We start from the raw sequence: 57,671 nt of genomic DNA, 5'->3' as shown, positions 1-57,671 counted from the left end.
TCCGGACCGTGTCGGCGAAGCTTCGCCCGTCTGGACGGGGACGGTCGGTGGCGTCGACAGCGATGATGTCTGCCCCGGCCCAGGCCACCTCGAGCGCGTGGGCCGCCGTCGGGGTGATGAAGATGTCATCCGTGCCGTGCTTATACAACCCGATCACCGGCACGTCGAGCACGGCACGGATAGCCCTGATGTCGGCCGGTCCGTTGGCCCGGACCGCCACCGCGCCGCCCCGCACCACCGCGGCGGCCACCCGGCCCTGAACGTACGGGTCCCGCATCGGGTCATCCGGCTCGTCGGGCAGCGGCTGGCAGGACACCACCAGCCCGCCGGCCAGGTCGTCGAGCACACTCACCTGTCTGGTCCCTTCGTCGGTGCCGGGACGGCTCGCACCGTCACTGCTCACCGGTGTGTGTCATGGCCAGGCGGACCGCGCCTACCACGACCGCGTCGGCTCCGAGGGCGGCTGGCAGCAGAGGCACGTCGGCCCATCCGGCCGGCAGTTCGGCCGAGTAGGCGGCCGACGCGGCGGGCAGCAGGGCGCCGGCCGCACCACCCGCCACCAGGACGGCCTGCGGATCGAGCAGGGCCACCAACCCCGCCAGGGCCGTGCCGAGGACAGTGCCGGCCCGGTCCAGGACCTGCTGCGCGACGGCGTCCCCCGCCGCCGCGCGTTGCGCTACGGCCTGTCCGGTGACGCGCGCGCCGGTCTCCACGACGTACGCGGCGGACAGCCCCCTGCCTGAGGCGATCGCCTCCAGGTGCCCGTACCGGCCACACCCGCAGCGCAACCGTTCGGCACTCGGGACCGGCAGGTGGCCCACCTCGCCGGCGCCGCCGCGAGCGCCGGCCTCGATGCGGCCGTTACGGATGATTGCCGCGCCCAGGCCGGTGCCGATCGAGACAAGCAGCAGGTGTGTCCTGGCCCGCCCCGCGCCGGACCAGCATTCGCCCAGCGCGGCGGCGTTCACGTCGTTGGTGACCAGAACGGGGCGGGCGAGGCGCTCGGCCAGGGCGTGGGCGACAGGAGTGCCGGTCCAGCCGGGCAGGCTGTCGGTGGCATACCGGATGGTGCCGGTCGCCGGGTCGACCGTGCCGGCGGTGCCTACCCCGACCGGTCCGCTACCGGCCGCGTCGAGCAGGTCCGCGGCCAGCAGCGCGGCGGCGTCCAGCACGGCCTCGGGCCCCGACCGGGCGGGCGTGGGCACCTGACGGCGCTCGAGCACGTCCCCGTCAGGGCCGATCAGGGCCGCCGCCGTCTTGGTGCCGCCGATGTCGAGGCCGATCAGGGGTGCCGATGCCGTCATCCTTTGAGACCGGCGTGCGCGAGGCCCTCGACGAACTGCTTCTGGGCGATGACGAAGACCACCAGGACCGGCAGCGCGGTCATCGACGCCGCAGCGAGTTGGACGTCCCACATCGGACCGCCGTAGGCGTCGACGAACTGGGTGAGCGCCTGAGGCAGGGTGAACTTCTCCGGGGAGGAGAGGAACACGATCGGTTCCAGGTAGAGATTCCAGCTGTGCAGGAAGGTGAAGATGGCCACCGCGCCCAGTGCGGGGCGCGACAGCGGCAGCGCGATCTTCCAGAAGGTGGCAAAGCGGCCAAGCCCGTCGACCCGGGCCGCCTCCTCCAACTCGCCGGGAAGGCTGATGAAGAACTGCCGCATGATGAACGTCGCCAACACGCTCGGCGCGCCGAAGATCGGTACCAGGATCAGCGGCCAGTGGGTGTTGACCAGGCCAAGCTTGAAGAACATCTGGAACAGCGGCACGATCGTCACCTCGCTGGGGATGAGCAGGCCCGCGAGGACGACCAGGAACAAAAGGTTCTGGCCGCGAAACCGGATGCGCGCGAAGGCGTACCCGGCCAGTGCCGACACGCCCAGGGTGCCAAGCGTGACCACCAGCGCGATGTAGAGGCTGTTGAGGTACTGCCGGCCGAACGGCTGCAACTCGAACACCCGCCGGTAGGCATCGAGCCGCGGGTTGACCGGCAGGAGCTGCGGCGGGAAAGCGAAGATGTCCGCCACCGGCTTCAACGACGAGGTGACCATCCACCAGGTCGGGAAGACGAACGGGATCGCCAGGATCAGCAGCGCCCCGTAGAGCGCCAGCTTGGTTCGGGGCGACAGGTCACGATTCATGGAAGACCCATCTCTTGCGCATCTGCCACTGCAGCACGGTGAGCGCGAGCACGATGACGAACAGCACGATCGACAGCGTGGCGCCGTAGCCAAAGTGGTGGAACTGGAATGCCTGCTGGTAGAGGTAGTAGACGAGCACCGTGGTCGAGGTGCCGGGTCCGCCCTGGGTGAGCACCGCGATCTGCGCGAAGACCTGCAGCGAGCCGACCACAGTGATGATCGAGGTGAGCAGGATCGTCGGGCTGATCAGCGGCACGGTGATCCGCCAGAACTGGCGCATCCGGCTCGCCCCGTCCACCTCGGCGGCCTCGTACAGCTCCGCCGGTACGCCTTGGAGCGCGGCCAGGAACAGCACCATGTTCAGGCCGACGTTCTTGAACACCTGCACCACGATGACCGACAGCATTGCGGTGCCCTCGCCACGCAGCCAGTTGGGCCCGTCCACGCCGATCGTGTCGAGCAGGCCGTTCAGTCCGCCGTTGTCCTGCAGCAGGAAGCCCCACACGATGGTCCAGGCGACCAGGGAGACGACCACGGGGGAGAAGAACAGGGTGCGGAAGACGATGGTGCCCTGCAGCTTCTGGTTGAGCAGGACGGCGAGCAGCAACGCCAGGCTGAGGTTGAATACCACCAGGCCGACGGAGAAGAGTCCGGTGGCCCGCAGCACCGGGCCGAGGTTGGGATCGTCGGCGAGGGCGGTGTAGTTGTCGGCGCCCACGAAGTCGAAGGTGTCGGCGAGCACGTTCCACTCGTGCAGGCTGTACCAGACGACTAGGAGCAGCGGCAGGATCACGAAGACGACGCTGCCGAGCAGTTGCGGGGCGATGAACAGGTAGCCGGTGAGCTGGTCGCGGCGGCGGGCGGTCCAGTACGGCCGTGACCGGGCCGGGGTGGGCCGGGCCTCGACCCGACCCACCCTGGTGTCCGTCCGGGACATGGTTACTTCGCCAGCAGCGGCTGGATCTTGGCGCAGACGCCGTCCAGCACCGCCTTGACGTCCGCGTTCGGCTGCCACAGCGGGTCCAGTCCGGCGCGTACCTGCTGGCTCAGCTCGGCCTGCCCGGCGTGGCTGGGCTTGACCACGCCGCTGGTGATGCCGTCGATGACGACCTTCTGGAGCTGCTCCGGCTTGAGCTTCGGGTTGGTCTTCGCGAGCGTTTCGGCGGTCAGCAGCGACTGCCGGGGCGGCGGGAAGAACTGGGCCAGCTTCGCCGAGTTGGTGGGGTTGGTCAGGAAGGCGAGGAAGTCCGCGGCGGCCTTGGCGTGCGGGCTCTTCTTCAGCACTCCGATGCCGGCCTGGCCGATCACCGCGTAGTTCCCCTTCGGGCCGGCCGGCAGCGGGACCAGGTCCCAGCCGAAGCCACCGTCCTTCAGCAGCGAGGCGCGGGAGATCTGGGTGACCGTCATGGCCGCGTCACCGGCGAAGAAGTCGGCGGTGGTGCCGGGTCCGGGCAGCGCCTTGTCGGTGAAGATCGCCTTGTGCAGGGTGGTCATCGCGTCGGCCATCTCCGGCGCGTTGAAGCCGCACGTCTTCCCGTCCTCGCTCCACGCCCGGGCGCCCCAGCCGGTCCAGAAGGTGGACAGGTTGTCCCAGCCCTTGTAGTCGAAGTCGCGGATCACCAGCCCCGCCTTGCCGGTCTTCGCCTGGCTCGCGGAGGCGGCGGCCAGCGCGGCGTCCCAGGTCCACTGACCCGCGGCGATCAGCTCGGCCGGGGTCTTCTGACCGGCCTTCTTGAGCAGGTCGGTGTTGACGAAGATCCCGAACGGCGAGGTCGAGAATGGGTACGCGTACAGCTTGCCGTCGTTCTGCCAGAGCTTGCGGGTGGCCGGGGACAGGTCGTCGTAGCCGTACTCCGCGGTGGACTTCAGCGTGTCGTCCAGCGGCCGCAGCGCGCCGGAGGCGACGAAGTCGGGGGCCGAGTTCTCGAAGATCCAGGCCAGGTCGGGGGCGTTGCCGCCGGCGATCTGGGTGGTCAGCGTGGTGGTGTAGCTGTCGAACGGCAGCGGGTCGAAGGTGATCGTCCCGACGTCCGGGTGGCTCTTCTTGTATTCGTCGGCGATCTCGTTGAACAGCTTGAGGTGCGCCTCGTTGGCCGACCAGATGGTCATCCGCAGGTTCGCGGGACCGTCCGAGCCGGCCTTCTCGCCGCCACCGCAGCCGGCCAGCGCCAGCGCCGCGGTCAGTGCCACGGCCACGCCGCGCGGACCCTTTCCTCTTGTCACCATGTTCTCCTCTACCGGGGGTGGTGGTTCAGTAGCCCGCGATCCGTGGCCAGCGCGGTTCCACGCCGGCCGCGGTGACGCGGTCCGAGAAGTCGGCCAGCAGACGGGGGGTGTTGCGGACCGCGCGCGGAGACTCGCCCCGCGCCAGACAGAAGTCGGCGAGCAGGCCGGCGACCTCCCCGACGTTCCACTCGACCGGGTGCAGCCGGTAGCTGCCATTGGTGATGTGCGTGGTGCCGATGTTCTTGCCGGCCGGAAGCAGGTTCTCCACCCGCTGCGGGATCAGCGCACCGAGCGGGATCTCGAACGGGCAGGAACCGACGTCGATGTAGTTGTCGCCGCCGGTCGACGGGTGCAGGTCGATCCGGTACATCCCGACGCCGATGGAGTCCGGGTAGCTGACCGCGCCGTGCTCGCCGCGTACGGCCAGGGACAGGTCCTGCTCGACCACGGTGTACTCGGCGCGGATCCGCCGCGACTCGCGGATGTACGGGGCCTGGGCCAGGCCGTCGGCACTGCCGGTCACGTCGCCGCGCAGCCGCAGCCCGGGGAAGCCGGTGCCACCGTCCGGCCGGGGGGCCTCGGTCTGCAGCCAGTAGAGCACCGAGTACGACAGTTCGCGGGCCTTGGACAGGTGCCAGGCGGCGTTCGGCACGTCGATGACCGGGGCCTCGAAGTAGTCGATCATCGGCCAGTTGACCAGGGTGATGTCGCTGGCGTACGTGCCGTCGAGGAAGTTGCGCCGGGCGGCGATCCGCCGGAACGTCCACAGGTTGCCGTCACCGGGGTTGACCCGCTGGTCGGCGTTGACGGCCAACGGGTCGTCGTCCGGGTTCGGGGTGAAGCTGCGCTCGACGATCTCCAGCGTGCGCGGGTGCGGCGACCGCCAGGACAGCAGCCGGTCGCCCCAGAAGTCGGGCTTGTAGTCGCGCCAGAAGTCGTACCCGGCGGGCCGGTCGATGGTGTGGTCGCCGGCGACGTGGTCCAGGGCGAAGCAGACGGAGACCGCCTGCATGTTCATCGGCTGCACCTCGGCCGGCGCGCTGGGCTCGCCGGTCTGCTCGCGCGACTCGAAGCCGGTGACGTACTCGGTGCCGGACAGCGGCAGCAGCTCACCGGTCTCGGTGGCGTCCAGCGTGTACGGCGCGGTGATCTCGATCCGGTCGTCCCGGTCCCGGTGCGCCACGGTGACCCCGACCACCCCGTCCCCGTCGGTGGCCACCGCGACCGGCCGGTACGGCTGGAGCACGGTCAGCCGGCCGGAGGCCCGGTGCGGCGCCAGCATCTCCTCGATCACCGCCACCGCCACCCGCGGCTCGTGGCACAGCCGGCTCACCCAGCCGGCGCCCGGGTTGAGGTCCGTCCAGGCGCGGGAGCGCTCGGTCAGCGGGTAGTGCCGGCGGTAGTAGTCGCGGATCCCGGCGCGCAGGGCCCGGTAGCTGGCGGTGGCGCCGAACTGCTCGATCCAGGAGTGCTCGTCCGGCGGGACGGCCTGGCTGGTGAGTTGCCCGCCCAGCCAGTCGAACTCCTCGGTCAGGATCACCGACCGGCCCGCGCGGGCTACGGCGAGGGCCGCCGCGACGCCGCCGAGCCCGCCGCCGACGACGAGGACGTCCGCACGCATAACTGCCACTTGCTTCCTTCCAGTTGCGCGGTCGCCGCTCAGCGGCGCTCGACCGCCCGATCAGGGGTGCCGAGGGTCTCGCCCTCGACGGGTTCGCAGGGGAGAAGTCGCTGCTGCAGGCCGCTGGAGCTGCCGTCGATCACACTGGCCAGCACCTCGACCGCCTGCCGGCCCATCTCCTCGCGCGGGATGTGGAAGCCGGTGAAGGCGATCTCCGTGGGGACCGCCACGGTCGGGTCGCCGAGGGTCAGCACGGACAGGTCGCCGGGCACGCTCAGCCCGCGCCTCCGGGTGGCCAGCTCCAGCGCCACCGCGGTGGCGTAGTCCTCGACGAAGGCGGCGGTGGTCCGGTCGGCGAGCAGGTCATCGAGGACCGCGTCGGCGTCGCGTCCGGCGGTGGAGAGCTGGACGGCGCTTTCCGCGGCCCGCGCCGACTCGGCGAAGCCACGCCGGCGGTCCTCGGAGGACTCGGCGGCCGATCCCATGCCCAGGTAGGCCAGCCGGCGGTGCCCGCGGGCGACGGCCGACTCGACGAGCTGACCCACGGCGCTCGCGTAGTCGGCGCCGACGTAGGGGACCGGTCCGGCTGCGTCGTCGCGGCGGCCGACGGCCATGTACGGGTAGCCGTCGCGGTTGAGCCGGTGCAGCTCCGCCGCGTCGATCTCGCGGCCCAGCAGGATGCACCCGTCGGCCAGCCGCAGCCGGTTGTCCTGGTGGAAGATCCGCCGCCGACCGTCGACCACCGGTGCGCTGGTGAACAGCAGGAGGTCACAGCCGGCTCGCTCGGCGTACTCCTCGATGCCGACCAGGAACGGGTGGAAGAAGTCCCGGGTGCCGCTGGGGAAGGCCGGTTCGTAGGTGAAGACGCCGATGATCCGGTTGAACCGGGCGGCGAGCCGGCGGGCGACGGGATCGGCCGCGTAGCCGGTCTCCGCGATCACGCGCAGCACCCGGTCGCGGGTTTCCAGCGCGATCCGGACGTCGGCGTCGGCCCGGTTGTTGAGCACCAGGGAGACCGTCGCCTGACTGACCCCGGCCAACCGCGCGATGTCACGCTGTGTCACACGTCTGGGGGTCGAGGTCACGGCGTGGCCCTTCCGGTCGGGCTAATGCGTATTAGCCAGCGGCGTTGGCAGGTAGCCTGGCCGCCCGGCGGTGTGGTGTCAAGAGCTGTCAGCGAGATTTCGGCGAGATGAACTCCCTGAACTAATGCGCATTAGGGGCGCGGGGGCGGTGAGCTGCGGCATCGTTGTGCCGGTCGGTCGGCCGCCGGCACCACGCCTCTTGACAGGACCGCCCGGTGGGCGGCTAGATTCGAGAGGTATTGATGCTAATACGTATTAGCATCGTCGATCGGTCGTCTCGAATCGACGACGGCCGCGCCACCCTTCCCCCGACGGTCACCCTGTGTGGCTGCCCGTCCCGCACCGTCCACGGTGGAACGCTCCCACCATCGAACAGCACAGGAAGGCTGACATGACGAGAGCATCCGGTTCACCGCGCCGACGGGCCGCCCTGGCCGCGGCCGGTGTGGGCCTGCTCGCCGCCGCCGTCGGCGGCACCGCACCCGCCACCGCCGACGCGGCACTCGACTTCCCGCACTTCACCTACGCCGGTACCGCGTTCGACAAGAGCACGCTCGCCTACAATCCGACCAACGAGTTCATCTTCCCGAGTGTCATCCGGGCCGCCGACTACTTCCCGAACCCGCTCGGCGCCTACTACCTGTACTACGCCCCCCATGAGCGTCCCGGCGGGATCGCCCTCGCGTACTCCGACTCGATCGACGGTCCGTGGACCGAGTACGCCGCCAACCCGCTGATCGGCAACACCTGGCTGCCGCACTACTCCACGGTCAGCCACGTCTCCTCACCACACGCGGTGTGGATCGAGGGCGAGCGCAAGCTGTTCCTCTATTTCCACGGCGAGAACTCCATCACCCGCTACGCCACCTCCGACGACGGCATTCACTTCAGCTACGGCGGCACTGCGGTCAGCCGGGACGACACGACCGGCGGGGAAACCTCCTACGCCCGGGTGTTCGAGCAATCCGTGCCGCGCCTGGGCACCCGGTACCTGATGCTCTTCATGGACAATCCCACCGCGGCGCTGCCCGGACCGACCGGGCCGGTGTCCCGGCGGATCCGCTGGGCGGTCTCGAACGACGCGCGGACCTGGACGATCCAACCCGAACCGATCGTGACCCCGCAGGGCATCGAAGGCCCGAACGCCTCAGGGCCGTTCTTCCTGCGCTGGAACGACCGCAACCTGGTGATCTACCACGCTGCCGACGGCAACATGCACGCGGTGGACGTCGGAGCAGACTTCGACCAGGAGATCCACCTCGGCATCGTGCACGACTCGATGCCCGGTGGGCCCGACCTCGGCCGATCGGCCGCGCCGACGTTCTACTTCGACGGCCATACCGCGCACATGTACTACGAGGCCGGCGGCCGACTCACCGCGACCATCGGGCACGCTACCGCAGCCCTCGCCAACCCGGTGCCGGTGCGGCAGCTGGACTGTGCGGTGGACCGACCGGTCCTGTGGCCGCCGAACCACGAACTGGTCGACGTCACCGTGACGGTGGACCTGCGCGACGGTGTGCTCGGCCCGAGGGCGTTCACCCTGACCGGCGTGACCGGGGGTGACGCCGCGGACGTCAGTGGCTTTGCCATCGGCGCGCCGGACACGAGCGGCAGGCTACGGGCGGAACGGGCCGGAGACGGCGGGGACCGGATGTACAACCTGACGTACGCCGGCCACGACGAGATCGGCCGACCGGTCGGCTGCACGGTCACCGTCACCGTCCCGCACGACGAGGGCAGCAACTAGAACAAGCCGTCGGGCGGCACCGGGGTGCCGCCCGACCACGCTCGTTGTCAGTCGTTCGAGGACCACGACCACGCGATGGACGAGCCGATGGAGGCTAAGCTGCGCAACAACGGTGAGGCGTGCACGGCCGCCAACCGGTTCTACGTCCACGAAGCCATGGCGCGGTCCTTCGCGGACCGGCTCGCGGAGCGCTTCCGCGCTTTGGTCGTCGGCCGTGGCGTGGACGAGTCCGTCACGCTGGGCCCGCTCATCGACCGGACCGCCGTCACCAGCTGATCCGGCCTTCTGCCCCATCGCGTTGACGCCGTGGCGCCGGGGCTGGAACTGGTGAGCCCCGGTACCGTTGACGTCTTCGGTCTCGTTCCGGCTGGTAAGGAAGCGCCTGCGATGCGGTCAAGGGACAACGACGTGGTACGCCATGACCTGATCCTGCGGGAGTTCGCCCGGCAGGCTGGCAGCTTCGAGGACGCCCGCCTCAACGGCGCCTTCACCCGGCATCTTCAGCGCCTCGTCGACTTCGCGAGGCCGGAGCCAGAGGACGTCTGCCTGGACGTCGCCTGCGGCACCGGACTGGTCGCCCGCGCGCTCGCCGTGCGTACCCGGCACGTGACCGCGCTTGACGCCACTCCCGAAATGCTGGAGACGGGCAAGGCGCGGGCCGACGCCGAAGGCGTGTCCAACGTGGTGTTCCAACGGGGCGACGCGGCGCGACTGCCCTTCCTCGACGGTTCGTTCTCGCTGGTGATCTCCAGGTTCTCCCTGCACCACGTGGCCGAGCCGGACAAGGTCGCGGCCGAGATGGTACGGGTGTGCCGCGCCGGCGGGCGGGTGGTGGTTGCCGACATGGTGATCAAGCCGGAGCTGCCTGGCGACCCCGACCGGGTGGAGCGGCTGCGCGACCCGTCCCACGGAGCGATGCTCGGTGCCGACGCCATCGTCCGGCTGCTCACGTCGGCCGGGGCGGCGGTCGAGACGTCCGACGTCTTCGACGTCGAGCGTCCGCTTCGTCCCTGGCTCGAGCAGGCGGGTACAGCTGGCGACGTCGCTCGTCAGATCGAGCAGGAGCTGTCCGAAGAGCTCTCCGGCCGCGCTCCGACCGGCCTGCGCCCGCTGACCGTGGACGACGAGCTCTGGTTCACCCAGACGTGGGCACACATCTCCGTGACCGTGCCGTCATGACCGGCCGCGCGACGGGTGTGAAGTGCGGCCCGAACCGGGACGTCGCCGACGAGCTTTCACCCGCCGGCGAGCAGCTTCTTCTGCACCTTGCCCATCGCGTTGCGAGGTAGTTGCTCGACCAGATGGACCTGCCGCGGGCGCTTGTGCGCGGAGATCCGACCGGCCACGAACTCGATGAGCTGCGCCTCGGTCACCGCGTCGGCGACCACGTAGGCGACCACCTGTTGCCCGAGGTCGGGGTGGGGCGCGCCGATCACCGCGGCCTCCCGGACCGCGGGGTGGGCGAGCAGCGCATTCTCCACCTCGCCGGCGCCGATCCGGTACCCGCCACTCTTGATCATGTCGATGGAGGCGCGGCCGATGATCCGGTGCCACCCGTCGGGGTCGATGGTGGCGATGTCCCCGGTACGGAACCAGCCGTCGGAAGTGAACGACTCCCGGTTGGCCTCCGGCCGGTTGAGGTACCCGCTGAACATCATCGGTCCACGTATCTGGAGTTCGCCCGGGGTCTCACCGTCGGGCGCGACCGGGGTGCCGTCCTCGCCGACCAGCCTGCTCTCCACCCCGGCGAGTCGCGTGCCGACGAACCCGGGCCGGCGTTCTCCGTCCGCGCGACTGCTGACGGTGATCAGCGTTTCGGTCATCCCGTAGCGCTCGACGGGCGGCTGTCCGGTGAGCTCGGCGAGCTGCTCGAAGACGGGCAGCGGCAGCGGTGCGCTGCCGGAGACCAGCAGCCGGGCCGACGACAGGGCTCGGGCGGCGGACGGCTCGGCGCAGACCCTGGACCACACGGTCGGCACGCCGAAGTACAGGGTTCCGGCGGCGGCGGCGTAGGCGTCCGGCCTGGGCCGGGCGGTGTGGGCCAGCCGGGACCCGACCCGAAGTGCTCCCAGTACACCGAGCACGAGGCCGTGCACGTGGAACAGGGGGAGGCCGTGCACCAACAGATCGTCGGGGGTCCACGACCATGCGTCCGCGAGCGCGTCCAGGTCGGCGGCGATCGCCTGCCGTGGGATGAGGGCTCCCTTCGGCGCTCCCGTGGTGCCGGAGGTGTAGAGGATCAGCGCGGTGCTCTCCGGCGCGGGTTCGGGATAGCTGGTGGCCGAGCGTCCGGTCAGGTCGACGGCGGCGACGGGGACTCGCGTACCTGCCAGCGGCGCGGTGCCGTAGCTGGCCGGGGGGACGAGCAGCAGCGAGGCGGCCGAGTCGCGCAGCAGGTAGTCCCGTTCGGTGGGGCCGGAGTCCGGTGGCACCGGTACGACGGGCACCCCGGCGAGCAGGCCGGCCACGACCGCCACCACGGTCTCCATGCTGGCGGTCGCCCAGATCGCCACCGCGTCGCTGCCGGCGATGCGGTCGGCGAGGGCGGTGGCGGCGGACAGCACCGCTTCCCGGGACGCCCGCTGGTCCCCGACCCGGATCGCGTCCGCGTCGTCACCGAACGCCCCGGACAAGGCCGGCAGCAGCACTTCTCCGCTCCCTCGTCGCATCGTGGTCACCGTCCGGTCCATGTCGTCGGCTGCTTGGCCGTGAAGGCCCGGACGGCGGCTCGGAAGTCGTCGCTGCCGTAGACGCGGGAGACGATGTCGTCGCCGTCGGCGCGGCTCCGGCGTAGCCGTCGGATCGCCTCCTTCGTCGCCCACATGGTCAGCGGGGCATGCCCGGCCAGGCGGTCGACGGTCTGCTGGACGGCCTTGTCGAGATCCTCCGTGGACTCGGCCACGAAGCCCGCCGCGTGCGCCTCCCGACCGGAGTAGAACTTCGCGTTGAGCAGCAGATCCAGGGTACGGGCCGGCCCGAGGTGGTGCAGCAGCAGCGCATAGGTGGGCATCGACAGGCAGTTTCCCAGGGTCCTGGCGATGGGGATCCCGAACCGCGCGTCGGGGGTGGCAAGTCGTAGGTCGCACACGGCGGCGATCGCCAGGCCCGCGCCGACGCAGTAGCCACGGATGGCCGCGACCGTCGGCACGTTGACGTCCTCCAGCCGGTCCAGCACCCGCGTGATCTTCCGCTCGTATTCGACCCCGTCGGCGCCGCCGGTGAAGTCCGCGAACTGTCTGATGTCGGTGCCGGCGACGAAGGCGTCCTCGCCCGCCCCGCGCAGCACGAGCACCCGCACATCGTCGTCCGCGTCGGCCCGTTCACACGCCTGGTACAGGCCGTCGTACATCGCCCACGTCATCGCGTTGCGCTGCCGGGGTCGGTTGAAGGTCACGGCGAGGGCCGGGCCCTGCTTTTCCACCAGGACCTCGGAGCGGGAATCGGGCGACGAGGGCATTGCCTACCTCCTGGTCGTCGTTGTCGTGGCGGAGCTCGTGGTCGTGGCGCCGCCGACGTCGTCGGCCAGGGCGGCGCCGGAGGCGACGAGGTGATCGATCTCCGCCGCGCTGCAACCGGCGGCGAGCAGCACCTCCCGGGTGTCGGCGCCGAGGACGGGACCCGCGCCCGCGCGCTGAACCGGGGTCTCGGACATGCGCATCGGCGAGCCGAGTTGGCGCACCGACCCCAGGGTCGGGTGCGGGGCGTCCCAGAAGAAGCCGCGGGCCGCGAGGTGCTCGTCGGTGAAGACCTCGCCGTAGTCGGCGATCGGGGCGCACGGCACGCCGGCCTTGTTGAGCCGCTCGATGATCTCCGCCGTGCTCATCGTGCTCGTCACGGTTTCGATGCTCTTGATCAGCTCCGCGCGGTTCTCCAGCCGGGAGAACGCGTCCGCGTAGCGCGGGTCCGCGAGCAGCCGGGTCAGCCCGAGGGCGTCACAGAACGCCTGCCAGTTGCGGGGGGTGGTGGCGCCGATCGTCACGTAGCCGTCGCTGCTGTGCACCGCCTGGTACGGAGCGTTGCTCTGGTGCGCCGAGCCCATCGGGCCACCCACCTCGCCGGTTGCGAAGTACTTTCCCGCCTCCCAGACGGCGAAGGACACCCCGGCCTCGAACAGCGAAACGTCGATGTGCTGCCCCGTTCCGGAGCGGTCCCGTTCCCTGAGCGCGGCGGTGACCGCGAGCGCCAGGTAGAGGCCGCAGACCAGGTCGCAGATCGGCACGCCCACCTTCGCCGGTGGACCGCCGGGGTGGCCGGTGATGCTCATCAGCCCGCTACGCGCCTGCGCCATGATGTCCAACCCCGGCAGATTCGCGAGCGGCCCGTCCTGCCCCCAGCCGGAGCCGGAGGCGTACACCAGGCGGGGGTTGATCTCCCGCAGGTCCTGGTAACCGAGACCGAGACGGCGCATGGCGCCGGGGCGGAGGTTCTCGACGAGGACGTCGGCCCGCTCGACCAGTCGGAGGAACGCCGACCGCGCGTCCGGCGACTTGAGGTCCAGGGCGACCGAGCGCTTGTTGCGGTTGATGCGCACGAACGGCGAGCTCTCCGTCCCGAGGAACGGACCGGTCTGGCGTACGGGGTCACCGCCGGTCGAGTGCTCGACCTTGATGACCTTCGCCCCGAGGTCGGCGAGTTGCAGGGCGGCGAACGGCGCCGCCATGAACGCCCCGATCTCCAACACGGTCACTCCGGTCAGGGGCGGCGTGCGTTCGTTGGTCATCGACCTGCCTCCGGGTGATCGGCGCCGGTACGTGATCGCGGGACAACCCGTGCCGCACGGGAGAGCACAGGGTGTTCGGATGGGAAAGCTACCGGTAGAGTTCACCGTTGTCTACAGAAGACAAGGCCCGTGGCGAGGAGTTCCGATGGCGGAGAGGACGACGGTGACGATGCCGGACGAGGCGGCCCGCCGGATCGCGCCTCCGCCGAGCATGGCGCGGCTCGCCGCGGACGCCGTGCGGAAGATGATCCTCACCGGCGAGTTGCAGCCGGGTGACCGCGTGGTGGAGAACCAGCTCACCCACCAGCTCGGTGTGTCCCGGCCGCCGTTGCGCGAGGCGTTGCGCGTGCTGGAGCAGGAGGGCCTGCTCGTCCAGCAGCCCCGGCGCGGGGTGATCGTCGTCCCGATCAACCTGCACGACGTGTACGAGATCTTCACGCTCCGCGATCAGCTTGAGCGGATGGCGGTCGAGCTCGGCGTACCCGTGCGATCGCCGGATCGTCTCGAGCGCTGCCGGGCGGCGCTACGTGACCTGGAGGACGCCGCCCGGGCCGGCGACGCCGCGACGGTCACGGATCGCGCGTTCGACTTCCATCTGGCCGTGGTGGGGTTGGCCGGCCACCGCCGGCTCGAGGAGTCCTACCGCTCCCTGTCTCTGCAGATGCGGCTCTGCATGGGCATGAACCAGCGGGCCAGGGTGGCCGGCGAGGGGCTGTGGGGAATCGTCGAACGGCACCGCGCGATCCTGGCGACCCTGGAGCGCGGGAATCCGCAGGAGGTCCTCGAGATGCTCACCGACCATGGGCAGCACACCTTCGTCCTCGAACTCGGCCACTCGCTCAGCGGCCGCTCGGCCGAGGCGGAGGCCTGGCTGGAACGGCTCGGCCGGTCCCGCTCCGACACTGCCCTTGGACTGGAGGCGCCCCGATCGTGAGCACTCAAGCGCTGGTCGTCCACTTCGGTGACCGCACGCCGAACATCCATCCCGAGGCCTGGGCGGCGCCGGGCTGCACCATCGTCGGCTCCGTCCGGCTGGCGGCCGGTGCCAGCGTCTGGTACGGCTGCGTGCTGCGCGCCGACACCGAGGACATCAGCATCGGCGCCGGCAGCAACATCCAGGACGGTTGCGTCGTGCACGCCGACCCGGACTTTCCGACAGTGGTGGGTTCGGGGGTCTCCGTCGGGCACCGCGCCGTGCTGCACGGCTGCACCATCGAGGACGACGTCCTGATCGGCATGGGAGCCGTCGTCCTCAACGGCGCCCGGATCGGCTCCGGCTCACTGGTCGCCGCCGGCGCGGTCGTGCTGGAGGGGGCGGTGGTCCCGCCCGGCTCGCTGGTCGCGGGTCTGCCCGCGCGGGTGCGGCGTCACCTTTCCGAGGCGGAACGCGTGGGCATCGTGCGCGACGCCGCGGGGTACCTCGAGCGGGCCCGCGCGCACGCCGCGGCGACAGCCCTGCTCTGACAACCGGGCCGGGCGTCAGCCGGCGATGCGATCCGGTCCCGCGGAACGGGGAACGCTGAGTTCGTCGGCCAGGTCCTCGGCGGCCTGACGCAGCAGCGGTACGGCCCGCTCGACCACGTCGGGCGTCATGCGTGGCGCCGGCCCGGAGACCGAGACGGCCAGCCGGTTCGCGATACCGAGCACCGGTACGGCGACACAGCGCACGCCGATCTCCTGCTCGCCGTCGTCCATGGCGTAGCCCTGGGCCCGTACCCGGTCGATCTCCTCGGCGAACCGGCGTGGTTCGGTGATGGTGTGCTCGGTCTGGGCCGGCATGCCGGTGCGCTCGAGGAGCGTATGCACGTCGCTCGGCGACAGGTGGGCGAGCAGGGCCTTGCCCACGGCTGTGCAGTGCGGGTAGACGCGCCGTCCGACCTCGGTGAACATCCGCATCGACTGCCTGGACTGGACCTGCGCCACGTACACGACGCGATCACCGTCCAGCATCGCGAGGTTCGCGCTCTCGCCGAGGGCGTCGACGAGTCGGGACAGGTACGGCCGGGACCAGGTGCCCAGCAGGTGGCTCGCGCTGTCGCCGAGCCGGATCAGGCGGGGGCCCAGGGAGTACTGCCGGGACGGCTCCTGGCGGACGTAGCCGAGGTCGACCAGGGTACGGATCAGCCGGTGGATGGTGGGCAGCGCAAGCCCGGACTCCTGGGCGAGCCGGGACAGTCCGATCACGCCTCCGGCGTCCGCCATGATTTCGAGCAGCTCGAAGGCTCTTTCCAGCGACTGGACGCCACCGGGCACCCGACCTTTCGGCTGCGGGCCGTCGCCAGCCAGGTCCAGGTTCGACTCGGTCACTCAGATCCTCCTTCGCCCGGATGCGCCTGGGAGGGTCACCGGCCACGCGGCGCTGTTTCCGCATCGCAGAAGTCTATCCGGCGTGACCGGGGCTCCTCCGCGCGACCTTCCCCTTGACTTCCGTAAAGCGGAAATTATTATCCACAATGATGAAGGGCGCGGATCGGCGCCCGGCGGGGTCGGCTCGTGCCGCGCCGAAGACTTCGGCCAGATCGGCCGCGGGAGACAGGAGAAGGTGATCCGGATGCCCGAGATCGACGTGACCGGCGGCCCGGTGGCGCGCGGCGACGAGATTCTCACCCCCGAGGCGCTGGCCTTCGTCGCAGAGCTGCAGGAGCTGTTCGGCGTCCGCCGCGACGAGTTGCTCGACCTGCGCCGCCAGCGCCGGGACGCCGTCGCCCGCAGCCACCGGTTCGACTTCCTGCCCGAGACGCGGGAGGTGCGGGAGACCGCGTGGACCGTCGCTCCAGCCCCTGGCGACCTGCGGGACCGCCGGGTGGAGATCACCGGACCGACCGAGCGCAAGATGACGATCAACGCTCTCAACTCCGGCGCCCGGGTCTGGCTCGCCGATCTCGAGGACGCGAACACGCCCCACTGGGGCAACGTCGTGGGCGGGCAGATCAACCTGTACGACGCGGTGCGCCGGGCGATCTCCTTCGCCTCCCCGGACGGCCGGGAGTACGCGCTGCGCGAGGACGGGCGACTCGCGACGATCGTGGTGCGACCGCGCGGCTGGCACTTCGACGAGAGCCATCTGCTCGTCGACGGCAGGCCGGTCGTGGGCGCCCTGGTCGACTTCGGCCTGTACTTCTTCCACAACGCCGAGGAACTCCTGCGCCGGGGCAGTGGCCCGTACTTCTACCTGCCGAAGATGGAGAGCCACCTCGAGGCGCGGCTGTGGAACGAGGTGTTCACCTTCGCGCAGCAGCGGCTCGGCATCGCCCACGGCACGATCCGCGCGACCGTGCTGATCGAGACGATGCCGGCGGCGTTCGAGATGGAGGAGATCCTCTACGAGCTGCGGGAGCACGCGTCGGGCCTCAACGCCGGCCGGTGGGACTACCTGTTCAGCATCATCAAGTACTTCCGCGACTCCGGCGCCGACTTCGTGCTGCCGGACCGGAACTCGGTGACGATGACGGCCCCCTTCATGCGCGCCTACACCGAACTGCTGGTGCGCACCTGCCACAAGCGCGGGGCGTTCGCGATCGGCGGGATGGCGGCCTTCATCCCCAGCCGACGTGATCCGCAGGTCAACCAGCTGGCGCTGGCGAAGGTCCGCGAGGACAAGGAGCGGGAGGCCGGCGACGGCTTCGACGGTTCGTGGGTCGCGCACCCCGACCTGGTGCCCATCTGCCAGGAGGTCTTCGACCGGGTGCTCGGCGGCCGGCCGAACCAGCTCGACCGGCTGCGCGAGGAGGTCTCGGTCACCGCGGACCAGTTGCTCGACGTGCGAAGCACCCCCGGCGCCGTCACCGAGGCCGGGCTGCGCAACAACATCAGCGTCGCGGTGCAGTACCTCGCCTCGTGGTTGGCCGGCAACGGCGCGGTGGCCATCAACAATTTGATGGAGGACGCGGCGACCGCCGAGATCGCCCGGTCGCAGATCTGGCAGTGGGTGCACAACGACGTCGAGCTCGACACCGGTACGACCGTCACGGGCGAGCTGGTCGAGCGCATTCTCGACAAGGAGCTGGCCAAGATCTGCGACGCCCTGGGGAAGGAGCAGTTCGACGAGGAGCGGTTCGCCCAGGCCCGGAAGCTGGTCCTCGAGGTCGCTCTGGCCGACGACTATGCCGACTTCCTCACCCTTCCCGCGTACCAGGTTTCCTCCGAGAAGTAAGCATGAGCAGCAGCTGAACCCCGGCGGGGCTGCGACAGCAGCGCCGCCGGGGCCGCACCGGGAACGCGCCGTTGCGCCCACCCTCCGGTCATCGGCCGGCACCTGGGTCAGCGGCTGCCGATGGTCAGCTCGCGGCCAACGACTGGCGGACCAGCTCGAGTGGATGCCGGGCGACCCGCTGCGTGCCGTGCCGGATCTGCTGACGGCAGGACACGCCGGTGGCAGCCACCACGGTGTCGGCCGGCTCCGCCCGGACGGCCGGAAAGAGCCGGTCGTTGCCCACCGCCATCGACAGCTCGTAGTGCTCGGACTCGAACCCGAACGAACCCGCCATCCCGCAGCATCCGGCGTCCAGCTCGACCACCTCGACGCCGGGGATGCGGCGCAGCAACGCCACGGTGGCGGCCGTACCGACCTCGGCCTTCTGATGGCAGTGCCCGTGGTAGAGGATGCGTCGGCCGGACAGCTCCGACTCGGCGAGCCGCAGCCGGCCGGAGTCGATGGCCTCGACCAGCAGTTCCTCGACCTGACGCACCCGGCCGGAGACATCCCGCACGTCAGGGTCGTCGGGAAGCAGTTGCCGGTGTTCGTCGCGCAGGGTCAGGATGCACGAGGGCTCGCACCCGACGATCGGAGATCCGGGCGTCGACGAGCGGACCAACCTTCTGGCCAGCGACCCTGCCTTCCTTCTGGCGTCGTCGAGCAGGCCCTTGGAGAAGCTGGCGCGACCGCAACATCCCCCGCTCTCCAGCCGGACCGTCCAGCCGGCGGCTTCCAGCAGCTCCACCGCTGCCCGACCGATTCCCGGCTCCGTGAAGGTGGTGAAGGAGTCGGCGAGCAGGGTCACCTCGCCCAGCGGTGGCGTCCCGTCCACCGAGCGGGCGTGGCGGCGGAACCAGCGGACGAGGTTGCGCCGTTGGAAGGCGGGCAGCGGACGGTTCGGCGTGATGCCGGCGGCTCGGTCCATCAGCCCGCGCAGCGGCCGGACACGGCCGGGCAGGTTGGACAGCGGCGCCACGGCCGAGCCAAGGCGGTTGAGCAGCCGGATGGCGCCGAAGAGCCGCGAGCGCAGCGGTACGCCGTGGACGTCGTGGTGCTGTGCGAGGGCCTCGGCCTTGAGCGACGCCATGTCCACCCCGAGCGGACACTCGCTCTTGCACGCCTTGCACATCAGACACAGGTCGAGGATCTCGTGCAGCCGCTCGTCACCGAGCGCCGCCGCGGGGTCCGGCTCGGAGAGCGCCTTGACCAGTGCGTTCGCCCGTCCCCGGGTGGCATGCTCCTCCTGCCGGGTCGCCATGTACGACGGACACATGGCACCGGTCTCGCTCTTGCGGCACAGCCCGATGTTCATGCACCGGTCCGCGGCCCCCCGCATGCCCCCGACAACGTCGAAGGTCAACCGCGTCCTGATCGGCGGCGCCGGGGGGAGCGCGGCGTCACGCAGGTTCTCGGTCATCGACGGGGCGTCGACGATCTTGCCCGGGTTCATGAGATTCTCCGGGTCGAAGATGCCCTTGACGGTGCGCATCGCCTCGTACAGCTCTTCGCCGAAGATCTCCCGGTTGAACTCGCTGCGGGCCAGGCCGTCGCCGTGCTCGCTGGAGTTGACCCCGCCGTACTCCCGGACAAGATCCTTGATCTCTTCCGCGACCGCGCGCATCGCGCGGACCTGCTCGGGTCTGCTGACGTCCACGAACGGCCGGATGTGCAGGCAACCGACCGAGCAGTGCCCGTAGAAGCCGGCCTGGAGGCCGTGTCGGTCGAGCACCTCCCGGAAGCGTCTGGTGTAGTCGGCGAGGTGCTTCGGGTCGACCGCGGTGTCCTCGACGAACGCGAGCGGACGCCGGGTCCCGCTGCCGGCGGCCATCAGCAGGCCGAGGCTGGACTTGCGCACCTTGAGCAACGGGGCCTGCTGCTGGGCCGTCTCGGCGCGCAGCGTGTGATACCCGTGGCCGTGCCTGCTCCACAGCGCGGCCAGGCGATCGAGCTGACCGACGAGTTGGCGCTCGTCGTCCCCGCTGAAGGAGACGAAGAGCAGCGCCTCGGGGTCGCCTTCGAGGGTCCGCCCGAGGTCGGCGTACTCGATCTTCTGTCGGGACAGGTCGAGGATGGTGCGGTCCATCATCTCGACCGCCGCCGGGTCGCAGGCCAGGGCGTCCTCGGTCGCCTCGATGGCGCCGAGGACCGACGTGAAGTGGCCGACCGCGATCACCGTCCGGCGTGGCTTGGGCACGAGGTCCACGAGGGCCTCGGTCGCGATCACGAGGGTTCCCTCCGACCCGACGACGAACGGGGCGAGGTTGAACGACGGGTCGCCGGCGAGCCGGTCCAGGCGGTAGCCGCAGGCCCGTCGCCAGTACGCCGGGAAGTCCTTCGAGATGGCGCCCGCATACGTCTCCAGCAGGTGCGGCAACTGCCGGTAGAGGCTCCCCTCCAGCGTCCGCAGGGCGGCGCGACGGGTCCGCTCCGCCGGATCCAGCGGGGCGAAGCGGGCCCGGGAGGCGTCGGCGAGCACGACGTCGAGTTCGCGGATGTGATCGATCGTCATCCCGTAGCGGACGGACCCGCTGCCGGCGGAGTTGTTGCCGAGCATCCCACCGATGGTGGCGCGGTTGCTGGTGGACGTGTCCGGCCCGAACATCAGGCCGTGCGCGGCGGCCGCACGGTTGAGCTGGTCCTGCACGACTCCGGGTTGCACCCGCGCCACCCGGGCGGCCGCGTCGATGTCCAGGATGCGGTGCATGTGCCGGGACAGGTCGAGCACCAGGCCGGGGCCGATCGTCTGCCCGGCGAGGCTCGTGCCACCGCCGCGTGGGACCACCGGTACGCCGTACCTCCCGGCCAGTGAGACGGCCGCCGCGACGTCGTCCGCGTGCCGCGGGAACACCACGCCGATCGGTTGGATGGCGTACATGCTCGCGTCCCGGGAGAACAGATGGCGGGTGTACGCGTCGAAGCCGGTCTCGCCGTCGAGGGCGCGCTCGAGGTCCCGGGCAAGGTCCCGGCCGAGCTCCTCGACGTCCCGGTCGACGCGATCGTCACTGATGGTCACGGTTACTGGCCTCCTCTGTGGACCGGGCGAGGGCGAGATCCGGGGCGGCTCAGGGGCGTTGCAGGCGGTCGAGGGCCGCGTTGATCCCGGTGGTGTCGATCGGAACCCCGGCCGCGACGAGGCCCAGCTGAACGCCGGCGAGGGTGCCCGCGAGCATCAGGTCGTTGAAGTCACCCAGATGGCCGATCCGGAAGATCCGTCCGGCGAGCTTGCCGAGACCGGCGCCCAGCGACATGTTGTACCGGTCCAGGATGACGGCACGGATCTTGTCGGCGTCGTACCCGTCGGGGACGATGACGCCGGTCAGCGATCCCGAATGCTCGCGCTCGTCCGCGCAGAGCACCTCGAGGCCCCAGCCGCGGACCGCCAGTCGGGTCGCCTCGGCGTGCCGCTGGTGGCGGGCGTACACGTTGGCCAGGCCTTCCTCGTCGAGCATGCGCAGCGCCTCCCGCAGCCCATAGAGCAGGTTGGTGGCCGGCGTGTAGGGGAAGAAGCCGCGCTTGTTGGCCTCGATGATCGGCTGCCAGTCCCAGAACGACCGGTGCAGCCGCGCGCTCTTCGACGCGTCCAGTGCCTTCTGGCTGACCGCGTTGAAGCTGAGCCCGGGCGGCAGCATCAGCCCCTTCTGGGAGCCGGCCACCGTGACGTCGACGCCCCACGCGTCGTGCTGGTACTCGATGGATCCCAGCGACGAGATGGTGTCGACGAGCAGCAGTGCCGGGTGGCCGGTCGAGTCGATCGCCTTCCGCACCTCGGCGACCCGGCTAGTCACGCCGGTCGAGGTCTCGTTGTGTACGACCAGGACGGCCCTGATGCGGTGGCCGGTGTCGTCGCGCAGCTTGTCGGCGACCGTCTGCGGGTCGACGCCGTGCCGCCAGTCGCCGGGCACGAGGTCGACCTCGAGGTCGAGTCTGCGCGCCATCTCCCGCCACAACGTCGCGAAGTGGCCCGTCTCGAAGCACACCACGCGGTCCCCGGGACTGAGGGTGTTGGCCAGGGCAGCCTCCCAGGCGCCGGTGCCCGACGCCGGATAGATGACGACGGGCTGCGTGGTGCCGAAGACCGGCTTGACGGCCTCGAGCACCTCCAGTGCGAGCTCGGCGAACTGGGGGCCGCGGTGGTCGATGGTGGGCGCGGCCATGGCGCGTAGCACCCGGTCCGGCGTGTTGGTGGGGCCCGGGATCTGGAGGAAGTGACGGCCGGTGGGGGTCATACCGAGGCTGCCTCTCAGGTAACAAAGTCCGCCATGCGGAAGTTGTCTACCGCATAACGGAGACCGTATCAACGAACGGCCGGGAGAGCGCAAGCATCCGACCGTCCGGCGGGCCGCCGCGGTCTGTCCCGGCTGGACGGGTTCACGGGCCGACCGGTCGGTGGTCTTGACGGTCGATGTGACATAGCACATACTCCCGAGAACGAAATTTGATTTTCGCATTGCGGAAACAGGTCCGTGTTATGCGGTCCGTGCCGCGGCGGGTGCAGCCCCCGGTTCCCGCCACTGGGACGCGTCCGTCCAGATGTCTTCTCCGCCCGTCCAAGCGGGACGGACATCTGCCTGCTCGAGTCCGAGGGAGGCAGACGGCGCACCGCCCGAAGTAGACCGAGTTGCCGGCTGGCACGGCTCCTGCCCCACCATCCCGCTGACCTCCGACCCCTCACCCGGGAGGCTCCCATGTCGGTAGAGCTCGTCTCGATCCTCGTCCTAGCCCTCATCTTCGTGATAGCCACGATCCGACCGGTGAACCTCGGCGCGCTCGCGATCGTCGCCGCCTTCATCGTCGGCATCTCTGTCCTCGACGGGGAGGACCTTGGCGAGAAGACCGATGCCGTCTTCGCCGGTTTCCCTGGCGATCTGTTCGTCATCCTCGTCGGCGTCACGTACCTGTTCGCCATCGCGAAGGCCAACGGCACGGTCGACTGGCTCATCCAGACCGCGGTCCGACTGGTCGGCGGCCGGGTCGGCCTGATCCCGTGGATCATGTTCCTGGTGACCGCCTGCCTCACCGCGATCGGGGCCGTGGTCCCGGCGGCGGTGGCGATCATCGCCCCGATCGGCTTGGGCTTCGCGAGGCGGTACAAGATCAACCCGCTCATGATGGGCCTGCTGATCATCAACGGGGCCAGTGCCGGCGGCTTCTCGCCGATCAGCATCTTCGGCAGCATCACCAACGGTGTGGTCGAGAAGGCGGGGCTGCCGGGCAACCCGACCCTGCTCTTCCTGGCCTCGTTCCTCGTCAACCTCGCCATCAGCCTCGTCGCGTACTTCATGTGGGGCGGCCGCGAACTGCTCACCCGCCGGGCCCTCGACACCGGCACCGGCACAATCGACGAAGCGGACCTGGTCAGCGCCACCCGCACCGGTACGACGAGGGACCGGCGCGCGGAGCCGGCCGCCGACCCCGCCACGGAGGGAGCCTCGGACTCCGGCGTCAGCCTCGCCGACGAAGACGCTGCCAGCGCCCGTCCGGCCGGCGGCGCCGTCGCGGTCGCCGCGGGGTCGGCCCCTTCGCCCGTGCCCGCCCAGGCGACCAGGTCGTCGGGGGGAGCCGCCACCACCACCACGACCGTGCCGGCCGAGGCGGAGGCGCCGCTCAGGCTGGACCGGGACCGGATGATGACGGTGATCGGGCTGCTGGGCCTCGCCGTCGCCGCGCTCTTCTTCGACCTCAACGTCGGCATGGTCGCCGTCACCGTGGCCGCGATCCTCACCCTGCTCTCACCGGAGTCGGCCAAGAACGCCGTCAACCACGTCGCCTGGCCCACCGTGCTGCTCGTCTGCGGCATCGTCATGTACGTCGGCGTCATGCAGAGCATCGGCACGATCGACTGGCTCGGTCAGGAGGTCGCCACCATCGGTGCCCCGTTGATGGCCGCACTCGTCATCTGCTTCATCGGCGGTGCGGTGTCCGCGTTCGCCTCGACGACCGGCATCCTCGGCGCCCTGATTCCGCTCGCCGTACCGTTCCTGACCGGCAGCAACGCCGTCGGGGCGGTCGGACTGATCACCGCTCTGGCGCTCTCGTCGTCCATCGTCGACTCGAGCCCGTACTCGACGAGCGGTGCGCTCACCGTCGCCAACGCGACCGACGAACAGCGGGAGTACGTCTACAAGGGCCTCATGCGCTGGGGCTTCAGCATGGTGGTGATCATCCCCATCGTCACGTGGCTCATCTTCGTCGTGCCCGGCTGGCTCTGATCCGCGCCCGGCGCAACTCGGCGATCTGCCGACGGCCGGCCTGACGTCGGCAGCGGGGAGGGACGGGCGGTCCGTCCCTCCCCGCTCCCGTTGCCGGCCGAAGGCGGTGAAAGCCGGTCGCCGCAGACCCGACAGAGGACACGACGTGTACGACGAGCAACTGGTGAGGGCCTTCGCCGAGGCGAGACTGAACGGCGTCGCCGGCCCCGGCGCGACCGCCGCCACTCACGACGTCCACGAGGCACTGGGCCTGCAGTTGGCCGTCCTCGACCGGCTGGTGGCCGCAGGCGAGCGACTGGCCGGCTGGAAGGTGGGACTCACCTCCGGCCCGCGTCGAGACGTGATGGGGAAGGGCTTCCGGCCGTTCGGATATCTCCTGGAGAGCCGTACGCTCGGCTCGGGGGACGTGCTCGGCCATGACCGGATCAGGTCGTGCTACCTGGAGCCGGAGCTGTGCCTCGTGCTCGGCGCGCCGTTGCGCGGCGACCACATCGATCCGGCAGCCGCGAGGTCCGCCGTGCGGGCGGTCGCGCCGGCGTTCGAACTGAACGAACGCCGGCTGAGTGCGCAGGCGGACGACGCCACCACCATCGCCGACGGCCTGGGCAACTGGGGCATCGTGGTCGGCCCGGAGGTGCCCGTGCGGTCCGCCCTCACGGGGACCACGGCCGAACTGTGGCACGACGACACCCTGGTCGCCACCCGGACCCCCGGCGATGCCATGGACGACCCGTTCCTGTCGCTGTCGCGCCTCTGCGCGCTGCTGCACCGGTACGGCCGCGGACTCGAAGCCGGCCAACGGGTGATCACGGGATCGTTCTGCAACCAGAGCGTGCAGGGTCCGGGCACCTGGCGGGCCGTCTTTCCGGGCATCGGAGAGGTGACAGTGCGGTTCGCGTGACCCGTCGATCATGCGATGCTCAACCCTCGCCCTGATCCAGGCGTTCGCCCTGGCCGGGCGGCTGGCCACCGGCCCCCGCGCCGACCGTACCCCCATCTGTCGCCGGGGCCGCTGCGATCGCGAAACGATCCCGGTCTGATCACGGGTCTTGACATCCGCCAGTAATCTTCAGACTCTTTGTTTGGACGCCGAATTAACTGGTGGAAGGAAGTGCTCCGATGACGGCTGCGACCTCGGGTCCACGCCTGCGGGACGTCAACCGGGTCGCCGTGCTCGCCCTGATCGGCCGACACGGACCGATCTCGCGCGCCGACGTCGCCCGCCGGCTGGGCCTGAGCCCGCCGACCGTCACCGCGGTCACCCGCTCGCTGATCGAGGCCGGCGTCATCCGCAAGGTCGACGACGGCGTCCCGCGGGGCGGCCGACCGAGCGAGCTGCTCGCGGTGGTGGGTCCGGCCGGGCACGCGGTCGGGGTCAAGGTCGCCGCCGGGCGGCTGACCGGCGTGCGCGCCGACCTCGACGGGACCCTGCTCGACACGTTCTCCGCACCGTTCGACGAGGCCGCCGTCAACCCGTTCGAAGCGTTGTCCGCGCTGCTCGCGCCGCACCTGGCCGCCGTCGACGACGCGCCACTGCTCGGGATCGGGCTCGGTGTCCCCGGCTTCGTCGACAGCCGTACCGGACTGGTGGAGGCGCCGCTGCTGGGCTGGCGGCACATGCCACTGCGGGACTACCTGAGCCAGCTGCTCGACGTGCCGGTGCTCGTGGACAACGACGTCAACACCCTGGCGGCGTACGAGCACCTGTACGGGCTGGGCCGGCCGTACGACGACTTTCTGACCATCACCCTCGGGCAGGGTGTCGGCGCGGCCGTCGTCTCCGGTGGTGACCTGCGCCGCGGCGGGCACGGCGCGGCCGGTGAACTCGGGCACCTGCCGATCGATCCCGCCGGGCCGCCCTGCCACTGCGGCAAGCGCGGCTGCCTCGAGACGTACGTCTGCGACGGCGCGCTCGTCGAACAGGCGCGCGAGGTGGGTGCCGTCGGTCCGGACGCCGGTCCGGCCGACCTGCGCGCGGCGGCCGACAACGGGCACGCCGGGGCGCGGGCCGTCTACCGTGCCGCCGGAGCCCGGCTCGGCACCGTCGCGGCCGGGCTGGCCACCGTGCTCGACCCGCAGGCGGTGCTGGTCAGCGGCGAAGGGACCCTGGCCTGGACCCACCTGGCCGAAGGATTCCTCACCGCCCTGCGCGCCGGCATGTTCCCGCCGCTGGCCGACGGGGTCAGCGTGCACGTCGACCCGTGGGACGACACGAAGTGGGCGCTGGGTGCGGCCGCCCTGGTGCTCCGGGCGCCGTTCACGATGAACGCCGAGCCGCACGCCGACGCCATCCGGGCGCGGCTGGCCGCCTTTCCCGGTGCCGAGGTGGCCCAGTGACCGAGCCACGTACCGCCACCACCGCAGCCCCCACGGCACGGGCGAACGCTCCGACGCCGCGCGTCCGCCGATCCGGTGCCGCCCGCCGCCGGTTGCGCACGGCCGTCGCGGCGGCCGGTTTCCTCGCCCCCAGCCTGCTCCTGCTGCTGGGCTTCTGGATCGGCCCGATGCTCGGCACGGCCTGGGTGAGCCTGCAGGACTGGAACCTGATCGGCGTGCCGACCTTCGTCGGGTTGGACAACTACACCGAACTGCTGGGTGACGCCGAGTTCCATGCCGCGCTCGGCCACACCCTGGCCTATCTGGCCGGCTATCTGCCGCTGGTGCTGGTCTGCGGGCTCGCCGTGGCACTGCTGCTGGACGCCAAGCTCCCCGCGATGACCCTCTACCGGGCCACCTTCTTCCTGCCGGTGATCAGCAGCTGGGTCGCCGTGTCACTGCTGTGGAAGTGGCTGCTCAATCCGGCCGACGGGCTGGTCAACCGCATCCTCGGCGCGCTCGGCGTGCCGGGACCCGGGTGGTGGACCGACCCGGACTGGGCGATGCCCTCGGTGGTGCTCGCCTCCGTCTGGAAGGACGTCGGGTTCGTCGCGGTGATCCTGCTCGCGGGCCTGCAGGCCATCCCGCGCGACCTGCTGGAGGCCGCCGCCCTCGACGGGGCCGGCTGGTGGCGCAAGCTGCGCAGCATAACCCTGCCGATGATCTCCCCGTCGCTGTTCTTCGTCACCGTGATCAGCCTGATCAACGGCTTCCAGGTCTTCGACCAGGTGTGGGTGATGACCGAGGGCGGTCCGGGTGGCGCGTCCAGCGTCGTGGTCGAGCAGATCGTCAACAACGCCTTCTCGTACGGCCGGGTCGGCTACGCCTCGGCGATGAGCATCGTGCTCTTCGCGGTGATCCTCCTGGTCACCCTGGCCCAGCTCCGACTTCAGCGCAGGTGGGTGCACTATGAGTAGGAAGATCCTGCGGTATCTCGCGCTCACGCTCGGCGCCGTGGCGATGCTCGGGCCGTTCGCGTGGATGCTGATCACCTCGCTCACCGGCGACCCGCAGCTCGCCCGGGTGGACGCGCCCCTGCTACCCGATCCGCCCACCATCGAGCCCTACGGCCGGCTGGGCGAGGCCTTCCCGTTCTGGCGCTTCGCCGCCAACAGCGTGGGCGTCGCCGTCGTGTCCACCCTGCTTCAGCTCTTCACCAGCGCCACCGCCGCGTACGCGTTCAGCCGGCTGCGGTTCCGGGGCAGCGGCGCGGTGTTCGTGCTCTACCTCGCCACGATGATGATCCCGATGCAGGTGATCATCGTCCCGCTGTTCATCGAGATGCGCCACCTCGGGCTGGTCGACAGCTACGCCGGGCTGCTGCTGCCCACGATCGTCTCCAGCTTCGGCGTGTTCATGCTCCGGCAGGCCTTCCTGGCGCTGCCGATGGAGTTGGACGAGGCGGCCTACGTCGACGGGGCCGGACACCTGCGGGTCTTCGCCCAGGTGCTGCTGCCGCTGGTCGCCCCGGCGCTGGCCACCTTCGCCGTCTTCGCCTTCATGTCCAGCTGGAACGCGTTCCTCTGGCCGCTGGTCATCGCGCAGACCGAGGCGCACATGACCCTGCCGGTCGGCCTGTCGCTGCTCCAGGGGCGGTACAGCACCGCCTGGAACGTGGTCATGGCCGGCTCCACCATGTCCGTCCTGCCGATCCTCGCGCTCTACGTCTTCGCCCAGCGCTACGTCGTGCGCGGCATCACCTTCACCGGAATCAAGTCCTAGCCCCCCACCGCACCCCCCCGAGGAGAGATCCGATGACCACAAGAAGACGAGTCCTGGCAGCTGCCGCCGGAGCGCTCGCCGCGGTGAGCCTGCTCGCCGCGTGCGGGCAGGACGCGTCCGGCGGCGCGGACGACGGCGCCACCGGCACCGTCACCTACTTCACCTTCTCCGCCGCGCCGGACCACCTGAAGGACCTCGACGCGATCAAGGCCGAGTTCGAGAAGCAGAACCCGGGCATCACCGTGCAGGTGCAGACGGCCGCGTACGACGACTACTTCACGAAGCTGCAGACGGCGATCGCCGGCGGCACGGCGCCGGACACGTTCGAGCTCAACTACGAGAACTTCGTGACGTACGCCCGAGCCGGCGCCCTGCTGCCGCTCGACGAGCGGGCCAAGGCCGACCAGGACTACGACGCGAACCGGCTGTACCCGAAGGCGCGGGAAGCCTTCCAGTTCAAGGGCAAGCTGTACGCGGTGCCGTCGACGTTCTCCGACGTGGTGCTCTTCTACAACAAGAAGCTCTTCGACGCGGCCGGTGTCGCCCACCCCACGGCGGACTGGACCTGGGCCGACGAGCGGGCGGCGGCGGAGAAGCTGACCAACAAGGCCAAGGGCGTCTACGGCGACTACCAGCCGGTCACCTTCCACGAGTTCTACAAGGCCCTCGCTCAGAACGGCGGCTCGTTCCTCTCCGAGGACGGCAAGAAGGCGACGTTCAACGACGCCAAGGGCCTCGAGGCGGCGCAGTGGCTGCTCAGCAAGCCGGGCACGGTGCAGCCCACCGTCGCCGAGATCGGCGGCAAGGCCGACTACGACACCGCCCTGTTCACGTCCGGCAAGCTCGCCATGTGGCACAACGGGATCTGGCAGATCTCCAAGCTCGCGGGCACCGCCGGGCTGGACTTCGACATCGTCACCGAGCCCGGCAACACCCGGAAGGCCAACGCGGTGTTCATGAACGCCACGGCGGTGTCCGCGAAGACCAAGAAGGCCACCGCGGCCTGGAAGTGGGCCCGGTTCCTCGGCAGCTCGCAGAAGGCCGTGGAGACCCGGCTCGGCTCCAACTGGGAGCTGCCGGCGGTCAGCGACCAGGCCGCGTTCGACAGCTATCTGAAGAAGACGCCGCCGGCCAACCGCAAGGCCGTCTTCGACGCGCTGGCGGACATCGCGCTCCCGCCGGTGCTCGACGCGCAGCAGTCGAAGATGCAGGACATCGTCACCCAGGCGCTGGAGAAGGCCGCCTCCGGCCAGGCCACCCCGCAGCAGGCGCTCGACGACGCGGCGGCCGCGGTCACCGCCCTCATCAAGTAACCGACCCGAGCGGGGCGCGGCCGTTTCGCACTCGGCCGCGCCCCGCGCGACCACACCGACACCTCCTGGAGGAGCCCCGTGCCGACCGCCGCACGGTCCGACCTGCGCACGCTGGTCGAGTCCAGCCTCACCCTCATCGAGGCCCACCAGCATCCGTCCGGCGCCTACCCGGCCAGCCCCGACTACCCCGTCTACCGGTACAGCTGGCTGCGCGACGGGGCCTTCATCGCCGACGCCATGAGCCGGGCCGGTCGGGTGGACAGCGCCGACCGGTTCCTCCGGTGGTGCGCCACGGTGATCGACTCCCGCGCCGACCGGATCGCCGACCTTGTCGCGCGGGCCGACCGGGGCGAGGAGATCGGCGCCGACGAGATGCTGCCGACCCGGTACACCCTCGACGGCGGCGACGGTGACGAGCCCTGGTGGAACTTTCAGCTCGACGGGTACGGCACCTGGCTGTGGGTACTCGTGACGCACACGGCGCGGCACGGGCGGCCGATCGACGCGTACCGGCCCGCGATCGGGTCCACGGTGGACTACCTGGTCGCGTTCGGCGACCGGCCCTGTTACGACTGGTGGGAGGAGCACGCCGAGCACCGGCACGTCGCCACGCTCGGTGCGGTGCTGGCCGGGCTGCGCGCCGTCGTCCACGCCCGCGACGCGCACGGCGAGCCGCTGCTCGGCCCCGCCCGTGCCGCCGCCGCTGCGACGGTCGACAAGCTCGCGGCGCTCGTCGCCACCGACGGCATCGCGGACGGGCACCTCACCAAGTGGCTGGGCGGCACGGCCGTCGACGGCAGCCTGCTGGCCTGCCTCACCCCCTTCGAGGTGGTCGACCCGCGCGGCCCGGTCGCCGAACGCACCTACCACCAGGTACGCGACCAGCTGCTGCGCGGCGGCGTCTACCGCTACCTCGGCGATACCTTCTACGGCGGCGGGGAGTGGCTGATCCTCACCGCCTGGCTGGGCTGGCACGAGGCGCGTACCGGCCGGACCGAGGCGGCGCTGGGCCGCCTGGACTGGATCGCCGCCCAGGCCACCCCCGAGGGCCACCTGCCCGAGCAGGTCAGCGGCAACACCCAGCGCCCCGGACACATCACCGAGTGGACCGAGCGGTGGGGGCCCGTCGCCACCCCCCTGCTGTGGTCGCACGCCATGTTCGTCACGCTCGCCCTGGAGGTCGGACTGTGAATGACCACCTGATCAGCCACCGCCCCGCCGGGACCGGCCACCCGTACCGGTACGACCTGGACCAGCGCGTCCCGGTGCATCCGCTGCGCGGCGAGGAGTACGAAATCCGGGTGCTCACCGACCCGCAGGTGACCGAGGTCCGGGTCGAGTTCGGCGACGGCACGCAGGTGCCCGCCGAGCGGGTCGACCCGGCCACGGTGACCCTCGACTTCGGTGCGCCCGCCGCCCCGCCGGCCGGCTCGGCGGGTCACCTGGCCTCCGCCGCCTCGGCCGCCCCGGACACCGGCGGCCGGACGGCATGGATCGCCCGGGCCACGGCGGGCGGGGACGACGCGTACGCCGTCGCCGGCCGGACCGCGGCGGGCGGTGACGTCCGCACGGACGTCTTCGGAGTACGGCCGCTGGCCTGGCAGCCCGACGGCGGGCGGCTCGAGGAGCGGGACCCCGACGGCGCCGGCGTCCTCGACCCCGACAGCGTCGAGTGGCTGACCGGCAGCGACGGACCCCGGCGGGTGCGCTTCGCGTTGCGGCTGGCCGAGGGTGAACACGTGGTCGGCTTCGGTGAGCGGTTCCACGCGCTCGACCAGCGCGGCCAGGTGCTCGACGCGACGGTGTTCGAGCAGTACAAGCGGCAGGGACACCGCAGCTACCTGCCGATGCCGTTCGCGGTGGTCGTCGGCGGGGAGGCCGGCTGGGGCTTCCATGTGGTGACCAGCCGGCGGACCTGGTACGACGTCGGCGCCTCCCGCCCGGACCGCATCCTCGTCGAGGCCGAGATCGACCCGGCGACGCCCGTCCTGCCGCTGCGGCTGTACACCGGCGAGCCGGCGACGGTCGTGCGAGAGTTCCTCGCCGAGACCGGGCAGCCGAGCGTGCCACCGGCCTGGGTGTTCCGGCCGTGGATGAGCGGGAACGAGTGGAACACGCAGGCCCGAGTGCTGGCCGAGGTGCGCCGCAGCCTCGCCGAGGACATCCCGGCCGGGGCGGTCGTCATCGAGGCCTGGAGCGACGAGGCGACCTTCGTGGCGTTCCGCGACGCGCGCTACGAGGTGCATCCCGACGGCGCGCCGCACCGCCTCGCCGACTTCGAGTTCCCAGCCGACGGGGCCTGGCCCGACCCGAAGGCGATGATCGACGAGCTGCACGAGGCCGGGGTGAAGGTGCTGCTCTGGCAGATCCCACTGATCCCGACCGACCGTGGCAACGACGGCCAGGTCGCCGCTGACCTCGCGACGCTCGCCGCGCGCGGCTACGCGGTCCGGGAGGCCGACGGCTCACCGCACCGCAACCGCGGCTGGTGGTTCCCCGGCGCGCTGCTCCCCGACTGGACCAACCCCGAGGCCCGGCGTTGGTGGCTGGACAAGCGCCGCTACCTGGTCGAGGAGCTCGGCGTCGACGGCTTCAAGACCGACGGTGGCGAGCACCCGTGGGGTCACGATCTGCGGTACTCCGACGGATCACGCGGCGACGAGGGGAACAACCTCTTCCCGGTGCGATACGCGGCCGCCTACCACGAACTGATGCGGTCAGCGGGGACCGACGGCGTGACGTTCAGCCGGGCCGGCTTCACCGGGTCCGCCGCCTTCCCCGCGCACTGGGCCGGCGACGAGGACTCCACCTGGGAGGCGTACCGGGCGTCGATCACCGCCGGCCTGACCGCCGGTGTCGGCGGCATCTTCTTCTGGGGCTGGGACCTGGCCGGCTTCTCCGGCGACATCCCGGACGCCGAGCTGTACCTGCGTTCGGCGGCGGCCGCCTGTTTCGCCCCGATCATGCAGTACCACTCCGAGTTCAACCACCATCGCGACCCGTCGGTGGACCGTACGCCGTGGAACATCGCCGAGCGCACCGGCGAGCAGCGGGTGCTGGAGGTCTTCCGGCGCTTCGCCCGGCTGCGCGAGGAACTCGTGCCGTACCTCGTGGACCAGGCGGAGCGGTCGGTGCGGACCGGAAAACCATTGATGCGACCGCTCTTCTTCGACCACCCCGACGACAAGCGGGTCTGGGACTGGCCGCAGCAGTGGCAGCTCGGCGACGACCTGCTCGTCGCCCCGGTCACCGAACCCGGGGTCACGACGTGGCCGGTGTGGCTGCCGGCGGGGGAGTGGGAGGACTTCTTCACCCGCGAGCGGCACAGTGGCCCGGTCGAGGTTCACCGGAGGGTGCCGATCGACGAGATTCCGGTCTACCGCCGCCTGGCTTGACCCACCCGGCCGCGCCGGCCACGGCTGGCGAGTGGCTCCGCCGGCTGCGCCGCCGACCTGTGCGGCGGCGCAGCCGGCGCGTCAGACCTGCGTGATCACGTCCTTGCCGTACGCGGTGAGGGTCTTCTCCTTGTCGTCGTGCATGAGGTAGAGGGCGAAGTTGTGGACCCCGATCTCCTTGAGCTCCTGCAGTCGATCGACATGCGCCGACTCGGGTCCGACCAGACAGAACCGGTCGACGATCTCGTCGGGTACGAAGTCGGTGGACGGATTGCCGGCGCGACCGTGGTGTGAATAGTCGTAACCCTCGCGGCCCTTGATGTAGTCGGTCAGCGCCTTCGGCACGACTCCGGAGTCGCCGTAGCGGGCGACCAGGTCGGCCACGTGGTTGCCGACCATGCCGCCGAACCAGCGCAGCTGGTCCCGTTGGTGCGCAAGATTCGTGCCCACGTACGCAGGTGCGGCCACACACATGGTGATCGAGTCGGGGTCCCGGCCCGCGGTGATGGCCGCGTCGCGTACCGAACCGATCGTCCACCGGGCGATGTCGGGATCGGCCGTCTGCAGGATGAAGCCGTCGGCCTGCTCGCCTACCAGCCGCAACGCTTTCGGGCCGTACGCGGCCATCCAGATCTCCAGCCTGCCGTCACGCACCCACGGGATGCGCACCGGCGTGCCGTGATGCTCGACCTCGTTGCCCTCGGCCAGCTCCTTGATCACGTGCATGGCCTCGCTCAGCGTGGCCAAGCTCGCCGGCGGTTGGCCGATGACCCGCCGGGCCGAGTCGCCGCGGCCGATCCCGCACACCGTGCGGTTGCCGAACATCTCGTTGAGGGTGGCGAAGAGCGACGCGGTGACCGACCAGTCGCGCGTGCTCGGGTTGGTCACCATCGGCCCGACGATCAGGTGTTTGGTCGCGGCGAGCACCTGCGAATAGATGACGAACGGCTCCTGCCACAACACGCAGGAGTCGAACGTCCACCCGTAGCGGAACCCGTTGTCCTCGGCGGCGGTGAGACCCGCCACGACGTCGCGAGCCGGCGGGTCAGTCTGGAGTACGACACCGAAGTCCACGGTCCCTCCTTGGTCAGACCAGGTATTGACTGAGATCGCGCTTGAGGAACGTGCCGTGTCCCGCCGCGCCATGGAAGGCGTTGTCGTCGACGACGACCCGACCACGGGACAGCACGGTGGAGACCTTCCCGGTCAGCTCCATGCCCTCGTACGCGGAGTAGTCCACGTTCATGTGGTGGGTGCTGGCCGAGATGGTCTGCCTGGCCGTCGGGTCGTACACCGTGAGGTCCGCGTCCGCGCCGGGCGCGATGACGCCCTTGCGCGGGTAGAGGCCGAACATCCTGGCGGGCGTGGTGGAGCTGATCTCCACCCAGCGCGGCAGGGTGATCTCGCCTTTCACGACGCCCTGATAGAGCAGGTCCATCCGGTGCTCGACGCCCGGCATCCCGTTCGGGATCTTGGAGAAGTTGCCCCGGCCCAGCTCCTTCTGGTCCTTGAAGCAGAAGGGGCAGTGATCGGTCGACACCAGCGACAGGTCGTTGGTGCGCAGGCCCCGCCACAGTTCCGCCTGGTGCTCCTTCGGGCGTAGCGGGGGAGAGGCGACGTACTTCGCGCCCTCGAAGTCCGGCTTGGCCAGATCGTCCAGGGACAGGAACAGGTACTGCGGGCAGGTCTCCGCGAACACGTTCTGCCCGGTGTCGCGGGCCTGGGTGACCGCGTCCAGGGCGTGCGCGGCGGACAGGTGCACGATGTACAGCGGCGAGCCGGTGACCTTGGCCAGCATGATGGCCCGGTTGGTGGCCTCGCCCTCCAGCTCCGGCGGCCGGGTCAGCCCGTGCTGCACAGGGTCGGTGCGCTGGCTCGCGAGTGCCTGCGCGACGAGCTGGTCAATGGCGATGCCGTTCTCCGCGTGCATCATGATCATCGAGCCGGTGTCCCGGGCCTTCTGCATCGCCCGCAGGATCTCCCCATCCGTGGCGTAGAAGACACCCGGATAGGCCATGAACATCTTGAACGTGTTGACGCCCGCGTCGATGCAGGCCTCCATCTCCTTGAGAGACGTGTCGTTGACGTCCGAAATGATCATGTGGAAGCCGTAGTCGATCGCGCAGTTACCGTCGGCCTTGCTGTGCCACTTGTCCAGCGCGGACAGCAGGGACGTTCCCTTGCCCTGTACGGCGAAGTCCACGATGGTCGTCGTGCCGCCCCAGGCTGCCGCGATCGTCCCGGTCTCGAAATTGTCCGCCGAGAATGTCCCGCCGAACGGCATCTCCATGTGGGTGTGGCCGTCGATGCCGCCCGGCACCACGTACTTCCCGGCGGCGTCGATCACGCGCTCGGCGCCGGACGCCCACTGCTGCGCCAGACCTGAGTCGGGCGCGGCAAGCGCCGCGATCCGCTCGCCCTCCACCAGCACGTCGGCCGGGTACGCCCCGGTGGCGTTGACGACTGTTCCGTTCCGGATGACGATGCTCATGGCGTCACCAGCGATTCGTACGTGTCGGGCCGCCGGTCGCGGTAGAACGCCCACAGGTCACGGACCTCGGCCAGCTTGTCCATGTCCAGGTCGCGAACGACGACCTCGTCCTCGGTGTCGGACGCCGCGTCGCCGACCAACTGCCCGCGCGGGTCGACGAAGTACGACTGGCCGTAGAAGTCGTTGTCGCCCAACGGTTCCACGCCGACCCGGTTGATCGCGCCGACGTAGTACTCGTTGGCGACCGCGGCCGCGGGCTGCTCCAGCCGCCACAGATACTCCGACAGGCCGCGACTTGTGGCGGAGGGGTTGAAGACGATCTTCGCGCCGGCCAGGCCCAGAGCCCGCCAGCCCTCCGGGAAGTGCCGCTCATAGCAGATGTAGACGCCGATGCGGCCGACCGCGGTGTCGAACACCGGATAGCCGAGGTTTCCCGGCCTGAAGTAGAACTTCTCCCAGAACCCCTTCACCTGCGGAATGTGGTTCTTGCGGTGCTTGCCGAGGTAGGTGCCGTCGGCGTCGATCACAGCGGCGGTGTTGTAGTAGACGCCCGGCTGTTCCTGCTCGTACATCGGCACGATCAGCACCACGCCGTGCTGCTCGGCGACCTCGCGCATCAGCGCGGTGGTCGGCCCGTCCGGGATCGCCTCGGTGTAGGAGTAGTAGTCCGCGTCCTGGACCTGGCAGAAGTACGGGCCGTAGAACAACTCCTGCAGGCAGACCACCTGTGCGCCCTGCGAGGCGGCGCGGCGGATGGCCTCGACCGCGTTGGCGATCATCGACTCCTTGTCGCCGGTCCACTTCTGCTGCACCAGCCCGGCTCGGATGATGTTGCTCATTTCTCCCCCTTCGCGTGCGAGGTGCGCGGCATCGACAGCGCCAGGTAGACGAGGAACCCGCCGATCAGACCGACCACCCAGCTGTAGTCGTAGAGCGGCTTGAGGAACGGGATGAGCCCGTCGGACGGGAACGGCCCCTTGCCGGGTGCGGAGTAGGCGCCACCCACCGCGAGGACCGCGCCGACGACGGTGGCGACGATGGCGGCCCAGTTCCACCCGCCGGAGAACCAGTACCTGCCCTCGGGGCGGTAGAGGGCCGGCAGTTGGAGGCTGGTGCGGTAGCGGATCCAGTACCCGGCGATGAGTACGCCGGCGACCGCGCCGAGCAGGCCGCCGTAGAACCCGAGCCAGACGAAGATGTAGATGTTGGGGTCCTGCACCAGGCGCCACGGCTGGATCAGGATGCCGAGCACGCCGGTGATCAGGCCGCCGGTCCGGAAGTTGATCAGTCGGGGCAGGGCGTTGGAGAAGTCGTACGCCGGGCTGACCGTGTTCGCCGCGACGTTCACCGACAGCGTGGCGACCACGACCGTGAACAGGCCGAGCGCGACGACCAGCGGGTTCTCGAACTTGGCCGCGAGCTGGATGGGGTCCCAGATCGCCTCGCCGTAGATCACGGCCGTGCCCGAGGTGATCATGATCGACAGGAGGGCGAAGAACGACATCGTGGTGGGTAGACCGAGGACCTGGCCGTACGCCTGCTGCCGCTGACTGCCGCCGAACCGGGTGAAGTCGGGGATGTTCAGCGACAGCGTCGCCCAGAACGCGATCATCCCCATCAGCGACGGCGCGAACAGCTTCCAGAAGTCGGCGCCCCAGCCCAGCTTCGACGGCTCGGACAGGATCGGGCCGAGCCCGCCCGCCTCGACCACCACCCAGATCAGCAGGGCGACGGCGACCACGATGACGAACGGCGCCGCCCAGTTCTCGAAGCGCCGCAGGGTGTCCATGCCCCGCCAGATGATCGCCATCTCGATCGCCCAGAACAGGAAGAACGAGGCCCACAGCGTCCACGGGTGGTCCATCACCGTCGCCGCGTCGACCCACCAGGAGCCCAGCAGCTTGCCGGCGATGGCGTAGATCGCCTCGCCGCCGATCCAGGTCTGGATGCCGAACCAGCCGCACGCGATGAAGGCGCGGAGCAGGGCCGGGAGGTTCGCGCCGCGCACACCGTAGAACGCGCGGGCGAAGACCGGGAACGGGATGCCGTACTTCGTGCCCGCGTGGCTGTTCAACAGCATCGGGATCAGGACGAGCAGATTGCCCAGCGTGATCGTGAGGAACGCCTGCACCCAGTTCATGCCGAGCTGGATGAGCCCGGCGGCGAGCAGGTAGGTGGGGATGTTGTGCGCCATGCCGATCCACAGCGCCGCGAAGTTGTACGTGGTCCAGGTGCGCTTCTCGATGGGTACCGGGGCGAGCTCTTCGTTGAAGTACGGGCTGCCGGCGATCGTGGAGAAGTCACGCAGCTCGACTCGGCCATCGGGATGGGTGATCTGTGTGCCCGGCTCGACCGCGGTGGTTTCGGCGGGGGGCAGGGGTTCAACGGCCATCGCTCACCTCGCTGTTGCGCTGCCGCAACAGTGGCCGGCCAACCGGCGCGGGTGCTGCGGGTGGGGGCGGATCAGCTCGATCTTTATCTCGGAATGGTGGGTGTCCCGGACCCGCCACGGGCAGCGGCAAAGTGTCCACGCTTGCCGTGATCAGGGCACACTGTGTCCACCGGCACGGCCGCACCGAGCTGTCAATCGGCGCGGTGGCTCGATTCGCAACTCCTGCTGGACCCTTGACCCGTCACGCCTCGTCGAGTTCGTGCACCAAAAGCGCGACGTAAAGCGACAGCATCGACTCCGGGTCCTCCAGCGACACCCCGAGCACCTGCGCGATCCGCGACAGCTGCTGGTAGTAGGCCGTCCGGGACAGGTGCGCGGCAGCTGCCGCCGCCGACTTGTTCCCGCCCTGCTCGCAGAAGCAGCGCAACAGCTCCACGAGCCGGGTGCGCTGGTTGGCGTCCCGCGCCAACAGCGGACCCAACTCGCGGTCCGCGAATGCCCGGACCCGCTCGTCCTCCCGCAACAGATGCAGCAGGCCGCGCAGGCGCACATTGTCCAGCTTGTGGTAGAGCTGCGTGCCGGGGGAGCGTAGGGCCGCCCCCGCCACATGCGCGGCCTCGCCCAGGCTGCGGCGCACCTCGGCGACGTGGGACACCGTGGTGCCGACCGCCACCAGCACCGGACCGGCCGCGGAACGATGCACCTCTCTGGCCAACCGGCGCAGTACCGCGTCGACCCCGGCCTGCGCGGGCAGCGACAACAACGCCCGAACGCTCGTGTCGTCCACGACCCCCACCAGGGCGGGCACGGCCACCCGCCGTGCGGCCAACGCGGTCGCCTCCGCCAGGTCGCGCAACACCTCCTGCCAGGCCAGCGCAGGGGCGCGCGGCGTCCCCGTCGCGGGCCGGATCGCCACCCCGACCAGCTGCCGCCGCTCGAGGCCAACGCCCAGCGCGGCCGCCCGGGCGGCCAGATCCGGCGGCGGTACCGCCTGACCGAGCAGTTGCGCGAGCAACATCCGGTGCGTCTGCCGCTCCAGACTCTCCCGATCGCGTGCCACGAGCCGATGTACCGCCAGCGCCGACGCGGCCCGCTCGGCGACCACCACGTGCCGGTGCGGCGGAGGAGCCGGCGAGAGCAGGACCAGGCGGCCCCAGTCCGCGCCCTGCGCGCCGACCATCGTGACCAACCAGCCGGACTCCTCGTCGTAGGCGGTCCGCTCCGGCGCGGCCATCGACCGGGACCGCTGACCCCAGTCGGCCAGCAGCTCGGTGGGATTCTGCCCGGCCGCGTCGTACGCGAGCACCTCGTGCCCCAGCGTCTCCAGCACCACCGGCAGTCCGGAGATCCTGGCCACCTCGCGCAGCACCTCGGCCGGCTCCGCCCCGGCCACGGTGAGCGACGTGAACGTCTCGTGCACCTGCTCGGCAGCCCGCAGCTCGGCGAGCTGCGCGTCGACGATCAGCGCCACCACCGCCTCGGTGACGGACACGAACCTCGTCTCCTCGGCGAGCGTGATCAGGGGGAGTCGGTGCCGGTCGGCCGCTGCCACGAGCGCCTCCGGTATCCCGTCACTCCACCGCCGGACCAACTCGATCACCAGTCCCGCCGCGCGGACCGCGGCCAGGTCGGCCACGTACCTCGTCAGCGCCGCCGCCTCGTCCGGCAGCGCGATTCCGGTGGTCAGCACCAGTTCTCCGCCGCGCAGCAGGTGCGCGATGTCGGCGACCTCCGCCACGTGGACCCAGCGGACCCGGCCCTGCATGCCGGCCGACCCGGCCACCACCTGCGGCTTCGCGCGCCGGATCACCGGCAGCGCGATGGCTTCTGCGACGGAGGGATACATCGCGGCCTCCTGTGGGAGGGACTGCACAGAACGTAATGCCGTTGCCCCCGAAGCGGCACAGGTTGTGCGTAGCGGTTGGACAACGATTGCCGCCACACTCGCCGTACGGGCGAGATACGGGAGGACGCGATGGCGCACCGCGAGCTGCTGGCCAGACACCGGTCCGTGATGCCGAACTGGCTGGCGCTGTACTACGAGCAGCCGATCGAGATCGCCAGCGCGCACGGTCGCCGGGTGACCGATCGCGAGGGACGAACCTACCTCGACTTCTTCGCCGGCATTCTCACCAACGCCATCGGCTACGACGTGGCCGAGATCAGCGACGCGATTCGCTCGCAGCTCGACACCGGCGTGCTGCACTCGTCCACGCTCTATCTGATCAAGTCGCAGGTCGAACTCGCGGAGAAGATCGCAGAGCTGTCCGGCATCCCGGACGCCAAGGTGTTCTTCACCAACTCGGGCACCGAGGCGAACGAGACCGCGCTGATGCTCGCCACCCAGTACCGCCGCAGCGAGCAGGTGCTCGCCCTGCGCAACTCCTACCACGGCCGCGCATTCGCCACCGTCGCGATCACCGGCATCCGCGGCTGGTCGGCCAGCGCCCTCAGCCCGATCAAGGTGAGCTGGGTGCACGGCGGCTACCGCTACCGCAGCCCCTTCCGCGAACTGTCCGACGCGGACTACATCAAGGCCTGCGTGGCGGACCTGCGCGAGGTCATCGAAACGACCACGGCGGGGGACGTCGCCTGCATGATCGTCGAGCCGATCCAGGGGGTCGGTGGCTTCACCACCCCGCCCGACGGGTTGTTCCGCGAGTTCAAGAAGGTGCTCGACGAGTACGGCATCCTCCTCGTCTCCGACGAGGTGCAGACCGGCTGGGGCCGCACCGGCGAGCACTTCTGGGGCATCCAGGCGCACGACGTCGTGCCCGACGCGATCACCTTCGCCAAGGGCCTGGGCAACGGCCTCGCCATCGGGGGCGTCGTCGCCCGTGCCAACCTCACGGACTGCCTGCGGGCCAACTCCATCTCCACCTTCGGTGGCAACCCGCTCGCCACCACCGGCGCTCTGGCCTCGCTGAACTACCTGCTGGAGCACGACCTCCAGGCCAACGCCGAAAGGCTGGGCAGCCGTGTGCTCGACGGCCTGCGCGCGGTCGCCGCGGCGCAACCCGTGGTCGGTGACGTCCGCGGCAAGGGCCTGATGATCGCGCTGGAGCTCGTCGGACCCGACGGCGAGCCCAACCCGGCGGCCGCCGTGGCGCTGCTGGAGGAAACCCGGGACCGGGGGTTGCTCGTCGGCAAGGGCGGCCTGTACGGCAACGTCATCCGCCTGGCGCCGCCGATGACGCTGACCCAGGCCGAGGCGGAGGAGGCACTCGAGATCCTCACCCAGTCGATCGAGGCCGTGGCCAAGGAGGTGCAGCAGCGTTGACTTCCTCCCCTCCCTTAGGGGAGGGGATTCCCACGGTCGCCCGCGTGGTTTCCTGCTTCGCTGCCGATTGCCTGCCCGGAGGTCTCCGTTGAGGTCTTACACCAGCTCCACAGGCGTTTTACCTCTCCGCCAGCCCGGCGGCGAGGATGTTGCGGGCCGCGTTGATGTCCCGGTCGTGGACTGCGCCGCAGGGGCAGGTCCACTGCCGGACGGACAGCGGCAGCGATTGCTGCAGCGCCCCGCACGCGGAGCACAGCTTGGACGACGGAAACCAGCGGTCCACGGTGATCACCGTTCGGCCGTACCACTGCGCCTTGTACTCCAGCATGCCCCGCAGCTCAGACCATGCAGCGTCGGAGATGGCGCGGGCCAGCGAGTGGTTTTGAAGCATGGTGCGCACGTTGAGGTCTTCGATCACGACCGTTTGGTTTTCGCGGACGAGTCGAGTGGTCAGCTTGTGCAGGTGGTCGCGGCGGCGGTCGGCGATGCGGGCGTGGACACGAGCGACCCTCAGCCGGGCCTTGGCCCGGTTGTTGGAGCCCTTCTCCTTGCGGCAGAGGTCCCGCTGCGCCTTAGCAAGCCTGCGCCGGTCGGCGCGTTCATGGCGTGGGTTGGTGATCTTTTTTCCGGTGGAGAGCGTCACCAGCGACGTGATCCCGGCGTCGATCCCGACCGCCTGATCCGATGGCGGCAGAGACTGGACGGTGGGGTCCTCGACCAGGAGGGAGATGAACCAACGCCCAACCCCATCGCGGGACACTGTGACGGTGGACGGCTGCGCACCGTCGGGCAGGGGCCGGGACCACACGATGTTCAACGGTTGGGTCATCTTCGCCAGGGTGAGCCGCCCGTCACGCCACCTAAACGCCGAGCGGGTGTACTCCGCCGACGGCCGAGACTTACGTTTCGACTTGAACCGGGGGTAGCGGGCGCGTTTGGCGAAAAACGCCCCGAACGCGGCTTGCAGATGCCGCAGCGCCTGCTGCAACGGGACGCTGGACACCTCGTTGAGGAACGCCAGCTCCTCGGACTTCTTCCATTCGGTGAGCGCCGCCGACGACTGGACGTAGGCCATCGACCGGCGCTCGTTGGCGTACACGCGGGTGCGTTCGACGAGGGCGCGGTTGTAGACCAGGCGCACGCAGCCGAAGGTGCGGTTGAGCACGTCGGCCTGCTCGAAGGTTGGGTAGAAGCGGTACTTGTACGCCCGCTTCACCACCTCACCCATATCTCACATCATGCCAGTCCATTGTGTAAGCCGAGCATTGAGAGGGGGGAGCGGCGTTGCCCCCGGCGCTGAACGGCCGGGTTTCACGCCGCAACTCAGATGAGGACCACGCACTGGATCGGCGGCAAGCCGTGGAACGGTGTCGCCGAACGCACCGGTGACATCTACGACCCCGCCACCGGCCAGGTCGCCGGACAGGTCGACTTCGCGACCGCCGAGGTCGTCGACGAAGCGGTCGCCGCCGCCGGCGAGGCGTTCTCCCGATGGCGTACCGCGTCCCTCGCCCACCGGACGAACGTGATGTTCTCCTTCCGGGAACGCCTCCATGCCCGCCGGTCCGACCTCGCGCAGATCATCACCGCCGAGCACGGCAAGGTGCTGTCCGACGCGGCGGGGGAGATCCAACGCGGGCTGGAGAACGTCGAGTTCGCCTGCGGGATCCCGCAGACGCTGAAGGGCGGGTTCAGCGAGAACGCCTCGACCCAGGTGGACGTGTACTCCATCCGCCAGCCGCTCGGCGTGGTCGGCGTGATCACCCCGTTCAACTTCCCGGCGATGGTGCCGCTCTGGTTCGTGCCCAACGCGATCGCGTGCGGCAACACCGTGGTGCTCAAACCGAGCGAGAAGGACCCGTCGTCGGCGAACTTCCTGGCGGAGCTCTTCGCGGAGGCCGGGCTACCGGACGGTGTCCTCAATGTCGTGCACGGCGACAAGGAAGCGGTCGATCGGATTCTCGAGCACCCCAGCGTGAAGGCCATCTCGTTCGTCGGCTCCACCCCGATCGCCCGCCACGTCTACCGGACGGGCACCCACCACGGGAAGCGGGTGCAGGCGCTCGGTGGGGCGAAGAACCACATGGTCGTACTGCCCGACGCCGACCTCGACCTCGCCGCGGACGCCGCCGTCTCGGCCGGCTTCGGCTCGGCCGGTGAACGGTGCATGGCTGTCTCCGCCGTCGTGGCCGTCGACCCCGTCGGTGACGAGCTGGTCGCCAAGATCGGCGAGCGGATGGCCGCGCTGCGTGTCGGCGACGGCCGTCGCCCGGGCTGCGAGATGGGACCGCTGGTCACCGGTGCCCACCGCGACCGGGTGCTGTCCTACCTGGACGCGGGCCGGTCGGCGGGGGCGCAGCTGGTGGTCGACGGGCGGGGCCACCCGATCGACGGTGAGCAAGCCGGATTCTGGCTCGGGCCGACCCTCTTCGACCACGTCGACACCGACATGTCCATCTACACCGACGAGATCTTCGGACCGGTGCTCTCGGTGGTGCGGGTGCCCAGCTACGACGCCGCCGTCGAGCTGGTCAACGCCAACCCGTACGGCAACGGCACGGCAATCTTCACCAACGATGGCGGCGCGGCGCGCCGCTATCAGAACCAGGTCGAAGTAGGCATGGTCGGGGTGAACGTCCCCATTCCGGTTCCGGTGTCGTACTACTCCTTCGGTGGCTGGAAGGACTCACTGTTCGGTGACGCACACGCGTACGGGCCGGAAGGGGTGAACTTTTTTGTCAGGTCCAAGGTGGTCACCAGCCGGTGGCTCGACCCGTCCCACGGTGGGGTGAACCTCGGCTTCCCACAGAACAGTTGAGCACCGGACCCGGCGTCGGGCGGTCAGCCGGGCCAGGAGCGCCAGAGGGCGGCGTAGTGCCGCCGGCAGGGACCAGCTCGTCGTGGCTGCCGAGTTCGATGATGCGGCCGTCCTCCCGGACCGCGACCCGGTCCGCTCGTGCGCGGTGTTGAGCCGGTGGGCGGACCACGAGCCGCTGCCCCGGGGGCGCGGACGCCCTGCCCCGCGGTTCCGGCGGCACCTGACCGACGCCCAGCTCGCGGGCGAACGAGGCGAAGCCTCGCTGCGCCTGCTCCATCCAGAGCAACAGCCGGTCCCCGGCGTGGAGGTTGGATTCGTCCCGCCGGCGGATGAGCGTCCGGAACCGCAGATCGACGACGAGGATCTGGGGCCGCTGGGCTGATCCAGGCCCGATCAGCCTGCCGGTCGGCCAGACTGCAAGGGTGAAGGCCCCGCCCACGATCAGGTGGACGCCGTGGCGGTTCGTGACCGCGTTCGGTGTGGTCAGCCTGCTGTCGGACGTGGTGTACGAGGGCGCCCGGTCGGTCATCGGCCCCTACCTGGCCACCTTCGGCGCGTCCGCGACCCTCGTCGGGCTGGTCACCGGCGTGGGGGAGGCGTTCGCCCTGGCGGGACGGCTGGGCACCGGACCCCTCGCGGACCGTACCCGGGCCTACTGGCCGCTCGTCCTGGTCGGCTACGCCGTGACCATGGTCGCCGTGCCCGCCCTCGGGCTGACCACCGCGTTGTGGCTGGCTGCCGCGCTGTTCATCGCGGAGCGTGCCGGCAAGGCGATCCGCGGCCCGGCCAGGGATGTCATGCTCTCCCACGCCGCTGCGGCCACGGGCCGCGGCAAGGGCTTCGCCGTCCATGAGGCGCTCGACCAGGCCGGCGGCGTCGCCGGGCCGTTGCTGGTCGCCGCCGTACTGGCCGCCACCGCTTACGACTACCGGCCCGCGTTCCTCACCTTGGCCGTGCCCGGCGTGGCCGGGATGCTCCTGCTGCTGTGGCTACGCGCCGGCGTGCCCGACCCGGGTCGCTTCGAGCCGGGCCCTCGACCCGGCGCAGCGCCGGCCCCGCCGGGCGCCCGGCTGCCCCGAGTGTTCTGGACCTATCTGGCGTTCACGGTGCTGACCACGGCCGGCTACGCCACCTTCGGGGTGCTCAGCTTCCACCTCGCCACCCGCCACGTCGTACCGGTGGCGGTGGTCCCGGTCGTGTACGCCGCCGCGATGGGCGTCGACGCGGTCGCCGCGCTGGCCTCCGGGTGGCTGTACGACCGGGCCGGCGTCCGGGTACTGGCCGCCGTACCCGTCCTGGCCGCCCTGATCCCGCTGGCCGCCTTCACCACCACCCCGGTCACCGCGGTCGCCGGGGCCCTGGCCTGGGGCGCGGTGCTCGGCATCCAGGAATCCACCATGCGGGCGACCATCGCCGACATCGTCCCCGCCGCGCGGCGGGGCACCGCCTACGGCATCTTCGCCGCCGGGCTGGGTGCGGCGACCCTGGTCGGCGGGCTGCTCACCGGCGCCATCTACGACTACTCGATCACCGCCGTGATCATCACGGTGGCGGGCATCCAGGCCGGTGCCCTGATCCTGTTCCTCGCCATCGTTCGACCGGCTACCCCTGCCCGGGCTGCCTGAGCCGGCGGCGGAAACCGTCGCACGCCGCATTGCCGTCGACTCCCAGTGACGGAGATGCATAGTCAGCCGCCGGCGGGGGTAGAAGGACGTCACTGCATTGCAGCGGGTCAGGGCGGTGCTGCCCCGAGCGGCCTCACGCGTCGATCCGCGCCGGCTGGTACCCCGGCCCTCGGCGGACGCCGCTGACGTGCCGCCTGACCCGTCGGCGGTGCGAGATGACCCCATCATCGCGTTCCAGGGAGGGCGGCCGGTCATGGTGTTCCAGAATGGATCCGTTCGTCGATGGCAGGCGCTGGCCGGGGGGCTGCGCAGCCCCGGCGCCCGGAGCTGGCGGGCGTTCGCGTTCGCCGGTTCCCGCACGTGGCACGGACGCCTCGTCCGCCGGGTCGGGTGATCGCCATGGCCGCTGTGTCGGCGCCCCGGTCGGCGCGCACCGCCCCGTCGGTACCTCGCGGTTACGTGGAGTACCTGCAGGCCAGGCTGCTGGAGGCCGAAGCCAGCCTGACCGCGATGACCGAGAGGTACGAGCGGACGAAGGCCCGCTTCGATCGCTGCTACGCCCGCCACGGCATCACCCCCGAGGCCGACATCGTCAACTACATCAACGCGAAGGGGATGAACCCGGAGCTGAAGTTCTGGTACGCCAAGGTCGAGCACTTCCAGCGGGAGGTGACCGCTTACGGGGCGGCGCTGACCGGACTCGACGCCGTGCGCCGGATGCTCGGCGACCGCGTCCCCGAGTACGGGAGCGCGCGCAACAACAGGCGTGCTTTGAACCGCGCCGGCTGACGGCCGCGGGGTCACCGCCGCGCCGTCGCCGGCGGCTTGCCGGCGGACGAGCGCGTCGATACCCCGTCGCCGCTTCCCGCCTACGTCGACCGGGCGATGTCATGGGCGGCGTCGTCGCGGAGGCCGCCCCCGATCCGCTCTACGCGGACCGACCCGAACCGGGTAGCGCGGACGACAGGTGGTGCCACTGCCGCGACCGGCGGCACCGGCGCGGCGACGCGCCGGAGCGGTGGTCGCCGCCGGGCTCGTCGAGGCTGCCGCAAGGAGAGCTTTCGGCTGCGGGGGCAGGTCGTCCACGTCTCGGGCGTGACGCAGCGGGGACAGCAACAGCGGGATGGGCGTCAGCGTGAGCCCGACCCCGATGAGGAACAGGGTGGGGCGGACGCCGAGCAGGCCCCCGAGCGCGCCGCCGAGCAGCCCGCCGAGCGGAAGCGCACCCATGACCAGGAACCGCATGCTGGCGTTGACCCGGCACTGGAGCCGGGCGGGAACGGTGGACTGCCGGTAGGTGATCTGGGTGATGCCGTAGATGACCTGGCCCATCCCGCTCCCGAGGAAACCCGCGACGAAGAGGGTGGCGGCCCAGCCCCGGCCGGTCAGTGGGACCAGCAGGTTGCACGGGCTGGTCACTGCGAGGGACAGCCAGATGATGCGGGCGGAGCCGACGCGGCGGGCGAGCCGGGCGGCCGTGGCGGCGCCGAGCAGGGCCGCGGCCGGGGCGGCGGACATCAGCATGCCGGCCGTACCGGGAGAGAACCCGACGGTGTCGACCAGGAACAGGATGATCAGCGCGGTGGCGGCGGTGAACAGCAGGTTGGACAGGGCACCGGTGGCGGCGATCGCGCGCAGGACCGGATTCGCCAGGACGAAGCTCAACCCCTCCCGAGCCTGGTGCACCGTGTCGGCTCGCCCGGTCGGTGCGGGCGTGGGCTCGCGCACCCTGATCCGGGCCAGGCAGGCCGCGCTGACCAGGAAGCTCACCGCGTCGACCAGCAGCGTGTTCGTCGCGCCCACCAGTTGGGTGAGCCAGCCGCCGAGGCTGGGGCCGGCGACCTGCCCGGAGGACCGGACGACCTCCACGGTGCAGTTGCCCCGCAGCAGATCCTTCCGGTCCAGCAATCTCGGCAGGTAGGACTGATGACCGATGTCGAAGACGACCCGCATCACGGCCATCACCGCGGCCATCGTCATGAGCAGCGGCAGGGTCAGCCGGGACAGCGCGGCCGCCACGGTCACCGTGACCAGCGCGGCGCACCGCACGAGGTCGGTGGCGATCAGCACCGGTCGTAGCCGGCGCCGGTCCAGCCAGACGCCGGCGGGCACGCCGAGCAGGAGGAACGCGCCGTTCTGCACGGCCACCAGAGCGCCCAACTGCCACGGGGTGGCGTCCAGGAGCAGCACGGCGATCAGTGGAAAGGCGATCGTGGTGACGTCGGTACCGAGTTGGGTGACGGTCTGACCGGCGACCACGAGCCGGAAGTCCGCGGACCGCCACGGCGCACCCTGAGGTCGAGCTGTCATCTGCGCCCCCGCACATGCCGTGGATACCGGATGTCGCGCCCGTGACAGGGCGAGGTGTGAAGGGAGATCGGGGTTTTCGGGAGGGCGTGGCCCTCGGTCAGAGGCTCGCCCAGCAGAACGCCGCCGCGTCGCGGTACGCCGTACGCGGGGTGGCCGATGCGGCAACCACGCCCGCCGTGCTGGCCGTTCCCGCGCCCGACGGGGATGGCGCTGGGTACCGTTCCGGGGTGGAGGTTGGATTCGCCCCGCCGGTCTCCGGCTCGTGGGCCACCCCGGAGAACATGATCCACGTCGCCCGCCGGGCCGAGCAGTTCGGCTACCACTCGCTGTGGGCGTTCCAGCGCCTGCTCGTCCCCGCCGACCTCGGCTGGAGCGAGACGTACCACAGCGTCCAGGACCCGCTGACCACGCTGGCGTTCCTGGCCGCCCACACCACGCGGATCCGGCTCGGCGTCGCGGTGCTCGACATGCCGTTCATCTCGCCGGTGGTGCTGGCCAAGCAGACCGCGACCCTCGACATCCTCGCCGGCGGGCGGCTCGACGTCGGGCTCGGCCTCGGTTGGGCGGACGAGGAGTATCAGGCGACCGGTGTGAGCAAGCATCGGCGGGGGCACCGGGCCGAGGAGTTCCTCGCCGTGCTCCGCACCCTCTGGCAGGACGACGTCGCCGAGCATCGCGGCGAGTTCTACCAGGTCCCGCCGACACGTCTGGAGCCGAAGCCCGTGCAGCGGCCGCATCCCCCGATCCTGCTGGGCGGGCACGCGCCCGCGGCGCTGCGCCGGGCCGGCCGGCTCGCCGACGGGTGGGTCAGTGGCAGCCAGGCGGACCTGACGGACATCGGCGAGTCGGTCGCGGCGGTCAGGGCTGCCGCGGCGGACGCCGGGCGCGATCCCCGCTCGTTGCGGTTCGTCTGCCGAGGCGTCGTCCGGGTACGCCCGACGGGCCCCGCCGAGCGCGAGCCGCTAACCGGAACGCTGGAGCAGATCCGGTCGGATCTCGGCCGGCTCGCCGCGGCAGGCATCACCGAACTGTTCGTCGACCTCAACTTCGACCCGGAGATCGGCTCACCCCGCGCCGACGCGCGGGCGTCGCTGCGGCGGGCCGACGAGGTGCTCGACGCCCTCGCCCCGGCCCGCTGATCCGCTCCGGCCGACGCTCACCCGGCCGCCTCCGCCGCCGACCACGCCGACCAGCCGGTCACCCGCATCGCCACCACCGGCCCGGCCGGTGGCTGTCGCACGTACTGCGGATATTTGTCGGCCAGCGCCGCGCGCGCCGCGGCCTCCTCCGCGCGGTCCGCCACCAGCCGGCCCTGCCCGTCCAGCCGGACCCACCACAGCCGTGACCAGTCCTCGTCGTACGCGTCGATCAGCAGGCAGACGTACCCGGTCGCCTGGATGTTCTCCAGCCGGCGTAGCCGCCGGTGGCGCTTGGGCTTCTCGTCGACCGCGTGGTAGACGACGTCGCCCAGCAGGACGAAACACACCGGCACCAGGTGCGGACGGCCGTCGTCCCCGACGGTGGCCAGCCGGGCCACCCGGGCCGATCCGACCCGATGTCGGAGTTCGTCGGCGGGCACCGGCGGGGCCGGACCGACGCGCTACCGGCTGCCCTTGAGATTCCGGCAGAGCCGCTCGGGATCGCGGACGAAGTCCATCCCCTTGTCCCGCACCCGGCTGAAGTCGTCGATCATGTGCTGCACCTCGCCGGGGGTGAAGCGCCGGTCCTCGTCACCCTCCTTCTTCAGCCAGTTGATCACGTCGTCGTAGTTCTTCCACTGCCGCTTGGCCATCAGGCGCTCGATGTCCGTAACGTCGTAGTCTTTCTGCATCGCCTGGCTGGACGGGTCGTGGATCTTCATCACCTGCTCCTTTCCGTGCGGATGCTGCGTCGCGCGATTGCCCGAGGAGAGCGCGAGCAAACGGGGCCGGTCCGGCTGAGGGCCCGGAGTCAGGAGGGACCGCTAGGCTGCTCTCCTCCCTCTCGTTACCTGGAGAAGCGCGCCATGCCCGACAGCGTCTTCGCGCAGTTCGCCACCGACGACGGCCAGCTCGCGCTCGGGCTGCTCGTGCAGCCGGCCATCAACGCCGCCCTGGTGCACAACCGGGTGCCGCTGGTCCGGCACCTCACGCTGACGAACCTGGGCGACGCGCCGCTGTCGCAGGTGTCGCTGACCCTCGAACTGCTCGGCCCGGACGGCCCCCTGACCGAGCCGTGGACGCGTACCCTCACCACGCCGCTGCGCCCCGGCGCGACCACCGGCTGGGACGACTTCCGCGAGTTCACCCCGGACCGGGGGCTGCTCGGCCGCACCGACGAGGCGTTCCCGGTCGACTACCGGCTCACCGCCCGCGCCGACGACCGTCCCGACCTCCGGCTGGTCGCCCCGTCGGCGGTGCTGGCCCACAACGAGTGGTTCAACAGCCCGGCCCTGTACGACTCCCTCGCCGCCTTCGTGCAACCCAACACCCGGGCGGTGAACGCGGTCCTGCGCGCCGCGGCGCAGATCCTGCTGGCCCGCACCGGCTCGGGCTCCCTGCAGGGCTACCAGGACGGCTCCGAGCGGGCCGCGCTCATCGCCGGCGCCGTCTACGAGGCGCTGCGCCAGCTCGGCATCACCTACCAGGCCCTGCCGGCGTCGTTCGAGAACACCGGCCAGAAGGTCAGCACCACCGCCGCCGTCCTCGACGGGCGGCTCGGCAACTGCCTCGACCTCGCCGTCACCTACGCCGCCTGCCTGGAGGCGGCCGGGCTGCACCCGCTGATCTTCATCACCGAGGGGCACGCGTTCGGCGGCTTCCTGCTCGAGGAGGAACGCCTCGGCTCCGCCGCGGTGACCGAGACCAACCTGCTCATCTCCATGGTCGACTCGGGGCGGGCGGTGCCGGTCGAGCTGACCCGGATCGGGCCGGGCGCGCAGACCGCCGGGTTCACCGAGGCGGTGCAGGTCGGCCTCGCCCACTTCCGCGGCCAGGGCCAGCGGCTCCAGGGTGTGGTCGACGTGCACCTCGCCCACCGCTCCGGCATCCGGCCGCTGCCCTCGCCCGACGAACTGGTCGCCCCGCCGGCGGTCGACGCCGAGGTGCCCACCGGAACGGTCGGCTCCATCGAGCTGCCAACCGGGGTGGCGCTGGCGAAGCTGCGGCAGCTCGCCGACGAGGGCGACGAGGCGCCGCAGCAGTCCGACGGCTCCCCGGCGCGCATCCAGCAGTGGAAGAAGTCCCTGCTCGACCTGAGCCTGCGCAACCCGCTGCTCAACCTGCCCAAGCGCGGCCGCGGCCTGGAGCTGCACGTCCCGGCCGGCGCGCTCGCCCTGCTCGACGACCTGATCCACGACGGCCGCCAGGTGCAGATCATCCCGCAGGACGACATCAGCCACGTCCACGAGCTCGCCGGCACCCGGCGGGCGCAGGATCTCGACGCCGAGATGCTCACCCGGGAGCTGCGCACCGACCGCCGGGTCTACGGCGCGGTCACCGAGGCCCGCTACAAGACCGCGATGCGTTCGCTGCAACGCGAGGCGCGCACGATGGAACAGGAGACCGGCAGCAACTACCTCTACCTGACCATCGGCACGCTGGTGCACGCCAAGACCACCGGGGGAGAGGCGTACGCGCCGCTGTTCCTGCTGCCGGTGCGGATCGAGGGCGGCGCCGGGCGGCGCCCGTACGCCATCGTCATCGACGGCGCCGAGGTCGCCACCCCCAACTACTGCCTGATCGAGTGGCTGCGGGTCAAGCACGGCGTCCGGATCCCGGAGCTGGAGCAGCCGGTCCTCGACGAGCACGGCATCGACATCGGCAAGACGCTCGCCGCGATCAACGCCGGGCTGGTCGACAACCGACTCAACTACCGCATCGACGAGACCGCCAGCCTGCGGCTGCTGCAGTTCTCCACCTTCCAGATGTGGCGCGACCTCACCGACCACTGGCCCCGGTTCATGGAGAACCCGGTGGTGCGGCACCTCGTGGAGTCGTCCGGCGCGTCCTTCGACGACCCGGCCGGCACCGAGCAGGACGTCCACGTCGACGAGGCGCAGCTGCACCTGCCCATCCCCGCCGACGGCTCGCAGATGCAGGCCATCGTGCTGGCCGAGCGCGGCCAGTCGTTCGTCCTGGAGGGCCCGCCCGGCACCGGCAAGTCGCAGACCATCACCAACATGATCGCCCGGGCGGTCACCGCCGGCCGGTCGGTGCTCTTCGTCGCCGAGAAGCAGGCCGCCCTCGACGTGGTCAAGCGCCGTCTCAAGCAGATCGGCCTGGGACCGTTCGCCCTCGACCTGCACGGCCGCAAGCAGTCCATCAACGCGATCCGCCAGCAGCTCCGCGACGCCCTCGACCAGTACGACCACGGCGGCGACGCGACCTGGACGGCCGTCGAGACGGCGTACCGCACCCGGCTGGCGCCGCTGGCGGACTATCCCGCCCAGGTCCACACCGACAACGCCGCCGGCATGTCGCTCTGGTCGGCCTACGAGCAGACCCTGGCGTACGGCGACGGGCCGGTCGCGCCCGTGCCGGTCGGGTATCTCGGCGCGACCGGCGAGCAGCGGGCCCGGGTGGAGACGACGCTGCGGGAGTTCCCCGCCGCCGCCCGCTCGGCCCGGCTCCGGCCAGCGCACCCCTGGGCCATCAGTGGCTGCCGCACCCTGGACGGGCTGCACGCCGACGCGGTCACCGAGATCGCCGCCGAGCTAGAACAGGTCCGCGCCGACCTCGCGGCCCGCCCGGAGCTGACCGACCTGCTGCGTACGCTGACCGCCCCGGACGCGATCCGCGAGCTGCAGGCCGGCGCCTGGCTCGCCGTACGGGGAACGCTGCCGGACCGGGACACCACCCTGCGCGCGTCCGACCGCCGCTGGGACGAGGCGGCCGACCGGCTCCTGGCGGAGCTGGCCGCGTTCCGGCAGGGGTTCGCCGGCGAGCTGACCACCTTCCGCCCAGACGTCTTCGCGCTCGCCGAGCTGGCCGCCTGGCATGCCGAGGCCCAGGAGGCGGGCCGGAAGCTGTTCGGCAAGCGCAAGCGCCGGCAGGGCATCGCCGACCGGCTCGCCGTCCACCTCCAGTCCGGCGCCACCGTCGACCCCGAGCAGGTCGAACTGGTCACCGGTCGGCTGGTGGCCGCGCAGGCGCACGCCGCCGCCCTGTCCCAGCAGTGCGGCACGCTCGGTGGTCTCCACCTGCCCGGCGGCTGGCGGCCCACCGACCCGCACGCCGAGCAGCGGCTGCGCGAGGCCGTCACCGCGACCCGGGCCGGTCGCGTACTCCTGGCGGCGCACCCCGCCGCCTGGGCGCTGTTCCACCGGGGGATCGGCGAGGGGGACGCCGTCCTGCTCGACCGCGCGGCCGCCCGGTGGCGGGCCTGGCAGGGAGTGCTGCGCTGCGGCGCCCCGGAGCTGAGCCGCTGGGCGGGCGGGTCGCACTGGCTCGACGCCTGGCAGCGCGACGGCGCGACCTGGCTGAACGAGCTGCGGGCCGACGAGCTGTTCCCGCTGCGCCGGTGGGCGACCGTGCTCACCCACGCCGACGTGCTCGGCGCGGCCGGACTCGTCGACTACCGCGAAAAGCTGCTGCGGGGCGAGGTCAACCCGCAGCTCGCCGAGGAGGCGTACCGGCGGGGCGTCGCCGCGGCCTCGCTCGCGGAGCGGCTGCGCGCCGGCGGTCTGCAGTACTTCGACCCGGAGCTGCACGACGACGAGATCGCCCAGTTCGAGTCGGCGGCCGCCCAGTTGCGCGCGGCGCTGCCCGAGCACCTGCCGTCGGTGCTGGTCCGCCGTCGACCGTTCAGCCCGACGGACCGCCGCGGCCGCTTCGCCGACTTCGCCGCGGAACTTCGCCGCAAGCGCGGCGGGAAGTCGTTCCGGGAGCTGTTCGAGCAGTACCCGGACGTGGTGCTCGCGTTGACCCCGTGCGTGCTGGTCAGCCCGGCCTCCGCCGCGAACTTCCTCGCCCCCGGAAGCCGGCGCTTCGACCTGGTCATCTTCGACGAGGCCTCCCAGATCCGGGTCGCCGAGGCGGTCGGCGCGATGGGCCGGGGACGTGCGGTGGTGGTGGTCGGGGACTCCCGACAGATGCCGCCGACCAGCATCATGCAGGCCGCCCACACCCCGGACGAGCCGGACGAGGGCGACGGGCCCGTGCCCGAGGACCTGGAGAGCATCCTCAGCGAGGCGGTCGAATCCGGTCTCCCGCAGCGGTGGCTCTCCTGGCACTACCGCAGCCACGACGAGTCGCTGATCGCCTTCTCCAACCGGTACTACTACGACAGCAAGCTCTCCAGCCTGCCGTCGCCGGGGGCCGGCGATTCCGCGGGCATCACCTGGCGACGGGTCCACGGGCAGTACGACCGGGGCGCCTCGCGGACCAACGAGGTCGAGGCCCGCGCCATCCTCGACGAGATCACCCGACGGCTGCACGACCCGGCCACCGCGGCCCAGTCCATCGGCGTGGTCACCTTCAACATCCAGCAGCGTGACCTCATCCTCAACCTGCTCGAGGAGAGCCCCGACCCCCTGGTACGCGAGCAGTTGTCGGGCGGCGTCGCGGAACCGGTCTTCGTCAAGAACCTGGAGAACGTGCAGGGCGACGAGCGCGACGTCGTGCTCTTCTCCCTGGCCTTCTCCACCAACCCGGAGACCGGCCAGTTGCCGCTGAACTTCGGACCGCTCAGCCAGGCCGGCGGCGAGCGGCGGCTGAACGTGGCGATCACCCGGGCCCGCCGCCAGGTGGTGCTCTACTCCTCGTTCGACCCGTCCGACATCGACCTGTCCCGGACCTCGGCGGTGGGGACCCAGCACCTGCGCGCGTACTGCGAAATGGCCGCCGCCGGCGCCGACCGGCTCGGCGACCTGGTCACCGACCGCGCGGAACGGCGCAGCCGCGTCCGCGACGAGGTCGCCGCCGCCATCCGTGCCCGCGGCCACGAGGTCCGCACCTCGCACGGGCTCTCCGACTTCACCGTCGACATCGCCGTACGGGCGCCCGGCACGCCGCGCTGGCAGGTCGCCGTCATGCTGGACGGTCCCGAGTGGAGCAGCCGGCCGACCGTGGCGGACCGGGACTCGGCGCCCAGCCTGCTGCGCTCGATCATGGGCTGGCCGGCGATGGTCCGTTTCTGGCTGCCGTCGTGGATCCACGACCGCGCCGCGATCCTCGACCAGATCGACGCCGCGGTGACCGCCGCCAACACGCCCGAGGAGGAGCGGGAGGACGCCGAGCTGCCGGCGCCGGACCAGGTGCCGGTGGCCTCCGAGGCGCTACGGCAGGTGCCGGAGGCGACCGGCGTCTCGCCCGTCGCGCAGGTTCCGGCGCAGCGGGTGGATGCGTCACCCGACGCGCGGGTGCCGGGGCCGACGGCCAACGGCGAGGATCGACACGACGGGCCACCGGCCGACGCCGAGGAGCCGGCCGCCCCGATCGCCTCGCTGGCCCCTGCCGCGCCCGTGGCCCCGGCCGTCCTGCTCGGGCAGCCGGCGGTGAGTGCCGTCGCCGAGCCGGCGGGCAGCCCGACGGCCAGCCGGTTCGTGCCGTACGTGCCGACGGTGATCGGGGAGCAGGCGGACATCGACCTGATCGGCAGCGACCGCCGGATCAGATCGCTGGTCCGGGAGAGCCTGCGCGAGATCATCGCCGCCGAAGGGCCGATCGAGCAGCACCGCCTGGCGCGGCTCACGCTCGCCCGGTTCGGCTTCGCCCGCACCCGGGAGGACCGGCGCGCGGAGGTGCTGAAGCTGGTGGACCGCGAGACCCTGCACCGCCATCCCCACATCGGTGTCTTCGCCTGGCCCGCCGGCCTGGACCCGCACACGTCGCGCAGCTACCGCACCACCCAGGTCAGCTCCGATCGCCGGTTCGAGGAGGTGCCGCCGGAGGAGGTGGCCAACGCCCTGACGCACGCGTTGGAGCAGACACCGCACCTGGGGGAGGAGCAGCTGCTGCGCGCCGCGCTCGAACTGCTCGGTCACCGTCGTCGCACCGAGGCCGCCGAGAAGCTGCTGCGCTACGGGCTGCACATCGCCGTCACCAGCGGCAGGATCCGCCGCGCCGCCGACGGCCGCTTCGCCGTCGGGCACTGACCCGCCGCGCCGTACGGCGAGGGCTCGCACCGTAGGCCCGGCGGCTGCCCATTGTGGAGCGTCTCTGGTTTCCTATGTGATCCTCAGCGAGGCGGATGTTTCGCCGGTGCGAGCGTCCCGGTCGGTGATCGGGGTGGCGTGCACGTGGCGGTGGAAGCCGCGGCCGAGGACTGCCCCGCGAACCCGGTGTGGGTGTCGCTGGGTAGTGGTGGAAATCGTGTGCGGCACCTGGCGTACCGGCCCTGGCGGGTTGGTTTCCTGGGGTGTCCGTCCCGCCGGACGCTTGCCGGCAGATCCCGGTGGGGAGCCTGCCGGGGCGGGAACCTGCCGTCGCAAGGGCAGCAGGCGTGAAGCCTTGACCGTTGCAGGTCGGGTCTGCTTCGGGGTGGGTAGGGTTTTACGTCGATCCCGCTGCGGTCCGACAGTGGCGGCTCGGGTTGGTCGACGGGCCCGGTGACGGACGGGTGTGTCGGTGGCGGTCCGGATCGCGGCGTTGCCGTTACGGTCGCGGAGGGTTTTGGTCTGGTTGGCCAGGCCCCGGGCGGCGATCCGTTGCGACGCGGCGTGGTCACGGTCCATCGACAGGCCACACGAGCAGGTGGCCCACCGGTACCCGGCGGCGCTGCGCTCCGGTGTTTTGACGTGCTTGACCGCGCGGCCGCAGCGGGGACAGCCGGACGAGGTGCCACGGGCGGGAACAGTGACGACGGCGATACCGGCTTTCGCGGCGAGGTGGGCGATGGCGGTGAACACGGCGCCGCGTACCGCACCGGAGAGTCGCCGGTTGAGGCTGCGTGACCGGCCACCGGCCTCGAGGGTGGCGAGGTTCTCGACGTAGATGACGGTGGCGCCGACCGCGGTCGCGTGGTCGACCAGCCACCGCGCCGCCGACCAGGCAAGAGCCTTGTTGAGATGCCGGATCCGGGCGCACACCGCCGTGTGCTCGGCCTCGAGGCGGACAAGCTTTCCCGTCAGGGCCGGGTCGGCGGGGACGTCGGCGGGGCGGCCGTCCCGCAGCCAGGTCACATGGTCGGCTTTGGTTTTCAGGTGTTCGCGGTGGCGGCGTAGCCGCACCAGTTTCGCCGACACACCGGTCGCGTCGAACCGTAACGGACGCCCCCGCACCACCACGCAGCCGTCCCGGTCGAGGTCGGCCACGGTCGCGGTCAGCAGGGTGTTCACACCCCAGTCGACACCCAGCGCGCGAGTGTGCCCGTCCAACGGCGGCGGGGTGTGCGGGGTCTGCCAGGGCAGGTCAACGCGAACCTTGCCATCGCCGGGCCGCAGCGTCGGCGTGCACACCTTCACCCAGGCGGGCACGATTGCCGGCAACACCACGTCGAAGGCATGCCACACCCAGTCGCGGTACGAGGCCGGCGCCGCACACACGGGAAGCTGCGACCACACCCGCACCATGCGGCCGTCGACCCGGTCCACGACAACCTGTTGCCGATCGGCCGCGGCCAGGCTCACCTGCCGCGCCACGGCCGGCGGACCCTCCAACTCACACAGCCCCGCCGGCAGCCGCGCATGCCTGCCGATGTAACCAGCGATCTGCCGGGTGCGGTTGCGGATCGTCGCGTTATCGCATCCTTCGGGCAGCACCGCCCGCAACGCCGACCATTCGCCCTCGGTACGGGCGAACGGATCAGCGGGCCACGTGGCCAGCAGTGCGGCAACAACCGCACGACGGTGGCATCCCAACCGCAGAGCGCGGGCGGCTTCCTCCTCAGCGATGCGGCGAACCCGGTCCGACACCACCACACCCGCCGGCGACACGGCACCCCAACCAAGCCGGCGCAACGCCATCCACCCACTGGCCGGCAGACGCCTCCCATCAGCGCCCACCCCACCCGCAAGAACCGCAAGGTCCCCATCCGACCAATGCGCAGCGATCACCTCGTCGGCCATGCCCCGAACCAGGTC

46 protein-coding genes (1 of these 46 running past the window's edge) are annotated in these 57,671 nt (G+C 70.9%); 23 read left to right on the top strand and 23 right to left on the bottom strand.

The window, feature by feature from the left end; translation table 11 throughout:
* The 7 genes in view from DKT69_RS28250 to DKT69_RS28220 are tightly spaced (at most 55 nt apart) and all read right to left on the bottom strand, a layout consistent with a single transcriptional unit that may run on beyond the window.
* Window positions 1–352 carry the 5' end (the start) of an N-acetylmannosamine-6-phosphate 2-epimerase gene (locus tag DKT69_RS28250; RefSeq protein ID WP_109804515.1) on the bottom strand. 356 nt of this gene lie to the left of the window's left edge, so the window shows 352 of its 708 coding nt (coding positions 1–352); the start codon lies at window positions 350–352; its stop codon lies beyond the left edge, outside the window.
* Between the two features lie 40 nt (window positions 353–392).
* Entirely contained in the window at window positions 393–1,304 is a 912-nt protein-coding gene (locus DKT69_RS28245; RefSeq protein WP_109804514.1) for an ROK family protein, read from the bottom strand.
* Window positions 1,301–2,143, bottom strand: coding sequence for a carbohydrate ABC transporter permease (locus DKT69_RS28240; RefSeq protein WP_109804513.1), 843 nt, complete (start codon window positions 2,141–2,143; stop codon window positions 1,301–1,303). The genes DKT69_RS28245 and DKT69_RS28240 overlap by 4 nt, the downstream gene beginning before the upstream one ends.
* The gene (locus DKT69_RS28235; protein ID WP_109804512.1) at window positions 2,133–3,080 is read right to left on the bottom strand and encodes a carbohydrate ABC transporter permease; all 948 of its coding nucleotides are present in this window, start codon (window positions 3,078–3,080) and stop codon (window positions 2,133–2,135) included. The genes DKT69_RS28240 and DKT69_RS28235 overlap by 11 nt, the downstream gene beginning before the upstream one ends.
* Window positions 3,081–3,082: 2 nt before the next feature.
* Window positions 3,083–4,339 carry an ABC transporter substrate-binding protein gene (locus tag DKT69_RS28230; protein ID WP_236648405.1) on the bottom strand — a complete coding sequence of 419 codons (1,257 nt, stop codon included), beginning with the start codon at window positions 4,337–4,339 and terminating at the stop codon, window positions 3,083–3,085.
* Between the two features lie 55 nt (window positions 4,340–4,394).
* Window positions 4,395–5,990 carry an FAD-dependent oxidoreductase gene (locus DKT69_RS28225; protein ID WP_109804510.1) on the bottom strand — a complete coding sequence of 532 codons (1,596 nt, stop codon included), beginning with the start codon at window positions 5,988–5,990 and terminating at the stop codon, window positions 4,395–4,397.
* A gap of 38 nt (window positions 5,991–6,028) precedes the next feature.
* On the bottom strand, window positions 6,029–7,054 hold the full coding sequence (locus DKT69_RS28220) for a LacI family DNA-binding transcriptional regulator (RefSeq protein ID WP_236648404.1): 1,026 nt from the start codon (window positions 7,052–7,054) through the stop codon (window positions 6,029–6,031).
* 412 nt (window positions 7,055–7,466) lie between these two features.
* Between DKT69_RS28220 and DKT69_RS28215 the strand changes: the two genes are divergently transcribed.
* From DKT69_RS28215 to DKT69_RS28205, 3 genes are all read left to right on the top strand, one after another.
* Window positions 7,467–8,825 carry a glycoside hydrolase family protein gene (locus DKT69_RS28215; protein ID WP_201749904.1) on the top strand — a complete coding sequence of 453 codons (1,359 nt, stop codon included), beginning with the start codon at window positions 7,467–7,469 and terminating at the stop codon, window positions 8,823–8,825.
* A 24-nt stretch (window positions 8,826–8,849) separates the two neighbouring features.
* The gene (locus DKT69_RS28210) at window positions 8,850–9,101 is read left to right on the top strand and encodes an aldehyde dehydrogenase family protein (protein WP_255420235.1); all 252 of its coding nucleotides are present in this window, start codon (window positions 8,850–8,852) and stop codon (window positions 9,099–9,101) included.
* A 111-nt stretch (window positions 9,102–9,212) separates the two neighbouring features.
* Window positions 9,213–10,004 (top strand): class I SAM-dependent methyltransferase, encoded by a 792-nt coding sequence (locus tag DKT69_RS28205; protein WP_109804507.1) that lies wholly within the window; start codon window positions 9,213–9,215, stop codon window positions 10,002–10,004.
* 56 nt (window positions 10,005–10,060) lie between these two features.
* On the opposite strand, the gene DKT69_RS28200 is transcribed toward DKT69_RS28205, so the two are convergent.
* Genes DKT69_RS28200 through DKT69_RS28190 form a run of 3 tightly spaced genes read right to left on the bottom strand, consistent with a single transcriptional unit; the run spans window position 10,061 to window position 13,545 of the window.
* Window positions 10,061–11,473, bottom strand: a complete 1,413-nt coding sequence (locus DKT69_RS28200; protein WP_255420234.1) for an acyl-CoA synthetase — start codon at window positions 11,471–11,473, stop codon at window positions 10,061–10,063.
* Window positions 11,474–11,499: 26 nt separating this feature from the next.
* Complete coding sequence (locus DKT69_RS28195; RefSeq protein WP_109804506.1) at window positions 11,500–12,282, bottom strand: enoyl-CoA hydratase/isomerase family protein; 783 nt, start codon at window positions 12,280–12,282, stop codon at window positions 11,500–11,502.
* 3 nt (window positions 12,283–12,285) lie between these two features.
* A complete protein-coding gene (locus DKT69_RS28190; RefSeq protein ID WP_109804505.1) occupies window positions 12,286–13,545 on the bottom strand; it encodes a CaiB/BaiF CoA transferase family protein in 1,260 nt (419 codons plus the stop codon).
* A 145-nt stretch (window positions 13,546–13,690) separates the two neighbouring features.
* Here DKT69_RS28190 and DKT69_RS28185 point away from each other — a divergent pair, with 145 nt between their 5' ends.
* Window positions 13,691–14,479, top strand: coding sequence for a GntR family transcriptional regulator (locus DKT69_RS28185; protein ID WP_109804504.1), 789 nt, complete (start codon window positions 13,691–13,693; stop codon window positions 14,477–14,479).
* Window positions 14,476–15,009: a gamma carbonic anhydrase family protein gene (locus DKT69_RS28180; protein WP_109804503.1), complete on the top strand. Its 534-nt coding sequence runs from the start codon at window positions 14,476–14,478 to the stop codon at window positions 15,007–15,009. The genes DKT69_RS28185 and DKT69_RS28180 overlap by 4 nt, the downstream gene beginning before the upstream one ends.
* Window positions 15,010–15,024: 15 nt before the next feature.
* Here the strand turns inward: DKT69_RS28180 and DKT69_RS28175 are convergent, their stop codons facing one another.
* A complete protein-coding gene (locus DKT69_RS28175) occupies window positions 15,025–15,852 on the bottom strand; it encodes an IclR family transcriptional regulator (RefSeq protein WP_304598701.1) in 828 nt (275 codons plus the stop codon).
* A gap of 244 nt (window positions 15,853–16,096) precedes the next feature.
* Between DKT69_RS28175 and aceB the strand changes: the two genes are divergently transcribed.
* The gene (gene aceB, locus DKT69_RS28170; protein ID WP_109804548.1) at window positions 16,097–17,698 is read left to right on the top strand and encodes a malate synthase A; all 1,602 of its coding nucleotides are present in this window, start codon (window positions 16,097–16,099) and stop codon (window positions 17,696–17,698) included.
* 124 nt (window positions 17,699–17,822) lie between these two features.
* Here the strand turns inward: aceB and DKT69_RS28165 are convergent, their stop codons facing one another.
* Both DKT69_RS28165 and DKT69_RS28160 read right to left on the bottom strand, forming a co-directional pair.
* Complete coding sequence (locus tag DKT69_RS28165; protein ID WP_201749903.1) at window positions 17,823–20,753, bottom strand: FAD-binding and (Fe-S)-binding domain-containing protein; 2,931 nt, start codon at window positions 20,751–20,753, stop codon at window positions 17,823–17,825.
* Between the two features lie 49 nt (window positions 20,754–20,802).
* On the bottom strand, window positions 20,803–21,966 hold the full coding sequence (locus tag DKT69_RS28160) for a pyridoxal-phosphate-dependent aminotransferase family protein (protein WP_109804502.1): 1,164 nt from the start codon (window positions 21,964–21,966) through the stop codon (window positions 20,803–20,805).
* Window positions 21,967–22,425: 459 nt separating this feature from the next.
* Between DKT69_RS28160 and DKT69_RS28155 the strand changes: the two genes are divergently transcribed.
* From DKT69_RS28155 to DKT69_RS28120, 8 genes are all read left to right on the top strand, one after another.
* Window positions 22,426–23,949, top strand: a complete 1,524-nt coding sequence (locus DKT69_RS28155; protein ID WP_109804501.1) for an SLC13 family permease — start codon at window positions 22,426–22,428, stop codon at window positions 23,947–23,949.
* Window positions 23,950–24,094: 145 nt separating this feature from the next.
* Window positions 24,095–24,850 (top strand): 2-keto-4-pentenoate hydratase, encoded by a 756-nt coding sequence (locus tag DKT69_RS28150; protein WP_109804500.1) that lies wholly within the window; start codon window positions 24,095–24,097, stop codon window positions 24,848–24,850.
* 218 nt (window positions 24,851–25,068) lie between these two features.
* The gene (locus DKT69_RS28145; RefSeq protein WP_109804499.1) at window positions 25,069–26,286 is read left to right on the top strand and encodes an ROK family transcriptional regulator; all 1,218 of its coding nucleotides are present in this window, start codon (window positions 25,069–25,071) and stop codon (window positions 26,284–26,286) included.
* Entirely contained in the window at window positions 26,283–27,242 is a 960-nt protein-coding gene (locus tag DKT69_RS28140; protein ID WP_236648403.1) for a carbohydrate ABC transporter permease, read from the top strand. Before DKT69_RS28145 ends, DKT69_RS28140 begins: the two co-directional genes overlap by 4 nt.
* Window positions 27,235–28,047, top strand: a complete 813-nt coding sequence (locus DKT69_RS28135; protein ID WP_109804498.1) for a carbohydrate ABC transporter permease — start codon at window positions 27,235–27,237, stop codon at window positions 28,045–28,047. Before DKT69_RS28140 ends, DKT69_RS28135 begins: the two co-directional genes overlap by 8 nt.
* A gap of 32 nt (window positions 28,048–28,079) precedes the next feature.
* Entirely contained in the window at window positions 28,080–29,360 is a 1,281-nt protein-coding gene (locus DKT69_RS28130) for an ABC transporter substrate-binding protein (protein ID WP_109804497.1), read from the top strand.
* 78 nt (window positions 29,361–29,438) lie between these two features.
* Window positions 29,439–30,551: a glycoside hydrolase family 15 protein gene (locus tag DKT69_RS28125; RefSeq protein ID WP_109804496.1), complete on the top strand. Its 1,113-nt coding sequence runs from the start codon at window positions 29,439–29,441 to the stop codon at window positions 30,549–30,551.
* Window positions 30,548–32,755 carry a glycoside hydrolase family 31 protein gene (locus DKT69_RS28120; protein ID WP_201749902.1) on the top strand — a complete coding sequence of 736 codons (2,208 nt, stop codon included), beginning with the start codon at window positions 30,548–30,550 and terminating at the stop codon, window positions 32,753–32,755. The genes DKT69_RS28125 and DKT69_RS28120 overlap by 4 nt, the downstream gene beginning before the upstream one ends.
* 81 nt (window positions 32,756–32,836) lie before the next feature.
* Here the strand turns inward: DKT69_RS28120 and DKT69_RS28115 are convergent, their stop codons facing one another.
* From DKT69_RS28115 to DKT69_RS28095, 5 genes are all read right to left on the bottom strand, one after another.
* Entirely contained in the window at window positions 32,837–33,829 is a 993-nt protein-coding gene (locus DKT69_RS28115; RefSeq protein WP_109804495.1) for a TIGR03842 family LLM class F420-dependent oxidoreductase, read from the bottom strand.
* Window positions 33,830–33,842: 13 nt separating this feature from the next.
* Window positions 33,843–35,246, bottom strand: coding sequence for a dihydropyrimidinase (gene hydA, locus DKT69_RS28110; RefSeq protein WP_109804494.1), 1,404 nt, complete (start codon window positions 35,244–35,246; stop codon window positions 33,843–33,845).
* Window positions 35,243–36,085 (bottom strand): nitrilase-related carbon-nitrogen hydrolase, encoded by an 843-nt coding sequence (locus DKT69_RS28105; protein ID WP_109804493.1) that lies wholly within the window; start codon window positions 36,083–36,085, stop codon window positions 35,243–35,245. Before DKT69_RS28105 ends, hydA begins: the two co-directional genes overlap by 4 nt.
* The gene (locus tag DKT69_RS28100; RefSeq protein WP_109804492.1) at window positions 36,082–37,638 is read right to left on the bottom strand and encodes an NCS1 family nucleobase:cation symporter-1; all 1,557 of its coding nucleotides are present in this window, start codon (window positions 37,636–37,638) and stop codon (window positions 36,082–36,084) included. The genes DKT69_RS28105 and DKT69_RS28100 overlap by 4 nt, the downstream gene beginning before the upstream one ends.
* Window positions 37,639–37,879: 241 nt before the next feature.
* On the bottom strand, window positions 37,880–39,484 hold the full coding sequence (locus DKT69_RS28095) for a PucR family transcriptional regulator (protein WP_109804491.1): 1,605 nt from the start codon (window positions 39,482–39,484) through the stop codon (window positions 37,880–37,882).
* Window positions 39,485–39,613: 129 nt separating this feature from the next.
* Between DKT69_RS28095 and DKT69_RS28090 the strand changes: the two genes are divergently transcribed.
* Window positions 39,614–40,918 (top strand): aspartate aminotransferase family protein, encoded by a 1,305-nt coding sequence (locus DKT69_RS28090; RefSeq protein ID WP_109804490.1) that lies wholly within the window; start codon window positions 39,614–39,616, stop codon window positions 40,916–40,918.
* A gap of 118 nt (window positions 40,919–41,036) precedes the next feature.
* Here the strand turns inward: DKT69_RS28090 and DKT69_RS28085 are convergent, their stop codons facing one another.
* Window positions 41,037–42,134, bottom strand: coding sequence for an RNA-guided endonuclease InsQ/TnpB family protein (locus DKT69_RS28085; RefSeq protein WP_201749901.1), 1,098 nt, complete (start codon window positions 42,132–42,134; stop codon window positions 41,037–41,039).
* Between the two features lie 111 nt (window positions 42,135–42,245).
* On the opposite strand from DKT69_RS28085, the gene DKT69_RS28080 reads away from it, so the two are divergent.
* The 5 genes from DKT69_RS28080 to DKT69_RS28070 all read left to right on the top strand — a co-directional run bounded on the left by DKT69_RS28080 (window position 42,246) and on the right by DKT69_RS28070 (window position 46,150).
* The gene (locus DKT69_RS28080) at window positions 42,246–43,736 is read left to right on the top strand and encodes a CoA-acylating methylmalonate-semialdehyde dehydrogenase (protein WP_109804488.1); all 1,491 of its coding nucleotides are present in this window, start codon (window positions 42,246–42,248) and stop codon (window positions 43,734–43,736) included.
* An 82-nt stretch (window positions 43,737–43,818) separates the two neighbouring features.
* Complete coding sequence (locus DKT69_RS39200; RefSeq protein WP_201749906.1) at window positions 43,819–44,118, top strand: hypothetical protein; 300 nt, start codon at window positions 43,819–43,821, stop codon at window positions 44,116–44,118.
* Between the two features lie 40 nt (window positions 44,119–44,158).
* A complete protein-coding gene (locus DKT69_RS28075; protein WP_236648402.1) occupies window positions 44,159–45,361 on the top strand; it encodes an MFS transporter in 1,203 nt (400 codons plus the stop codon).
* 253 nt (window positions 45,362–45,614) lie between these two features.
* Window positions 45,615–45,755, top strand: coding sequence for a hypothetical protein (locus DKT69_RS38570; RefSeq protein WP_161557971.1), 141 nt, complete (start codon window positions 45,615–45,617; stop codon window positions 45,753–45,755).
* 5 nt (window positions 45,756–45,760) lie between these two features.
* Window positions 45,761–46,150, top strand: a complete 390-nt coding sequence (locus DKT69_RS28070; RefSeq protein WP_146231233.1) for a hypothetical protein — start codon at window positions 45,761–45,763, stop codon at window positions 46,148–46,150.
* A gap of 99 nt (window positions 46,151–46,249) precedes the next feature.
* Here DKT69_RS28070 and DKT69_RS28065 read toward each other — a convergent pair whose 3' ends face one another.
* Complete coding sequence (locus DKT69_RS28065; RefSeq protein WP_109804485.1) at window positions 46,250–47,671, bottom strand: MFS transporter; 1,422 nt, start codon at window positions 47,669–47,671, stop codon at window positions 46,250–46,252.
* A gap of 86 nt (window positions 47,672–47,757) precedes the next feature.
* On the opposite strand from DKT69_RS28065, the gene DKT69_RS28060 reads away from it, so the two are divergent.
* Window positions 47,758–48,810 (top strand): TIGR03619 family F420-dependent LLM class oxidoreductase, encoded by a 1,053-nt coding sequence (locus DKT69_RS28060; RefSeq protein WP_236648401.1) that lies wholly within the window; start codon window positions 47,758–47,760, stop codon window positions 48,808–48,810.
* A gap of 17 nt (window positions 48,811–48,827) precedes the next feature.
* On the opposite strand, the gene DKT69_RS28055 is transcribed toward DKT69_RS28060, so the two are convergent.
* Both DKT69_RS28055 and DKT69_RS38565 read right to left on the bottom strand, forming a co-directional pair.
* Window positions 48,828–49,250 carry a TIGR03668 family PPOX class F420-dependent oxidoreductase gene (locus DKT69_RS28055; protein ID WP_109804484.1) on the bottom strand — a complete coding sequence of 141 codons (423 nt, stop codon included), beginning with the start codon at window positions 49,248–49,250 and terminating at the stop codon, window positions 48,828–48,830.
* 21 nt (window positions 49,251–49,271) lie between these two features.
* Window positions 49,272–49,532: a hypothetical protein gene (locus tag DKT69_RS38565; RefSeq protein ID WP_161557970.1), complete on the bottom strand. Its 261-nt coding sequence runs from the start codon at window positions 49,530–49,532 to the stop codon at window positions 49,272–49,274.
* Window positions 49,533–49,676: 144 nt separating this feature from the next.
* On the opposite strand from DKT69_RS38565, the gene proA reads away from it, so the two are divergent.
* Window positions 49,677–55,745 (top strand): anti-phage protein ProA, encoded by a 6,069-nt coding sequence (proA, locus tag DKT69_RS28050; RefSeq protein WP_161557969.1) that lies wholly within the window; start codon window positions 49,677–49,679, stop codon window positions 55,743–55,745.
* 72 nt (window positions 55,746–55,817) lie between these two features.
* On the opposite strand, the gene DKT69_RS28045 is transcribed toward proA, so the two are convergent.
* Window positions 55,818–57,230, bottom strand: a complete 1,413-nt coding sequence (locus tag DKT69_RS28045) for a zinc ribbon domain-containing protein (RefSeq protein ID WP_161557968.1) — start codon at window positions 57,228–57,230, stop codon at window positions 55,818–55,820.
* A gap of 45 nt (window positions 57,231–57,275) precedes the next feature.
* Here DKT69_RS28045 and DKT69_RS40210 point away from each other — a divergent pair.
* Window positions 57,276–57,671 (top strand): hypothetical protein (locus tag DKT69_RS40210; RefSeq protein WP_236648400.1); only part of this gene is annotated, 396 nt, incomplete at its 3' end.

Source organism: Micromonospora sicca, from assembly GCF_003172935.1.
Classification (GTDB): Bacteria; Actinomycetota; Actinomycetes; order Mycobacteriales; family Micromonosporaceae; genus Micromonospora; species Micromonospora sicca.
This window is presented reverse-complemented; position numbering and strand designations above follow the sequence as displayed.

Excerpts from the sequence above, each read along its gene's own strand:
- DKT69_RS28130 (WP_109804497.1), top strand. The coding sequence starts at position 28,080 with ATGACCACAAGAAGACGAGTCCTGGCAGCTGCCGCCGGAGCGCTCGCC.
- DKT69_RS28095 (WP_109804491.1), bottom strand. The coding sequence starts at position 39,484 with ATGTATCCCTCCGTCGCAGAAGCCATCGCGCTGCCGGTGATCCGGCGC.
- DKT69_RS28105 (WP_109804493.1), bottom strand. The coding sequence starts at position 36,085 with ATGAGCAACATCATCCGAGCCGGGCTGGTGCAGCAGAAGTGGACCGGC.
- DKT69_RS28205 (WP_109804507.1), top strand. The coding sequence starts at position 9,213 with ATGCGGTCAAGGGACAACGACGTGGTACGCCATGACCTGATCCTGCGG.
- proA (WP_161557969.1), top strand. The coding sequence starts at position 49,677 with ATGCCCGACAGCGTCTTCGCGCAGTTCGCCACCGACGACGGCCAGCTC.
- DKT69_RS28195 (WP_109804506.1), bottom strand. The coding sequence starts at position 12,282 with ATGCCCTCGTCGCCCGATTCCCGCTCCGAGGTCCTGGTGGAAAAGCAG.
- DKT69_RS38570 (WP_161557971.1), top strand. The coding sequence starts at position 45,615 with ATGGTGTTCCAGAATGGATCCGTTCGTCGATGGCAGGCGCTGGCCGGG.
- DKT69_RS28245 (WP_109804514.1), bottom strand. The coding sequence starts at position 1,304 with ATGACGGCATCGGCACCCCTGATCGGCCTCGACATCGGCGGCACCAAG.
- DKT69_RS28080 (WP_109804488.1), top strand. The coding sequence starts at position 42,246 with ATGAGGACCACGCACTGGATCGGCGGCAAGCCGTGGAACGGTGTCGCC.
- DKT69_RS28065 (WP_109804485.1), bottom strand. The coding sequence starts at position 47,671 with ATGACAGCTCGACCTCAGGGTGCGCCGTGGCGGTCCGCGGACTTCCGG.
- DKT69_RS28070 (WP_146231233.1), top strand. The coding sequence starts at position 45,761 with ATGGCCGCTGTGTCGGCGCCCCGGTCGGCGCGCACCGCCCCGTCGGTA.
- hydA (WP_109804494.1), bottom strand. The coding sequence starts at position 35,246 with ATGAGCATCGTCATCCGGAACGGAACAGTCGTCAACGCCACCGGGGCG.
- DKT69_RS28155 (WP_109804501.1), top strand. The coding sequence starts at position 22,426 with ATGTCGGTAGAGCTCGTCTCGATCCTCGTCCTAGCCCTCATCTTCGTG.
- DKT69_RS38565 (WP_161557970.1), bottom strand. The coding sequence starts at position 49,532 with ATGAAGATCCACGACCCGTCCAGCCAGGCGATGCAGAAAGACTACGAC.
- DKT69_RS28100 (WP_109804492.1), bottom strand. The coding sequence starts at position 37,638 with ATGGCCGTTGAACCCCTGCCCCCCGCCGAAACCACCGCGGTCGAGCCG.
- DKT69_RS28145 (WP_109804499.1), top strand. The coding sequence starts at position 25,069 with ATGACGGCTGCGACCTCGGGTCCACGCCTGCGGGACGTCAACCGGGTC.
- DKT69_RS28090 (WP_109804490.1), top strand. The coding sequence starts at position 39,614 with ATGGCGCACCGCGAGCTGCTGGCCAGACACCGGTCCGTGATGCCGAAC.
- DKT69_RS28240 (WP_109804513.1), bottom strand. The coding sequence starts at position 2,143 with ATGAATCGTGACCTGTCGCCCCGAACCAAGCTGGCGCTCTACGGGGCG.
- DKT69_RS28235 (WP_109804512.1), bottom strand. The coding sequence starts at position 3,080 with ATGTCCCGGACGGACACCAGGGTGGGTCGGGTCGAGGCCCGGCCCACC.
- aceB (WP_109804548.1), top strand. The coding sequence starts at position 16,097 with ATGCCCGAGATCGACGTGACCGGCGGCCCGGTGGCGCGCGGCGACGAG.
- DKT69_RS28190 (WP_109804505.1), bottom strand. The coding sequence starts at position 13,545 with ATGACCAACGAACGCACGCCGCCCCTGACCGGAGTGACCGTGTTGGAG.
- DKT69_RS28225 (WP_109804510.1), bottom strand. The coding sequence starts at position 5,990 with ATGCGTGCGGACGTCCTCGTCGTCGGCGGCGGGCTCGGCGGCGTCGCG.
- DKT69_RS28215 (WP_201749904.1), top strand. The coding sequence starts at position 7,467 with ATGACGAGAGCATCCGGTTCACCGCGCCGACGGGCCGCCCTGGCCGCG.
- DKT69_RS28185 (WP_109804504.1), top strand. The coding sequence starts at position 13,691 with ATGGCGGAGAGGACGACGGTGACGATGCCGGACGAGGCGGCCCGCCGG.
- DKT69_RS28160 (WP_109804502.1), bottom strand. The coding sequence starts at position 21,966 with ATGACCCCCACCGGCCGTCACTTCCTCCAGATCCCGGGCCCCACCAAC.
- DKT69_RS28135 (WP_109804498.1), top strand. The coding sequence starts at position 27,235 with ATGAGTAGGAAGATCCTGCGGTATCTCGCGCTCACGCTCGGCGCCGTG.